Annotated in this window: 56 protein-coding genes (2 of these 56 running past the window's edge); 43 read left to right on the forward strand and 13 right to left on the reverse strand. The window is 71.7% G+C overall.

The window, feature by feature from the left end; genetic code table 11:
• Window positions 1-728 carry the 3' portion of an acetyl-CoA C-acetyltransferase gene (locus tag LQ940_RS09265; protein ID WP_231243721.1) on the forward strand. 556 nt of this gene lie to the left of the window's left edge, so only the last 728 of its 1,284 coding nucleotides appear in the window; the start codon falls outside the window, past its left edge; it ends in the stop codon at window positions 726-728.
• Between the two features lie 85 nt (window positions 729-813).
• Here the strand turns inward: LQ940_RS09265 and LQ940_RS09270 are convergent, their stop codons facing one another.
• The 3 genes from LQ940_RS09270 to LQ940_RS09280 form a co-directional block, all read right to left on the reverse strand.
• Window positions 814-1,503 carry a TetR/AcrR family transcriptional regulator gene (locus LQ940_RS09270; RefSeq protein WP_231243722.1) on the reverse strand — a complete coding sequence of 230 codons (690 nt, stop codon included), beginning with the start codon at window positions 1,501-1,503 and terminating at the stop codon, window positions 814-816.
• A gap of 76 nt (window positions 1,504-1,579) precedes the next feature.
• Window positions 1,580-2,884, reverse strand: a complete 1,305-nt coding sequence (locus LQ940_RS09275; protein ID WP_231243723.1) for an HNH endonuclease signature motif containing protein — start codon at window positions 2,882-2,884, stop codon at window positions 1,580-1,582.
• A gap of 100 nt (window positions 2,885-2,984) precedes the next feature.
• Entirely contained in the window at window positions 2,985-4,499 is a 1,515-nt protein-coding gene (locus LQ940_RS09280; RefSeq protein WP_231243724.1) for an ATP-dependent DNA ligase, read from the reverse strand.
• Between the two features lie 77 nt (window positions 4,500-4,576).
• Here LQ940_RS09280 and LQ940_RS09285 point away from each other — a divergent pair, with 77 nt between their 5' ends.
• From LQ940_RS09285 to LQ940_RS09335, 11 genes are all read left to right on the forward strand, one after another.
• Entirely contained in the window at window positions 4,577-5,155 is a 579-nt protein-coding gene (locus LQ940_RS09285; protein ID WP_231243725.1) for a TetR/AcrR family transcriptional regulator, read from the forward strand.
• Window positions 5,152-6,381 carry a cytochrome P450 gene (locus LQ940_RS09290; protein ID WP_231243726.1) on the forward strand — a complete coding sequence of 410 codons (1,230 nt, stop codon included), beginning with the start codon at window positions 5,152-5,154 and terminating at the stop codon, window positions 6,379-6,381. Before LQ940_RS09285 ends, LQ940_RS09290 begins: the two co-directional genes overlap by 4 nt.
• Window positions 6,378-7,154: an SDR family oxidoreductase gene (locus LQ940_RS09295; RefSeq protein ID WP_231243727.1), complete on the forward strand. Its 777-nt coding sequence runs from the start codon at window positions 6,378-6,380 to the stop codon at window positions 7,152-7,154. The genes LQ940_RS09290 and LQ940_RS09295 overlap by 4 nt, the downstream gene beginning before the upstream one ends.
• On the forward strand, window positions 7,151-8,533 hold the full coding sequence (locus LQ940_RS09300; protein WP_231243728.1) for a cytochrome P450: 1,383 nt from the start codon (window positions 7,151-7,153) through the stop codon (window positions 8,531-8,533). Before LQ940_RS09295 ends, LQ940_RS09300 begins: the two co-directional genes overlap by 4 nt.
• Window positions 8,534-8,543: 10 nt before the next feature.
• Entirely contained in the window at window positions 8,544-8,741 is a 198-nt protein-coding gene (locus tag LQ940_RS09305) for a ferredoxin (RefSeq protein WP_231243729.1), read from the forward strand.
• An 8-nt stretch (window positions 8,742-8,749) separates the two neighbouring features.
• Entirely contained in the window at window positions 8,750-9,358 is a 609-nt protein-coding gene (locus LQ940_RS09310; RefSeq protein WP_231243730.1) for a hypothetical protein, read from the forward strand.
• Window positions 9,355-10,815 (forward strand): aldehyde dehydrogenase, encoded by a 1,461-nt coding sequence (locus LQ940_RS09315; protein ID WP_231243731.1) that lies wholly within the window; start codon window positions 9,355-9,357, stop codon window positions 10,813-10,815. Before LQ940_RS09310 ends, LQ940_RS09315 begins: the two co-directional genes overlap by 4 nt.
• Window positions 10,816-10,918: 103 nt before the next feature.
• Entirely contained in the window at window positions 10,919-11,671 is a 753-nt protein-coding gene (locus tag LQ940_RS09320) for an SDR family oxidoreductase (RefSeq protein ID WP_231243732.1), read from the forward strand.
• Complete coding sequence (locus LQ940_RS09325; RefSeq protein ID WP_231243733.1) at window positions 11,668-12,516, forward strand: NAD(P)-dependent oxidoreductase; 849 nt, start codon at window positions 11,668-11,670, stop codon at window positions 12,514-12,516. Before LQ940_RS09320 ends, LQ940_RS09325 begins: the two co-directional genes overlap by 4 nt.
• On the forward strand, window positions 12,513-12,896 hold the full coding sequence (locus LQ940_RS09330; RefSeq protein WP_231243734.1) for a carboxymuconolactone decarboxylase family protein: 384 nt from the start codon (window positions 12,513-12,515) through the stop codon (window positions 12,894-12,896). The genes LQ940_RS09325 and LQ940_RS09330 overlap by 4 nt, the downstream gene beginning before the upstream one ends.
• The gene (locus LQ940_RS09335) at window positions 12,893-14,464 is read left to right on the forward strand and encodes an alpha/beta hydrolase domain-containing protein (protein WP_231243735.1); all 1,572 of its coding nucleotides are present in this window, start codon (window positions 12,893-12,895) and stop codon (window positions 14,462-14,464) included. The genes LQ940_RS09330 and LQ940_RS09335 overlap by 4 nt, the downstream gene beginning before the upstream one ends.
• A gap of 6 nt (window positions 14,465-14,470) precedes the next feature.
• Here LQ940_RS09335 and LQ940_RS09340 read toward each other — a convergent pair whose 3' ends face one another.
• Together LQ940_RS09340 and LQ940_RS09345 are read right to left on the reverse strand one after the other, a co-directional pair.
• Window positions 14,471-14,608 carry a hypothetical protein gene (locus LQ940_RS09340; RefSeq protein ID WP_231243736.1) on the reverse strand — a complete coding sequence of 46 codons (138 nt, stop codon included), beginning with the start codon at window positions 14,606-14,608 and terminating at the stop codon, window positions 14,471-14,473.
• A gap of 14 nt (window positions 14,609-14,622) precedes the next feature.
• Window positions 14,623-15,990 carry an FAD-binding oxidoreductase gene (locus tag LQ940_RS09345; protein WP_231243737.1) on the reverse strand — a complete coding sequence of 456 codons (1,368 nt, stop codon included), beginning with the start codon at window positions 15,988-15,990 and terminating at the stop codon, window positions 14,623-14,625.
• Window positions 15,991-16,061: 71 nt separating this feature from the next.
• On the opposite strand from LQ940_RS09345, the gene LQ940_RS09350 reads away from it, so the two are divergent.
• The 3 genes from LQ940_RS09350 (at window position 16,062) to uvrB (ending at window position 20,490) form a co-directional block, all read left to right on the forward strand.
• Entirely contained in the window at window positions 16,062-17,000 is a 939-nt protein-coding gene (locus tag LQ940_RS09350; RefSeq protein WP_231243738.1) for a DNA-3-methyladenine glycosylase family protein, read from the forward strand.
• 17 nt (window positions 17,001-17,017) lie between these two features.
• Window positions 17,018-18,277, forward strand: coding sequence for a phospholipase D-like domain-containing protein (locus LQ940_RS09355; RefSeq protein ID WP_231243739.1), 1,260 nt, complete (start codon window positions 17,018-17,020; stop codon window positions 18,275-18,277).
• A 68-nt stretch (window positions 18,278-18,345) separates the two neighbouring features.
• The gene (gene uvrB / locus LQ940_RS09360; RefSeq protein WP_231243740.1) at window positions 18,346-20,490 is read left to right on the forward strand and encodes an excinuclease ABC subunit UvrB; all 2,145 of its coding nucleotides are present in this window, start codon (window positions 18,346-18,348) and stop codon (window positions 20,488-20,490) included.
• Here the strand turns inward: uvrB and LQ940_RS09365 are convergent.
• Window positions 20,447-21,526: an AbrB family transcriptional regulator gene (locus LQ940_RS09365; RefSeq protein WP_231243741.1), complete on the reverse strand. Its 1,080-nt coding sequence runs from the start codon at window positions 21,524-21,526 to the stop codon at window positions 20,447-20,449. The two genes, uvrB and LQ940_RS09365, sit on opposite strands and share 44 nt — an antisense overlap.
• Window positions 21,527-21,587: 61 nt before the next feature.
• Between LQ940_RS09365 and LQ940_RS09370 the strand changes: the two genes are divergently transcribed.
• Window positions 21,588-22,022: a VOC family protein gene (locus tag LQ940_RS09370; protein ID WP_231243742.1), complete on the forward strand. Its 435-nt coding sequence runs from the start codon at window positions 21,588-21,590 to the stop codon at window positions 22,020-22,022.
• Between the two features lie 18 nt (window positions 22,023-22,040).
• Window positions 22,041-23,324, forward strand: coding sequence for an MFS transporter (locus tag LQ940_RS09375; RefSeq protein WP_231243743.1), 1,284 nt, complete (start codon window positions 22,041-22,043; stop codon window positions 23,322-23,324).
• A gap of 39 nt (window positions 23,325-23,363) precedes the next feature.
• Here LQ940_RS09375 and LQ940_RS09380 read toward each other — a convergent pair whose 3' ends face one another.
• Entirely contained in the window at window positions 23,364-24,125 is a 762-nt protein-coding gene (locus tag LQ940_RS09380; RefSeq protein ID WP_231243744.1) for a hypothetical protein, read from the reverse strand.
• 192 nt (window positions 24,126-24,317) lie between these two features.
• Between LQ940_RS09380 and LQ940_RS21745 the strand changes: the two genes are divergently transcribed.
• The gene (locus tag LQ940_RS21745) at window positions 24,318-27,317 is read left to right on the forward strand and encodes an ATP-binding protein (RefSeq protein ID WP_269217240.1); all 3,000 of its coding nucleotides are present in this window, start codon (window positions 24,318-24,320) and stop codon (window positions 27,315-27,317) included.
• 25 nt (window positions 27,318-27,342) lie between these two features.
• Here LQ940_RS21745 and LQ940_RS09400 read toward each other — a convergent pair whose 3' ends face one another.
• Window positions 27,343-27,804 carry a hypothetical protein gene (locus tag LQ940_RS09400; protein WP_231243745.1) on the reverse strand — a complete coding sequence of 154 codons (462 nt, stop codon included), beginning with the start codon at window positions 27,802-27,804 and terminating at the stop codon, window positions 27,343-27,345.
• A gap of 199 nt (window positions 27,805-28,003) precedes the next feature.
• On the opposite strand from LQ940_RS09400, the gene LQ940_RS09405 reads away from it, so the two are divergent.
• On the forward strand, window positions 28,004-28,372 hold the full coding sequence (locus LQ940_RS09405; protein WP_231243746.1) for an MmcQ/YjbR family DNA-binding protein: 369 nt from the start codon (window positions 28,004-28,006) through the stop codon (window positions 28,370-28,372).
• 48 nt (window positions 28,373-28,420) lie between these two features.
• Here LQ940_RS09405 and LQ940_RS09410 read toward each other — a convergent pair whose 3' ends face one another.
• The 3 genes from LQ940_RS09410 to LQ940_RS09420 form a co-directional block, all read right to left on the reverse strand.
• Entirely contained in the window at window positions 28,421-29,716 is a 1,296-nt protein-coding gene (locus tag LQ940_RS09410; protein ID WP_231243747.1) for a DUF222 domain-containing protein, read from the reverse strand.
• Between the two features lie 653 nt (window positions 29,717-30,369).
• A complete protein-coding gene (locus LQ940_RS09415) occupies window positions 30,370-31,032 on the reverse strand; it encodes a potassium channel family protein (protein ID WP_231243748.1) in 663 nt (220 codons plus the stop codon).
• Window positions 31,029-31,652, reverse strand: a complete 624-nt coding sequence (locus LQ940_RS09420; protein ID WP_231243749.1) for a DUF1707 SHOCT-like domain-containing protein — start codon at window positions 31,650-31,652, stop codon at window positions 31,029-31,031. The genes LQ940_RS09415 and LQ940_RS09420 overlap by 4 nt, the downstream gene beginning before the upstream one ends.
• 192 nt (window positions 31,653-31,844) lie before the next feature.
• Between LQ940_RS09420 and LQ940_RS09425 the strand changes: the two genes are divergently transcribed.
• From LQ940_RS09425 to LQ940_RS09500, 16 genes are all read left to right on the forward strand, one after another.
• On the forward strand, window positions 31,845-32,618 hold the full coding sequence (locus LQ940_RS09425; protein WP_231243750.1) for an MlaE family ABC transporter permease: 774 nt from the start codon (window positions 31,845-31,847) through the stop codon (window positions 32,616-32,618).
• Between the two features lie 10 nt (window positions 32,619-32,628).
• On the forward strand, window positions 32,629-33,459 hold the full coding sequence (locus tag LQ940_RS09430; RefSeq protein ID WP_374107418.1) for an MlaE family ABC transporter permease: 831 nt from the start codon (window positions 32,629-32,631) through the stop codon (window positions 33,457-33,459).
• Between the two features lie 12 nt (window positions 33,460-33,471).
• Window positions 33,472-34,821, forward strand: coding sequence for an MCE family protein (locus LQ940_RS09435; RefSeq protein ID WP_231243752.1), 1,350 nt, complete (start codon window positions 33,472-33,474; stop codon window positions 34,819-34,821).
• A complete protein-coding gene (locus LQ940_RS09440; protein ID WP_231243753.1) occupies window positions 34,821-35,903 on the forward strand; it encodes an MCE family protein in 1,083 nt (360 codons plus the stop codon). Before LQ940_RS09435 ends, LQ940_RS09440 begins: the two co-directional genes overlap by 1 nt.
• Window positions 35,900-36,883: an MCE family protein gene (locus LQ940_RS09445; protein ID WP_231243754.1), complete on the forward strand. Its 984-nt coding sequence runs from the start codon at window positions 35,900-35,902 to the stop codon at window positions 36,881-36,883. Before LQ940_RS09440 ends, LQ940_RS09445 begins: the two co-directional genes overlap by 4 nt.
• Before the next feature lies 1 nt (window position 36,884).
• Window positions 36,885-38,075, forward strand: coding sequence for an MCE family protein (locus LQ940_RS09450; RefSeq protein ID WP_231243755.1), 1,191 nt, complete (start codon window positions 36,885-36,887; stop codon window positions 38,073-38,075).
• Window positions 38,072-39,451: an MCE family protein gene (locus LQ940_RS09455; protein WP_231243756.1), complete on the forward strand. Its 1,380-nt coding sequence runs from the start codon at window positions 38,072-38,074 to the stop codon at window positions 39,449-39,451. The genes LQ940_RS09450 and LQ940_RS09455 overlap by 4 nt, the downstream gene beginning before the upstream one ends.
• Complete coding sequence (locus LQ940_RS09460) at window positions 39,448-40,716, forward strand: MCE family protein (RefSeq protein WP_231243757.1); 1,269 nt, start codon at window positions 39,448-39,450, stop codon at window positions 40,714-40,716. Before LQ940_RS09455 ends, LQ940_RS09460 begins: the two co-directional genes overlap by 4 nt.
• Window positions 40,713-41,240: a hypothetical protein gene (locus LQ940_RS09465; protein ID WP_231243758.1), complete on the forward strand. Its 528-nt coding sequence runs from the start codon at window positions 40,713-40,715 to the stop codon at window positions 41,238-41,240. The genes LQ940_RS09460 and LQ940_RS09465 overlap by 4 nt, the downstream gene beginning before the upstream one ends.
• Window positions 41,237-41,992, forward strand: coding sequence for a hypothetical protein (locus tag LQ940_RS09470; RefSeq protein ID WP_231243759.1), 756 nt, complete (start codon window positions 41,237-41,239; stop codon window positions 41,990-41,992). Before LQ940_RS09465 ends, LQ940_RS09470 begins: the two co-directional genes overlap by 4 nt.
• A 94-nt stretch (window positions 41,993-42,086) precedes the next feature.
• Window positions 42,087-43,079, forward strand: a complete 993-nt coding sequence (locus LQ940_RS09475; RefSeq protein ID WP_231243760.1) for an NAD(P)/FAD-dependent oxidoreductase — start codon at window positions 42,087-42,089, stop codon at window positions 43,077-43,079.
• A gap of 25 nt (window positions 43,080-43,104) precedes the next feature.
• Window positions 43,105-43,296 carry a ferredoxin gene (locus tag LQ940_RS09480; protein ID WP_231243761.1) on the forward strand — a complete coding sequence of 64 codons (192 nt, stop codon included), beginning with the start codon at window positions 43,105-43,107 and terminating at the stop codon, window positions 43,294-43,296.
• Window positions 43,297-43,311: 15 nt separating this feature from the next.
• Entirely contained in the window at window positions 43,312-44,217 is a 906-nt protein-coding gene (locus LQ940_RS09485; protein ID WP_231243762.1) for a 3-oxoacyl-ACP reductase, read from the forward strand.
• A 12-nt stretch (window positions 44,218-44,229) separates the two neighbouring features.
• Complete coding sequence (locus tag LQ940_RS09490) at window positions 44,230-44,997, forward strand: SDR family NAD(P)-dependent oxidoreductase (protein WP_231243763.1); 768 nt, start codon at window positions 44,230-44,232, stop codon at window positions 44,995-44,997.
• A gap of 41 nt (window positions 44,998-45,038) precedes the next feature.
• On the forward strand, window positions 45,039-45,536 hold the full coding sequence (locus LQ940_RS09495) for a pyridoxamine 5'-phosphate oxidase family protein (RefSeq protein ID WP_231243764.1): 498 nt from the start codon (window positions 45,039-45,041) through the stop codon (window positions 45,534-45,536).
• A 92-nt stretch (window positions 45,537-45,628) separates the two neighbouring features.
• Window positions 45,629-46,414, forward strand: a complete 786-nt coding sequence (locus tag LQ940_RS09500; protein WP_231243765.1) for an HAD-IIA family hydrolase — start codon at window positions 45,629-45,631, stop codon at window positions 46,412-46,414.
• Here LQ940_RS09500 and LQ940_RS09505 read toward each other — a convergent pair.
• The gene (locus LQ940_RS09505; protein ID WP_231243766.1) at window positions 46,411-47,013 is read right to left on the reverse strand and encodes a TetR family transcriptional regulator; all 603 of its coding nucleotides are present in this window, start codon (window positions 47,011-47,013) and stop codon (window positions 46,411-46,413) included. The two genes, LQ940_RS09500 and LQ940_RS09505, sit on opposite strands and share 4 nt — an antisense overlap.
• Before the next feature lie 213 nt (window positions 47,014-47,226).
• Between LQ940_RS09505 and LQ940_RS09510 the strand changes: the two genes are divergently transcribed.
• Genes LQ940_RS09510 through LQ940_RS09520 form a run of 3 tightly spaced genes read left to right on the forward strand, consistent with a single transcriptional unit; the run spans window position 47,227 to window position 50,309 of the window.
• Window positions 47,227-48,480 (forward strand): glycosyltransferase family 4 protein, encoded by a 1,254-nt coding sequence (locus LQ940_RS09510; protein WP_231243767.1) that lies wholly within the window; start codon window positions 47,227-47,229, stop codon window positions 48,478-48,480.
• A complete protein-coding gene (locus tag LQ940_RS09515) occupies window positions 48,467-49,234 on the forward strand; it encodes a class I SAM-dependent methyltransferase (protein ID WP_231243768.1) in 768 nt (255 codons plus the stop codon). The genes LQ940_RS09510 and LQ940_RS09515 overlap by 14 nt, the downstream gene beginning before the upstream one ends.
• On the forward strand, window positions 49,227-50,309 hold the full coding sequence (locus tag LQ940_RS09520; protein WP_231243769.1) for a prenyltransferase: 1,083 nt from the start codon (window positions 49,227-49,229) through the stop codon (window positions 50,307-50,309). Before LQ940_RS09515 ends, LQ940_RS09520 begins: the two co-directional genes overlap by 8 nt.
• Window positions 50,310-50,333: 24 nt before the next feature.
• Here the strand turns inward: LQ940_RS09520 and LQ940_RS09525 are convergent, their stop codons facing one another.
• Window positions 50,334-51,563, reverse strand: coding sequence for a DUF349 domain-containing protein (locus LQ940_RS09525; protein WP_231243770.1), 1,230 nt, complete (start codon window positions 51,561-51,563; stop codon window positions 50,334-50,336).
• A 97-nt stretch (window positions 51,564-51,660) separates the two neighbouring features.
• Between LQ940_RS09525 and LQ940_RS09530 the strand changes: the two genes are divergently transcribed.
• The 5 genes from LQ940_RS09530 to LQ940_RS09550 all read left to right on the forward strand — a co-directional run.
• Window positions 51,661-52,371, forward strand: coding sequence for an MBL fold metallo-hydrolase (locus LQ940_RS09530; RefSeq protein ID WP_231243771.1), 711 nt, complete (start codon window positions 51,661-51,663; stop codon window positions 52,369-52,371).
• Between the two features lie 3 nt (window positions 52,372-52,374).
• Window positions 52,375-53,739 carry a histidine--tRNA ligase gene (hisS, locus tag LQ940_RS09535; protein ID WP_231243772.1) on the forward strand — a complete coding sequence of 455 codons (1,365 nt, stop codon included), beginning with the start codon at window positions 52,375-52,377 and terminating at the stop codon, window positions 53,737-53,739.
• Window positions 53,736-55,508, forward strand: coding sequence for an aspartate--tRNA ligase (gene aspS, locus LQ940_RS09540; protein ID WP_231243773.1), 1,773 nt, complete (start codon window positions 53,736-53,738; stop codon window positions 55,506-55,508). The genes hisS and aspS overlap by 4 nt, the downstream gene beginning before the upstream one ends.
• A gap of 139 nt (window positions 55,509-55,647) precedes the next feature.
• Complete coding sequence (locus LQ940_RS09545) at window positions 55,648-56,652, forward strand: ABC transporter permease (RefSeq protein WP_231243774.1); 1,005 nt, start codon at window positions 55,648-55,650, stop codon at window positions 56,650-56,652.
• 62 nt (window positions 56,653-56,714) lie between these two features.
• Window positions 56,715-56,723, forward strand: partial view of an ABC transporter substrate-binding protein gene (locus LQ940_RS09550; RefSeq protein WP_231243775.1) — the 5' end (the start) only. Its footprint extends 1,779 nt past the window's final position; the window shows 9 of its 1,788 coding nt (coding positions 1-9); it begins with the start codon at window positions 56,715-56,717; its stop codon lies beyond the right edge, outside the window.

Raw genomic sequence — 56,723 nt, forward strand, 5'->3', positions numbered from 1 at the left:
TGGAGTGGCAGATCGGGCGCGAGGAGCAGGACGAGCTCGCGGCGGCCTCGCACCAGAACCTCGCCGCGGCGTACGAGGCCGGCTTCCTCGACGACCAGATCACGCCGTTCCGCGGCGTGGAGCGGGACAACAACCTGCGTCCCGACTCCACCGCCGAGAAGCTCGGCAAGCTCAAGCCCGTGTTCGGCAAGGGCGAGGCGGCCACGATGACGGCGGGCAACTCCACGCCGCTGACCGACGGCGCTTCCGTCGTGCTGCTGGCCTCCGAGGAGTGGGCCGAGGAGCGCGGCCTGCCGGTGCTGGCCTACCTCACGGCCTACGAGACGGCTGCGGTCGACTACGTGCACGGCGGCGAGGGTCTGCTGATGGCGCCGGCGTACGCGATGGCGCGGATGCTGCAGCGCGAGGGGTTGACCCTGCAGGACTTCGACTACTACGAAATCCACGAGGCCTTCGCCTCGCAGGTGCTCTCGACGCTCAAGGCGTGGGAGGACCCGGTGTTCTGCAAGGAGCGCCTCGGTCTGGACGCACCCCTCGGAGCCATCGACCGCGCCAAGCTCAACGTCCACGGGTCCTCGCTGGCCGCCGGACACCCGTTCGCCGCGACCGGCGGCCGGATCGTGAACGTCCTCGCGAAGCTGCTTGCCCAGCAGGGCTCGGGCCGCGGTGTGATCTCGGTGTGCGCGGCCGGCGGGCAGGGCGTGACCGCGATCCTCGAGCGTCCCTGACCTTCGCCTGACCCCAGCACCTGACCAGCAACACGACGCCCGGTCCGCTTCGGGTCCGGGCGGTCGGTGCGTCCGGAGGCCGTCCTCAGGGCCGGACGAGCGCGAGCGCGGTGGCCACCAGATGGTTGCGCACCTGCTCGGGTGAGATCGCGCCCACCGTGGGCACGCCGGGAGAGGCCTCGGCCACGAGGATCCCGACACGGGCGAGCTGCAGCGCGCCCAGGCCGCTGGCGTAGAGCATGTTGGCGAGCAGGGTGGGATCCTCGGTGTCGCTCGAGAACTCACCTGAGTCAATCCCGTTCTGGATCGCGGTCGAGAGCACGGCCAGGCACGACGAGATCCCACGCCCTAGCCGGAACAGCGCCCCCTCGGAGATCTCCTCGAGCAGCTCGCCGCCCGGTCGGCGCATCAGCGCCTGGGCGCAGTCGATGAACGCGGGGTGGGCGATCCCGTAGTCGACGAAGGCCGTCACCAGCCGCTGTAGGGAGTCCGCCGCGTCGTCGCCCTGCTCGGCCGAGTCGGCCAACGCCTCGCGGAGCTCGTCGAGGTAGCCGACCAAGGTGAGCGCGAAGAGCTCTTCCTTGCCGGTGAAGTGCCGGTAGACGATTGCGCGGTTGATGCCGACGGCGCGCGCGATGTCCTCGATCTGGGCCTCCCCGGTGCCTCGCTCGTCGAAGAGCGCGCGGGTGGCGGCGATGATCTCCGCCTCGCGGGCACGCCGTCGTGCCGCACCTGCGCGGCGGCGACCGTCGCTCTCGGGGGCCTTGGTGCTCATGGGGCCAGCGTAGACAGGTGCAACTGAGAGTTGCACACCTGTGACAGGTTCTCGGGGAGCGCCGTCCAACCGAATGTCACTCGCGCCGGGGTCGGTGGCGCACCCAGCCGCGCTCGATGCCGAGTCGCGTCGGTGGTCGGAGCTCCGGGCGTCCGTCATCGGCGATCCGCACCTCCCAAGGCGTCTGGTGGATCGTGCGGTGGTGGTGGCCGCACAGCAGCACCAGGTTGGACAGGCAGGTGGTGCCGCCGTCGGCCCACGACACGATGTGGTGGGCATGGCCCATGACCGGCGGCCGGGTGCACCCCGGGAACGCACAGTGCCGGTCACGCTCGACGAGTGCCCGCCACAGTGGGGCGGTCACCAGCCGGCGAGTGCGCCCGACGTCGAGCACCTCGCCGTCGGTGCCCAGCACCATCGGGACGACATCGGCGTCGCAGGCCATCCTCCGGGCGACCTCGGGGGAGACGTCGAGGCCGTCGTCGGTGCGACCGCGCTCGCACAGCTCCCCGCGCAGCGCCTCGAGGCTCATCGTCACCGTGACCCGCGGTCGGGCGCCGTGCGACTCCGGCGGAAGGTCGGTGTCGAGCGCGTGCTGCGCGATCCCGACGAGCGCGTCCCACATGCGGACGCCGAAGTCCCGGCGGTCGGGGAGCTCCTGGCAGGTCTCGGGATCGACCTGGGGCACGGGCGCCGTGAGCGGCAGCAGGGCCGCGCGCAGGATGGTGCCGTCCTCGACCGACCCGCGGCCCTTGACGGTGATGCCGCCGGCGCCGTCGTCGGTGACGGTGAGGAACCGACGCTGATGCGCGACCCGGTCCTCGCGTGCCAGCTGCGCCTCCGCAGTCCGCGCCGTCCGGTCGGGGTCGACGGCCTCGATGACGTCGCGTCCGTGCCGGGCGAGCTCGGTGGCCGTGCTCCGGGTCGCCTCGTCCAGCAGCTCGCGTTCGACGGTGTCGCGCAGCCTGTCGTCGCCGGGCAGCCGGTCGACCGCGTTGAGGAGGACGTCGGCCTGCTCCGGGCTCACCGTGCCGGACACCAGCGCCTCCAGGGTGGCGGGCCGGTTGTTGACCAGCTCGGTGGCGTGGTCGACGGTCTGCTTCCCTTGGCCCCGGCGTACGCCGGCCAGGTGGGAGTACCAATCGGCGGTCGACCCCCAGCCCAGCCTCTCCTTGGCGATGCCACGCGCGTCGATCTCGGCCAGGAGCTGTGCCTCGAGGGCGCGCTCCGTGGCGCGCATCCCCTGAAGGCTCTCCATCATCGACACGAGAACGACGTCGGGCTCACCGGCCCAGTCGTGGCGGGTCAGCGTGTGGAGGTTGGCAGCCGCCTCCGAGACCTGGTCGTCGGGGGTGGGCAGGGGGAGCGCCGAGATCGCCATGTCCACCAGCGAACCAGCCGGCACCGCCGCTCGCGGGCCACGCCCCTGGGCCTGTGGAGAGCCAGCACGCCCGATCCGCCTGTGGATGGTTTCTGGCCGCTCAGCGCCCGAACAGCTCGCGCACGGTCTCGACGGTGTCGGCTTCCTCGGCCGTCTTGTCCTCGCGGTACCGGACCACCCGGGCGAACCTCAGCGCCATGCCCGCCGGGTAGCGCGGCGACCGCTGGACCCCGTCGAGCGCGATCTCGACCACCTGCTCCGGCCGGACGAAGACCACGTGGCCCTCGCGGTGCGTCTCGAGCCCGAGGAACCGCTCGGTCTGCCAGGCGAGGATCTCGTCGGTCATGCCCTTGAACGTCTTGCCCAGCATCACGAACCCGCCCTCGGCGGTGTCGTCGCGCGCGCCGAGGTGGATGTTGGACAGCCATCCCCGGCGACGTCCCGAGCCCCACTCGACGGCCAGCACCACGAGGTCGAGCGTGTGCACCGGCTTGACCTTGACCCACGATGCCCCGCGCCGACCCGCGTCGTACGGCGCCGCGGGGTCCTTGACCACGACGCCCTCGTGGCCAGCCTCGAGGACTCGGGCCACGAAGGCGGACGCCTCCTCGGGATCGGCGGTCACGATCCGCTCGGCGAGGTGACTCGCGGGGACCAGGCGCTCCAGCGCGGCCACCCGCTCGGTCAGGGGCGCCTCCAGCAGGTCGGCGCCGTCGAGGTGCAGCAGGTCGAAGAAGTACGGCGTCACGTGCACCCCGCTCGCCTGAGCCGTGCGCGACGCCGTCTCCTGGAACGGGCGGGGCCGCCCCTCCTCGTCCATCGCCAGCGCCTCACCGTCCAGCACGAACGACTCCGCTGGAAGCGCGAGCGCCACCGACACCACCTCCGGCAGGCGCGCGGTGATGTCCTCGAGGCTGCGCGTCGCGATGCGCACCGCGTCGCCGGCGCGGTGCACCTGGATCCGGATCCCGTCGAGCTTGGTGTCGATCGACACGGGGCCGCCGCCGCCGGCCTTCGTCATCGCCGCAGCCACCGTCGGCGCCGACGACGCGAGCATCGGCAGCACCGGTCGCAGCACATCGAGGCCCACCCCGGCCAGCGCCTCCTCGCCGCCGGTGAAGGCGAGTCGCGCCACTGCCACTGTCGAGCCGGACAGCATCGCGGCCCGCCGCACGGCGCTCAGCGGCACGCCCGCGGCGGCCGCGACCGCCTCCTGCACCAGCGCGTCCAGCGCCCCCTGGCGGACCTCCCCGGTCACGACCCCCCGCAGCCAGGCCTGCTCCCCGGCCGTCGCCCGCCCGAACAGGTCGGCCACGGCCGCGGAGCGCGCCGCCTGTGAGCCGGCGCCAGACAGCGCGGCCAGGGCGGCGAACGCCGCGTCCACCTCGCGCGCGTCCAGCGAGGGGGAGTCGGCGGGGTGCGGCAGCGAGGTCAGGCCGCGCCAGCCCAGGCCGGTGCGGCGCTGCAGCAGCGTCCCGCCCAGGTAGGCGGTCACGATCTCCAGCTCGTCGACCTCCGTGCGTGCCAGCAGCTCGGCGATGGCGGCGACCTTGGTCTTGCGCGAGCGGGTCGCCGCGACGGCGCCCGAGGTCGTCACCACGTCATGGAGCAGCACCAGGCCAGTCTGGCCGACACCGCCGACACCGCAACCGACCCTTGCGCCGGAATGAGAACACGTTCTAGATTGGACAGGTGTCCAGTCAGGTGTCGAGCCCGCCGCGAGCCGGTCTGAACGCGCGACAGGCCCAGACGGTCGAGCGGTTATTGGCCGCCGCCGACCAGGAGCTGCGTGAGGTCGGGTCCGACGCGCTCACCGTCCGCTCGGTCGCGCTGCGCGCCGGCGTCTCGTCGGCCACGGCCTACACCTACCTCGCCTCGCGCAACCGGCTCTTCGCCGAGCTCTTCCTGCGGCACCTGCACAGCGACCATCCGCCCGCGCCGCGCGGAGCCGACCCGGTCGCCCGCGTCCAGGCGGTCACCCGCCACCTCGCGCGCTCGCTGGCCGCCTCGCCCGAGCTCGCCGCCGGCGTCACCGCGGCCCTGCTCGGCAGCGACCCCGACGTCGACCGGCTGCGCCTGCGCATCGGCGCCGAGTACGTCGAGCGGTTCCGCGAGGCGCTCGGCGAGGGCGCCGACCCCGCCGTCGTCGAGACCCTCGCGCTCGCCTTCTCCGGCGCGCTCCTGCAGGCGGGCATGGGACTGATGACCTACACCGAGATGGGCGAGCGGCTCGACGTCGTCGTCGCCACCATCCTGCGGGGCCACACGTGAGCAGGCTGGGCTTCGACCCGTTCGACTACGGCTTCCAGGAGGACCCGTACCCGGTCTACGCCCGCTGCCGCGCCGAGGACCCGCTCCACCACAACGAGGAGCACGACTTCTGGGTGCTCACCCGCCACGCCGACGTGCAGCAGGCCCTCCGCACCGAGGGCGTCTACTCCAACGCCATGGGCGTCTCCCTCGAGCCCAGCGCCTGGGGCCCGCACGCCCACAAGGTGATGTCCTTCCTGGGCATGGACCCGCCTCGCCAGCAGCGGCTGCGCTCGCTGGTGTCCAAGGGGTTCACCCCGCGCCGGGTCATGGGCCTCGAGCCGCGCATCCAGCAGCTCACCGACCACTACCTCGACCGCTGCCTGGAGCGCGCCCAGGACGGGCAGGGCTTCGACTGGATCACCGACTTCGCCGGCCGGCTCCCCATGGACGTCATCTCCGAGATGATGGGGGTGCCGCAGGCCGACCGCGACGAGGTACGCCGCCTGGCCGACCTCGTGGTCCACCGCGAGGACGGCGTCCACGACGTCCCGCAGGCCGGCATGGAGGCCAGCCTCGAGCTCGTCGGCTACTACGCCGACATGCTCGCGCAGCGCAAGCGGCAGCCGACCGAGGACCTGACCAGTGCGCTGCTCGCGGTGCGCCAGGAGGATGGGCAGAGCGACGGCGACCGGCTCAGCGACGACGAGATCATCGCGTTCCTCTTCCTCATGGTCGTGGCGGGCAACGAGACGACCACCAAGCTGCTGGGCCACGCGCTCTTCCACCTCGCGCGCCACCCCGACCAGCTGGACCGGGTCTTCGCCGACCCCGACTCCGAGCTCGTCGGAGCGTGGATCGAGGAGACACTGCGCTTCGACACCTCCAGCCAGCTGCTCGCGCGCCACCTCCTGCAGGACGTCGCGTTGCACGACAAGGTCGCCCCCGAGGGAGCCAAGCTGGTCCTGGCGATCGGGTCGGCCAACCGCGACGAGCGGGTCTTCCGCCGCCCCGACGACTACGACCTCGACCGGCCCCAGGAGGAGCTCGCCCGGCTCGTCAGCTTCGGCGGTGGCCGCCACTTCTGCCTGGGCGCCAACCTCGCCCGTCTCGAGGCTCAGGTCGCCCTGCGGTCCCTGGTCCGGCGAGTCAGGCGGGTCGAGGTCGCCCACGACGACTGCGTGCGGGTCCACTCCGTGAGCGTGCGCGGGTTCGCCTCCGTCCCGGTGCGCATGGAGGTCCGATGAGCAGGTACGACCAGCCCGCACGCCGCCCCGCCGTCGTCACCGGCGCCTCGTCGGGCATCGGCGCGGCCACTGCGCTGACGCTCGCGCGCGCCGGCCACCCGGTCGCCCTCGGGGCCCGGCGCACGGCACTCTGCGAGGACCTGGCCGACCGGATCCGCGCCGACGGGGGAGAGGCCAGCGTGCATGCGCTCGACCTCACCGACGCGGACTCGGTCACCGGCTTCGCCAAGGCCGTCGCCGCCGACCTCGGCGACATCGAGGTCGTCGTCAGCAACGCCGGCGCCGTGGCGCCCGGCACCACCCACGAGGTCGACACCGAGCGCTTCGCCCGCGAGCTCGACCTCACCCTCGTGGGCGCGCACCGGCTGGTCCGCGCGCTCGTGCCCGGCATGGTCGAGCGCCGCCGCGGGGATCTCGTCTTCGTCTCCTCCGACGTCGCCGTGCGGCCGCGCCCCTTCATGTCGTCCTACGCCGCCGGCAAGTGGGGCCTGGAGGGCATGGCGCAGGCGATGCAGATGGAGCTCGAGGGCACCGGCGTGCGCGCCAGCATCGTGCGGCCCGGCCCTACCTGGAGCGGCATGGGCACCGACTGGGCCGACGACGAGGCGGCGTTCGTGATCGACCAGTGGGTCCGCTTCGGCCTCGCCCGCCACGGCCACCTCCTGAAGCCCGCCGCCGTCGCCGAGGCCATCGCCACGGTGGTCGCTGCACCCCGCGGCGTCCACCTCAACCTCATCGAGGTCTCGCCCGAGGCACCCCTGGAGGAGCCATGACCGACACCGCGAAGAGCCGGCAGACCATCCCCCAGGTCTCCTACGCCGTGCCGGACACCGACGGCTCTGCCGGCGACTGGGGCCACCTCGCCGAGATGCGGGTCGACCCGATCGGGCTCTTCCAGCGGGTACGCGACGAGTGCGGCGACATCGGCCGGTTCCGGCTGGCCGACCGCGACGTGGTGCTCGTCAGTGGCGCGCAGGCCAACGAGCAGTTCTTCCGCGCTCCGGACTCGACGCTCGACCAGGCGGCGGCGTACCCGTTCATGACCCCGATCTTCGGCAAGGGCGTGGTCTTCGACGCCCCGCCCGAGGAGCGCCAGCAGATGCTGAAGAACCAGGCGCTGCGCGGCGACATGATGCGCGGTCACGCCGCCACCATCGAGGCCGAGATCACCAGGATGGTCGGGCGGTGGGGCGAGGAGGGCGAGATCGACCTGCTGGACTTCTTCGCCGAGCTGACGATCTACACGACCAGCAGCTGCCTGATCGGCAAGCCGTTCCGCGAGGAGCTCGACGGCACCTTCGCCCGGCTCTACCACGACCTCGAGAAGGGCACCGACGCGCTGGCGTACGTCGACCCGTACCTCGACATCGAGTCCTTCCGGACCCGCGATGCCGCCCGGCTCGAGCTGGTCGCGCTGGTGCAGGCGATCATCGACAAGCGGGTGGCGCGCGGCACGGTGCCGCGGGAGGAGCGTGACCTGCTGGACGTGCTGATCTCGGTGGAGATGACGGCCGACTACATCACCGGCATCTTCATCTCGATGATGTTCGCCGGGCACCACACCAGCTCCGGCACCGCCGCCTGGGCGCTGATCGAGCTGATGCGCCACCCCGAGGCGATGAGGGACGTCGTCGCCGAGCTCGACGAGCTGTACGGCGACCCCGACGGCACGGGCGCCGTCGAGATCTCCTTCCAGGCGCTGCGGTCGATCCCCCGGCTGGAGGCGGCGCTGAAGGAGACGCTGCGGCTGCACCCGCCGCTGATCATCCTGCTGCGCGTGGTGCAGGAGGAGATCGAGCTGGCCGGCCACACCATCGCCCCCGGCACGATGGTGGCGGCCTCGCCCAAGGTCTCCAACCGGATCCCCGAGGACTTCCCGAGGCCGGACTCCTTCGACCCGGGCCGCTACCTCGACCCGCGCCAGGAGGACCTGGTCAACCGCTGGACCTGGATCCCGTTCGGCGCCGGCAAGCACCGCTGTGTGGGCTCGGCGTTCGCGATGATGCAGCTCAAGGCGATCTTCTCGGTGCTCCTGCGCGACTACGAGTTCGAGATGACCCAGCCGCCGGAGTCGTACGCCGACGACGTGTCCAAGATGGTGATCCAACTCCAGCAGCCGTGCCGGGTCCGCTACCGCAGGCGCTCGTCGTGAGGGGCGTGCGATGAGGGTGATCGCCGACCTCGACCTGTGCCAGGGCCATCAGATGTGCCAGGGCGAGGCGCCCGACGTCTTCGGCTTCGACGCGGGCGATGACGTGGTGGTCGTGCTCCAGGAGCACCCCGACGAGTCCCTGCGCCCGCAGGTGCGGGCGGCCGTGCAGTTCTGCCCTGCCATGGCGCTCGCCATGGCCGACACGTGAGGAACCAGATGAGCGAGTTCACCCGCGCCGAGATCGACGAGTTCTGGCAGGGCTGGCTGGAGGCCAACCGCGAGGCCGAGCGCCGCCGCGACTGGCGGGTCCTGGCCGACCACTACGCCCAGGACGCGACATACGGGTGGATGTACACGCCCGACGAGCACTTCATGGCGGTCGGGCGCGAGGAGATCCGCGAGCTCGCGATCGGCCAGGAGATGGCGGGCCTGGACGGCTGGCACTACGACTACCAGGCCACCGTCGTCGACGAGCGGACCGGCATGGTCGTCGGCTTCTGGAAGCAGCGCTCGGGGATCACGAACGACGAGACCGGCGAGGAGTACGAGATCCTCGGCATCGGCGGCTCCTGGTTCGGCGTGGGCCGCAACGCCGACGGCAGGCTGGAGTTCGCCTGGCAGCGCGACTGGTTCGACCTGGGCTCGACCGCCCAGACGTTCCTGGCCATCGCCGCCTCCGGCAAGGCGCCCCAGGGGCTGCTCGACCGCATGGGCGTGCACGGTCCCTCGCAGCCGGGTCACTACCGGCTCCAGGACCTGCCCTCGCCGGTCTGGCCGCCGCCGGTCGAGCGCGGCGACTTCGTGGTCCAGGACCGGCCCTCATGACCCTGCGTACGCCGCCGCCCCAGCTGCTCGTCGACGGCAGGCTCAGGCCCGCCGGCGACGCCACGACGTACCCGGTCCTCGACCCGGCCACCGGCCGGGAGATCGGCCAGGCACCAGATGCGACCGCCGCCGACGTGGACGCCGCGATCGCCGCGGCGAGGCGGGCCTTCGACGAGTCCGACTGGTCGAGCGACGTGGCGCTGCGGGTGCGCTGCCTGCGCCAGCTCCACCAGGCGCTGCTCGACCACGCCGACGACGTCCGCGCGCTGACCACGGCCGAGGTCGGCATGCCCGGCTTCATGATGGGCGCGGCCGGCTTCGACGTACCGGTCGAGGGGCTGCGGTGGGTCACCGACCTCCTCGAGTCCTACGAGTTCGAGACCGACCTGGGGGTCGCGGAGCCGATGGGCATCGCGTCGCGGCGCACAGTGCGCCGGGAGCCGATCGGCGTCGTCGCGGCCATCACTCCATGGAACGTGCCGACCCAGATCAACCTGGCCAAGGTCGGGCCGGCCCTGGCGGCGGGGTGCACGGTGGTCCTCAAGCCGGCGCCCGACACCCCGTGGCTGGCGTGCGAGCTGGGACGGTTGGTCGCCGAGCACACCGACCTCCCGCCCGGTGTCCTCAACGTCGTCACACCACGCTCCGACCAGGTCGCCGCGGTGCTCGCGACCGACCCGCGCGTGGACATGGTGTCGTTCACCGGCTCCACGGCCACGGGCCGCGCGATCATGGCGGCCGCCGCGCCCACGCTGAAGAAGGTCTTCCTCGAGCTGGGCGGCAAGTCGGCCGCGATCGCGCTCGACGACGCCGACGTCGCGGCGGTCGCCGCCGCCACGGCGTTCACCGCGTGCATCCACGCCGGCCAGGGCTGCGCGATCACCACCCGGCTGATCGTCCCGCGCGAGAGGTACGACGAGGCGGTCCGGGTCGCGGCGGCGACCATGGAGTCCATCGGCGCCAAGGACCCCGCCGATCCCGGCGCGATCTGCGGTCCGGTGATTTCGCAGGCCCAGCGCGACCGGGTCGAGGCCTACCTGCAGCTGGCGGTCGAGGAGGGCGGCACCGTCGCCACCGGTGGCCACGTGATCGACCGGGACGGCTTCTGGGTGCAGCCCACGGTCGTGGCCGGCCTCGACAACGACTCCACCCCGGCCCAGGAGGAGATCTTCGGCCCGGTGCTCGTCGTGATTCCACACGACGGCGACGACGACGCCGTACGCCTGGCCAACGACTCGCCGTACGGGCTCTCCGGCTCGGTCGACTCCGGCTCGCTGGAGCGGGCCAAGGCCGTGGCGGCCCGGATCCGCACCGGCACGCTCTCGGTCAACGGCGGCGTCTGGTTCAGCCCGGACGCCCCGTTCGGCGGCTACAAGCAGTCCGGCCTCGGCCGCGAGATGGGCGTCGCCGGCTTCGAGGAGTACCTGCAGACCAAGACGCTGGCCTTTCCGGCGTGAGCCTGCGAACGCCGAAAGGCCAGACAGCGAGTTGAGCCAGGCCGCGACCGAGGAACGAGGTCGCGACGCCGAGTCGAAACCGAGCGACCCAGAGGAGACATGGATGAGCAAGCGTTTCAAGGGCAAGGTCGTCATCGTGACGGGCGCGGCGCAGGGCATCGGCGAGGCGTACGCGAGGGCGCTCGCCGCGGAGGGCGCCTCGGTGGTGGTCGCCGACGTCAACGCCGAGGCAGGGGAGAAGGTCGCGGCCGGCATCAACGAGACCGGGGGCCGGGCGCTCTTCGTGCCGACCGACGTGTCCTCCGCGGAGTCGGCGAGCGCGATGGCCGAGCGGACGGTCGCGGAGTACGGCGGGATCGACGGGCTGGTCAACAACGCCGCCATCTACGGCGACATGCAGTTCGACCTCCTCCTCACCGTCGACTGGGACTACTACCGCAGGTTCATGTCGGTGAACATGGACGGGGTCCTGGTCGTCACCCGCGCGGTGTGGCGGCACCTGAAGGCTCGCGGCGGCGGCTCGATCGTCAACCAGAGCTCGACGGCGGCGTATCTCTACTCCGGCTTCTACGGCCTGGCCAAGACCGGCGTCAACGGCCTGACCCAGCAGCTCGCGCACGAGCTGGGCGGCATGGGCATCCGGGTCAACGCGATCGCCCCCGGCCCCACCGACACCGAGGCCACGCGCACCCAGGCGGGCGACGCGGCCCAGGACCTGGTCAAGGGGCTGGCCCTCAAGCGCATGGGGCAGCCCGAGGACCTGGTGGGCGCCTGCCTGTTCCTGCTCTCGGAGGAGTCGGCCTGGGTGACCGGCCAGATCCTGGCGGTCGACGGCGGTCAGACGTTCCGGCCATGACGCGCGTCGGCTTCGTGGGTCTCGGCAACATCGGCAGGCCGATGGCGCTGCGGCTCGCGTCGGGTGCCGACGACCTGCACGTGTACGACGTCGCCCCCGAGCCCGTCGCCGAGCTGGTCGCCGCGGGGGCCACCGCCGCGGACAGCGTCGCCGGGCTCGCCGGCCGCGTCGAGGTGCTCTGCGTGATGGTCCGCGACGACGACCAGGTGGGCGAGGTGCTCGGCGAGGCGATCGCCGCGGCCCGCCCGGGGCTGGTGGTGGCCGTCCACTCCACGGTCGCCCCGCAGACCCCGCGCCGGCTCGAGGCCGCTGCCTCCCGACACGAGGTCCTGGTGGTCGACGCCCCGGTCAGCGGCGGTGCGATGGGCGCGGCCGACGGGACGCTGGCGATCCTGGTCGGCGGCTCCGAGGACGCCTACGCCGCCGCGCGCCCGGTCCTGGAGCGCATGGGCTCGCTCGTCGTGCACGCCGGGCCGATCGGCGCGGGCACCCAGATGAAGCTGGCCCGCAACCTGATGCACTTCGTGGCCTTCACCGCCGCCACCGAGGCGCAGCGGCTGGCTGAGGCGTCCGGGCTCGACCTGCGCACGCTCGGCGAGGTGGTGCGCCACACCGACGCCGTGACCGGCGGTCCGGGGGCGATCATGCACCGCGACACGGCCGCGCCGATCGCGGAGGGCGACTTCTGGTTCGGCGTCCTCGACCACGTCCGCGCGCTCGGCGAGAAGGACCTGCGCCTCGCCACGGACCTCGCCGACCTGCTCGGGGTGGACGTCCCGCTCGCCCGCCTCGCCCTCGACCGCCTCGGCCCCGGACTCGGCCTCCCACCCCAGGAGCTCTCATGAGCGGCAAGTTCGACGACCTCCCCGAGCGGCGCCGACGCGGGCTGGAGCGGATGGAGGAGGTCTACGGCTTCGAGATGACCGACGGCGAGGGTGACTTCTTCGGCTACACCGCCGACCACCTCTTCGCCGACATCTGGGAGCGCCCGGGGCTCACCGACCGGGACCGGCGGCTGCTGCTCATCGGGCTGCTGGCCGGCACCGGCGGCGCCGACGTGCTCGGCATCCAGGTCCCGGCCGCCCACGCCAACGGCGAGCTCTCGGACGCGGAGCTGCGCGAGATCGTGATCTTTCTGTGCCACTACGCCGGCTGGCCCCAGGGCGCCCGGCTCAACTCGATCGTCGAGGAGACGATCGCCAAGGCCCGCCGGGAGCGGTCGTGAGCGACCGGGCCACCCTGGCCGCGCTGCCGCCCGGCGACACGGGCCTCGCCGGCGCCCGGCCGGGCCCCGACCTGGCGGCGGTGGGCTACACCGAGACCGAGTACGCCGCGTCCGGCACCGCGGTCTCCTACGCCGCCGACGAGCTCGCGCCCGACGGTCGCTGGACGCTGCGCGAGTCGGGGTCCGCGCCCTACGTCACCCGCGTCGTCGTACGCCGCCCGGATCCCGCCGCCGCGAGCGGGACCCTGGTCGTCGAGTGGCTCAACGTGAGCAGCGGCAGCGACGTCGCCCCGGGCTGGACGTTCTACGCCGAGGAGGTCGTGCGCCGCGGCCACGCCTATGCCGCGGTGTCCGCGCAGCACGCGGGCGTCGAGGGCGGCCTGTCCTCGGTCTCGGTCGGCGGCATCGGCAGCCCGGGACTCGGCGGTCGCGACCCGGCCCGATACGGCGCGCTGAGCCACCCCGGCGACGCGTTCGCCTACGACCTCTTCACCCAGGTGGCCCGCGCCGTGGCCCACGACCTGGGCGCGACGTGCGTGCTCGCGACCGGTGAGTCGCAGTCGGCCTACGCGCTGACGACGTACGCCAACGGCGTCCAGCCGCGCGAGGGGCTCTTCGACGGGCTCCTGGTGCACAGCCGCGGGGGAGCGGCGCTGCCCCTGGGGCGGCCCGGTGCCGGCCTGCCCATGGCCGAGGTCGTCGGCGGCACCCCCACGCGCCTGCGCACCGACCTCGACGTCCCGGTCCTCGTCGTCCAGACCGAGACCGACCTGTTCGGCCGGCTCGCGTTCCTGCCGGCCCGCCAGCCCGACCACGAGCGGCTGCGCACGTGGGAGCTCGCGGGCACCGCGCACGCCGACAAGCACATGATCGGCGAGTTCGAGGAGCTCCTGGGCTGCCCGGCGCCGGTCAACCGCGGCCAGCAGGCCTTCGTGCTGCGTGCCGCGCTGCACCACCTGGAGCGCTGGGCACGCCGCGGCCAGGCGCCACGTCACGCCGACCCGCTCGCCGTCGACGGCGACGGGTTCGTGCTGGACCAGGTCGGCAACGTCCACGGGGGCGTCCGGACGCCCGCGGTCGACGCCCCGGTCGAGGTCCTCTCCGGGCTGACCCTGCCCGGTGCCTCGGTCATCTGCGAGCTCTTCGGCAGCACCACCGACCTGCCCGCCGACCGGCTGGCGGAGCTCTGGCGCGACCGCGAGCACTACCTGGCGGCGTACGCCGACGCTGCCGACCGCGCCATCGACGCCGGCTTCGTTCTCGCCGACGACCGCGCCGAGCTGCTCGCCGACGCACGACCAGAGCGCCTCGGCGGCTCCGCGACCACGCGCATGTCGCCGGGCCGGAGGGGTACCAACGGTGACATCGATGCCCCCGGGCACCCCGATCACGACCGAGGAGGAGCACGCATGTCCGAGCAGAGCGGCGAGCGCGGCGCGGCCGAGGAGAACACCGGCGTCCCCGACACCCCGGAGGAGCACGAGGGTCCCTCGTCGCCCTCCTCGACCCCCGGCGGCGAGGAGTCGCGCGCCGACGGCTTCGCCGAGGAGGCCACGGGCAACGACTGAGGCAGGTCAGCTCGCCAGGTCGACCACGACGACGCTGTAGTTGTCGGGCGCCCCGGCGTCCTCGACCGCCGCGGCCACCGCGGCGGCCACCGTCTCGGCGTCCCCGTCGCGCGACAGCAGCGCGTCCAGGTCGGGGCCGAGCACCGCGTGGACCCCGCTCAGAGCACCTTGCCCGGGTTGAGGATCCCGTGCGGGTCCAGCGCCGCCTTCACCGCTCGCTGCATCGCCATCACCTGCGGCGACAGCTCGCGCGCGAGCCCCTGACGCTTGAGCAGGCCGACGCCGTGCTCGCCGGTGACCGTGCCGCCTAGCGCGAGCGCGTCGTCGATGATCTGCTCGAACGCCGCCTCGGCGCGGACCCTCGCGGCGGCGTCGCCCGCGGGCGTGACGATCAGGGGGTGCAGGTTGCCGTCGCCGGCGTGGGCGACGTTGGCGATCAGCACGTCGTGGTGGGCGGCGACCCGCTCGATGCGCCCCAGCATCTCGGGCACGGCGGCCGTGGGCACGCACACGTCCTCGGTGAGCACCGGCCCCAGCCTCTCCAGCGCCGGGTAGGCGAGCCGCCGGGCGGCGAAGAGCGCGTCCGCCTCCTCCTGGTCGGTCGAGGCGGCCGCCCAGGTCGCGCCGGCGCCGGTGAACGCCGCCAGCATCGCCTCCGCCTCGGCCTCGCCGGCGGCGCCGGGGGCGTCGCAGCGGCCCAGCAGCACGACGTTCGCATCCACCGCGAGGCCCATGCCCTTCCACGCGTCGACCGCCTCGAGGCAGTGCCGGTCGACGAGCTCCAGGGCCGACGGCACGATCCCGGCGGCGCCGACCGCCTCGACGGCGCGGCCCGCGTCGACGACCGAGTCGAAGTAGCCGGCGACGGTGCGCTCCTGCGCTCGCGCGGGCCGCAGGCGCACCGTCACCTCGGTGACGACGCCCAGCGTCCCCTCCGAGCCCACCATCAGGGACGTGAGGTCGTAGCCGGCCACCCCCTTGGCGGTGCGCCTGCCCAGGCGCACCACCTCGCCCAGACCGTTCACGACCTCCAGCCCGAGCACGTAGTCGCCGGTGACGCCGTACTTCACGCAGCACAGCCCGCCGGCGTTGGTGGCCACGTTGCCGCCGATCGTCGACCAGGGCGAGCTCGCGGGGTCGGGTGGGTACCACAGGCCGCGCTCGGCGGCGGCCGCCCGCAGGTGGTCGTTGACGACCCCGGGCTGCACGACGGCGAGCCGCTCGACGGGGTCGATCTCGCGGACCTCGGTCATCCGCTCGGTGGACAGCACCACGCACCCGTCGACGGCGTTGGCGCCGCCGGACAGGCCGGTCCCGGCGCCGCGGGTCACCAACGGGGTCGCGTGCTCGAGGCAGGCCAGCACCACCGCTCGGACCTCGGCGGTCTCGCGTGGCCGCACGACCGCGACCGGCGTGCCGTACGCCGCCCACTCGGCCTCGTCGTGTGCGTAGGACGCGGTGACGTCGGGGTCGGAGGTGACCCGCTCCGGCGGGAGGACGGCCTCGAGGTCGGTCAGCAGGGTCATGGCGCTCATGTAACCGCACCGCTCACCGGCCACACCACGACACGTCCGTGCTCGCCCGTAGGCTCGTGACCATGGTGGACGACGGGCGCACCCGGGCATGGCGGCCCGCGTGGCCGTGCTCGGTGGCCGCGGTGCTGCGCCCGCACCGTCGCGGCGCCGGCGACCCGACGTACCGCGTCGACGACGCGGGGCGCCACTGGCGCGGGATCCGTACGCCGGACGGCCCGGCGTCCCTGTCGCTCGAGGCCCGTCCCCGCGACGGCGACGTGCTCGCGCGCGCCTGGGGCCCGGGGGCGGAGTGGGTGCTGGAGTCGGTGCCGGCCATGCTCGGTGCCGAGGACGACTGGTCCGGCTTCGAGCCGCGGCTGCCGGTCCTGGCCGAAGCGCTGCGCCGCCACCCGCACTCCCGGGTCGGCCGCACCGGCCTGGTCATGGAGGCGCTGGTGCCGGCGATCATCGAGCAGAAGGTGACCGGGCAGGAGGCCTTCGCCGGGTTCCGGATGCTGGTCCACCGCTTCGGTGAGCGCGCCCCCGGCCCCGGCCACGACCTGGGACTGTGGGTGCAGCCGACGCCCGAGCGGCTGCGCCAGATCCCCTCGTGGGAGTGGCTGCGGCTGCATGTCGACCCCGCCCGCTCCCGCGCGATCGTCACCGCCGCGCGGGTCGCCGACGCGATCGAGCGCACCGCCACCATCGACCCCGAGGAGGCGGAGGCCCGCCTGCGCTCGCTGCCCGGCATCGGGGTGTGGACCTGCGCCGAGGTGCGGCAACGGGCGTTCGGCGACCCCGACGCGGTCTCGTTCGGCGACTACCACGTCGCCAAGGACGTCGGCTGGGCCCTGACCGGCACGCCGTTCGACGACGCCGAGCTCGAGGAGTTCCTGGAGCCGTGGCGGCCCCACCGCGGACGGGTCGTCACCCTCGTCTACCTGGCCGGGCTGCGTCGGCCCCGCCACGGGCCGCGGATGTCGCCGCGCACGCATCTCCCGGCCAAGGTGACTCGCACGTGACCCACTAGATTGGGGCCGTGGTCACGCGCAGCAACGCTCTCGCCCAGGCGCTGACGATCGCCCGCAAGACCCTGATGTGGCTCCTGGCCGGCCAGCTCGCCGTCGCCGTCAGCATGTCACTCGTCGACTCCTACCGGCGCCGCGGCAAGAAGCCCCGGCCGTTCCCCGTCACCCCGCCGAGCACGGTCGAGGTCGGCGACGGCACCGTCACGACCTACACCTACGGCAGGGACCTGTACGCCGACATGCTCGCCGCCATCGACGGCGCCCAGCGGCAGATCCTGTTCGAGACCTACATCTGGAAGGGCGACGAGACGGGCGAGCGGTTCAAAGCCGCGCTGGCCGCCGCGGCCGATCGCGGCGTGGAGGTCTACTGCATCTACGACGGCTTCGCCAACCTCGTGGTGTCGCCGGTGTTCAAGCACTTCCCCGACAACCTCAAGGTGCTGCGCTACCCGGTGTACGCCGCCGGGTGGCGCTTCTTCGACCTCGCCCGCTACGGGCGCGACCACCGCAAGATCCTGGTCGTCGACGACCACGTCGGCTTCGTCGGCGGCTACAACATCGGGTCGGCGTACGAGACCGAGTGGCGCGACACGCACCTGCGCATCACCGGGCCCGCCGTCTGGGACCTCAAGCGCGCCTTCGCCGACTTCTGGAACCTCAACCGGCGCCGCCGCCTGCGAGCCTCCGAGCGTCCGCTGCTGCTCGAGACCGCCTCGACGTGGGAGTCGCGGATCCGGGTGCACCGCAACATCCCCCGGCTGTGGATGTTCCCGATCCGCTCGGTCTACATCGAGGCCATCAACCGCGCCAGCCGCAACGTGTGGCTGACCACCGCCTACTTCACCCCGGACCAGGACTTCGTCGACGCGATCCGGGCCGCGGCCAGGCGCGGTGTCGACGTGCGGCTGCTGCTGCCCCTGAAGTCCAACCACATCGTGGCCGATTGGATCTCGCGCGGCTACTTCAGCCAGATGCTCTCCGACGGGGTCCGCATCTTCCGCTACCGCGACGCGATGGTGCACGCCAAGACGGCCACCGTCGACGGCACCTGGACCACGGTCGGCACGGCGAACATCGACCGGCTCAGCCTCACCGGCAACTACGAAATCAACGTCGAGGTCATCGACGAGGCGCTCGCCCAGCAGCTCGAGAAGGTCTTCGCCACCGACGAGTCCCACGCGCTGGAGCTCACGAGCCCCGAGTGGGAGGCCCGCGACCTGCACCGCAAGTTCACCGAGTACTTCCTCGCGCCCCTGCGCCCCCTGCTCTGACCCTTCTCTGCCCCCTGCTCCGCACGCACGGTCGGGGCGCTGTCGGTGGCCGCCCGTACGCTGGACTCATGCGTCCCGTCACCGATCTCGAGCGTCGTCTGGCCCCCTTCAAGGTGGAGGCCGACTACGAGCCGAGCGGCGACCAGCCGGCCGCGATCGCGGAGATCACCAAGCGGATCAACGGCGGCGTCCAGGACGTCGTCCTGCTGGGCGCCACCGGCACCGGCAAGACCGCGACCGTCGCCTGGGTGGCCGAGCAGATCCAGCGGCCGATGCTGGTGCTGCAGCCCAACAAGACCCTCGCCGCCCAGTTCGCCAACGAGCTGCGCCAGCTCTTCCCGAAGAACGCCGTGGAGTACTTCGTCTCCTACTACGACTACTACCAGCCCGAGGCCTACGTCCCGCAGACCGACACCTACATCGAGAAGGACTCCTCGATCAACGAGGAGGTCGAGCGGCTGCGGCACTCGGCGACCAACTCGCTGCTGACCCGCCGCGACGTGATCGTGGTGTCCACGGTGTCGTGCATCTACGGCCTCGGCACCCCGCAGGAGTACGTCGACCGGATGCTGCGGCTCAAGGTGGGCGAGGAGCGCGACCGCGACTCGATTCTGCGCCAGCTCGTCGAGATCCAGTACACCCGCAACGACATGTCGTTCACCCGCGGCACGTTCCGGGTGCGCGGGGACACCCTGGAGATCTTCCCGGTCTACGAGGAGCACGCCGTCCGGATCGAGTTCTTCGGCGACGAGATCGAGCGGCTGATGACCCTGCACGCGGTCACCGGCGAGGTCCTCACCGAGGACAACGAGCTCTACGTCTTCCCGGCCACTCACTACGTCGCCGGCCCGGAGCGCATGGAGCGGGCCATCCGCGGCATCGAGCTCGAGCTGGAGGACCAGCTCGCGGCGTTCGAGAAGCAGGGCAAGCTGCTCGAGGCGCAGCGCCTGCGCATGCGCACGACCTACGACATCGAGATGATGCGCCAGGTCGGGTCCTGCTCGGGCATCGAGAACTACTCGATGCACATGGACGGGCGCAGCCCCGGCTCGGCGCCCAACTGCCTGCTCGACTACTTCCCCGAGGACTACGTCGTCGTGATCGACGAGTCCCACGTCGCCGTGCCGCAGATCGGCGGCATGTACGAGGGCGACATGTCCCGCAAGCGCAACCTGGTCGACCACGGCTTCCGGCTGCCGAGCGCCATGGACAACCGGCCGCTGCGCTGGGAGGAGTTCCTCGAGCGGATCGGCCAGACCATCTACCTCTCGGCGACTCCGGGCAACTACGAGCTGGACAAGGTCACCGGCCCCGACGGCCAGCCCGACACCGTCCAGCAGATCATCCGCCCGACCGGCCTGATCGACCCGGAGGTCGTGATCAAGCCGACCAAGGGACAGATCGACGATCTGATCCACGAGATCCGCACCCGCGCCGACAAGCACGAGCGGGTCCTGGTCACCACGTTGACCAAGAAGATGTCCGAGGACCTCACCGACTACCTGCTCGACGCCGGCATCCGCACCCGCTACCTGCACTCCGAGGTCGACACCCTCAAGCGCATCGAGCTGCTGCGCGACCTGCGGCTGGGCGAGTACGACGTGCTCGTGGGCATCAACCTGCTCCGCGAGGGCCTCGACCTGCCCGAGGTGTCGCTGGTGTCGATCCTCGACGCCGACAAGGAGGGCTTCCTGCGCTCGGACAAGTCGCTGATCCAGACCATCGGCCGCGCTGCCCGCAACGTGTCGGGCCAGGTCCACATGTACGCCGACAAGATCACCCCGTCGATGGAGAAGGCGATCGACGAGACCAACCGTCGGCGCGCAATCCAGGTCGCCTACAACACCGAGCACGGCATCGACCCCACGCCGCTGCGCAAGAAGATCGCCGACATCACCGAGATGCTCGCCCGCGAGGACGAGAACACCCAGGAGCTGCTCCAGACCTGGGCCGGCACCGCAGCCTCCGGGCGGGCCGGGGGAGTCAAGGCCAAGCAGCCGGTGCCCGGCCTGTCCAAGGCGGCGTCGGGTCAGCACGCCAAGGACATCGCGGGCCTGCCGAGCTCGGAGCTGGCGTCGCTGATCCAGGAGCTGACCGACCAGATGAAGAACGCCGCCGCCGAGCTGCAGTTCGAGCTGGCCGCACGCCTGCGCGACGAGATCGGCGACCTCAAGAAGGAGCTGCGCCAGATGATGGAGGCCGGCGCCCGCTGAGCCACGGCGCCAGCAGCGGCATCAGCAGCAGGATCATCACCAGCCGGAAGAGCTGCGCGGCCATCACGTAGGTGACGTCGGAGCCGCTGTCGGCGGCGATCGCCAGCACCGCGAACAGCCCGCCCGGCGTGGTGGCGAGGTACGCCGTCAGCGCGTCCACCGAGGTGAACCGGGTCAGCGCTGCGCCCAGCAGCGCGGTGAGCACCAGCATGGCCACGATCAGCAGGGTCACGACCGGGAGCATCCGGGCGATGGAGGCCAGGCTCGCCCGGGTGAAGCGCAACCCCACCTCCACGCCGATCAGTGCGTAGCCTGCCCACTGGACCGGGTCGGGCACCGCGACGTCGCCCAGCCAGCCCGAGGAGGCGATCACCGCCGCGATCGCGAGCGGCGCGAGCAGGGTGGCGGTGGAGACCCGCACGAGGCGGGCGAGGAGCAGCCCGCCGCCCACCGCCGCCACGACGTACACGAGGTCGATCGCGAGCGGCCCGTCCGCCGTCGACAGCACGCCCTGACCGGTCTCGGGGTGGAAGACGACCGCGATCACCAGCGGCAGGGTCACCAGGACCACCAGGACCCGGAGGTACTGCACGACCGTCACGACCCGCTCGTCGGCGCCGAGCTCCCGCGAGATGGCCACCACCCCCGACGCGCCGCCGGCCACCAGCGCGAACGTGCCCGTGACCAGGGAGACGTCGCGACGCAGGGCCAGCAGCCACCCGGCGAACAGGCTGATGCCGATCGTCCCCAGGGTCACCAACAGGACCGGCCCCAGCTCTCCCGCGATCCGCCGCAGCGCCTCGACGCTGACGAGGGTGCCGATGGTCGCCCCGATCACGCCCTGCCCCAGCCGGAACGCGATCGGCGGGACCCGGATCTCGGTCGGCGACGTCAGTGCATGGGTCATGCCGCCGAGCAGGGACCCGAACAGCACGGCCGAGGGGACCCGCATCAGCGAGAACGTCAGCGTCAGCACGATGGTGGCGACCAGGACCAGGGCCGCACCCGCCAGCGGGGTGCGCGCCGCTGCGTTCATCTCCTCACTCTAGGATCCGCCTGGGCGGGTGCTGTCGGTGTCGATGCCTATCGTTGCCGACATGGACGTACGACAGATTCAGGTGACCTTCGACTGTGCCGATCCCCGCGCGCTCTCCCTCTTCTGGAACGCCGCCCTCGGCTACGAGCTGCCGCCGCCCCCGCCGGGCTTCGGCTCATGGGACGAGTTCTCCGAGTCCCTGCCGCCCGAGGAGCGCAACGGCGCCTCGGCGTCGGTGGACCCCACCGGCGCGGGGCCGCGGCTGTTCTTCCAGCGCGTGCCCGAGCCCAAGTCCACCAAGAACCGCGTCCACCTCGACGTCCGGGTCGCCCCCGGCCTCGAGGGCGACGAGCGGATGGCGGCCCTGGAGGCCGAGTGCGAGCGGCTGGTGGCGCTGGGCGCCACCCGGCTCACGCGCTACGAGCCGGCGCTGCCGATGAGCCACGGGTTCCTGGTGCTGCAGGATCCAGAGGGCAACGAGCTCTGCCTGGACTGAGGCCCCTAGGCTGGACCGGTGAGCGAGGCACCCACGGCGAGGGCCGTCTGGCTGGTGTGGGGCGTCGGGCTGCTCACCTACATGGTGGCGGTCTTCCATCGCTCGTCCCTGGCCGTGGCCGGGCTCGCCGCGTCCGAGCGCTTCGACATCTCCGCCTCGCAGCTGGCGACGTTCACGATGCTGCAGCTGCTCGTGTACGCCGGCATGCAGATCCCGGTCGGCCTGCTGGTCGACCGGTTCGGCTCCCGCAGCGTCCTGCTGGCCGGGACGGTGCTGCTGGTCGTCGCGCAGACCGGCTTCGCGCTCGCGGAGAGCTACCCCGTGGCCCTGCTGGCGCGCACCCTGGTCGGCATCGGCGACGCACTGACCTTCATCTGCGTCCTGCGGCTGGTGAGCCGGTGGTTCCCCTCGCGGCGGGTCCCGCTGGTCACCCAGCTCACCGGCACGCTCGGCCAGCTCGGCGCCCTCGGGGCGGCGGTCCCGATGACCTGGGCGCTGAGCCGATGGGGCTGGACCCCGGCCTACCTCGGTGCGGCCGGGCTCGGCCTGGCGCTCGCGATCGCGGCCCTGATCGTGGTCCACGACTCGCCCGACGGCCGCAACCTGCGCGGGCCCCGCATGTCGCTGTCGGCGGCGGGCGCCAGCCTGGTCGCGTCATGGTCGCACCCCGGCACCCGGCTGGGCTTCTGGATGCACTTCACGACGCAGTTCAGCGCCACCGCCCTGACGCTGCTGTGGGGCTACCCGTTCCTGGTGCGGGGCGAGGGCCGGACGCCGCACGAGGCGGGGCTCCTGCTCTCGCTCATGGTGGTCGTCGTGATGGTGAGCGGCCCGGTGCTGGGTCTCCTCATCGGCCGCCACCCGTGGCACCGCTCGAGCATGGTCCTCGGCATCGTGGCGGCCATCGTGGCCGCCTGGACGGTGGTGCTGCTCTGGCCGGGCGAGGCGCCCCTCCCGGTGCTGGTCGTGCTCGTCCTCGTCGCCGGAGTCGGCGGCCCCGCCTCGATGATCGGCTTCGACCTGGCTCGCACCTCCAACCCGGTCGAGCGTCTGGCGAGCGCCAGCGGGATCGTCAACCAGGCCGGGTTCACGGCCTCGCTGGTGCTCGTGGTCGCCATCGGGGTGATCCTCGACTGGCAGACGCCGGGTGACAGCACGTCCTACACGCCGGAGGCGTTCCGCTGGGCGATGAGCGCCCAGTACGTCCTCTGGGGCCTCGGAGCGGTGCAGATCTGGCGCTACCGCCGGCAGGCGCGTGCGGTCATCGACCGTCAGCAGCTGGAGGCCGGAGTCCTCACGTAAGTCGTATGAGCCCCGGCCTGGGACGAGCACGCCCGGTCCTCAGGGTCGCGCGACCATCGTCCCCAACGTCCCCTGGAACGAGGCGAGCCGAACCGTGCGGAACGCCGGGTGCCTCGCGGTGAGATCGGCGACCCTCGCGCGGCCCTCCCTCGGGCTGGGGCAGAGCACCCGCTCGACGTCCTTCTGACGCACGGTGACGGCCATGACGCCGTCGACCAGGAAGCGGACCAGGAACTGCTCGCCGAGCCTCTGCGAGGGCGGCACCTTGACCAGCGCGCAGGTCAGCCCCGGCTGGCCGCCGAGGTCGACCCGCGGCACCAGCCGACCACCCGCCCTGACGTGCCGGATGCTGCCGTTGGGCCGGGTGAGGAACGGCGAGAAGACCATCGTGTCGCGGCCGCGGTCGCCGATGAAGGCGTCGCTGCCGTCGCCCGGTGACCAGATGTTGATGTCGTCGCCCGCGTCGCCCAGCAGTACGTCGCTGTTCGGGGAGGTGAACCGCTCGGGACCGCCGATCAGGATGTCGTCACCACCTCCACCCACGAGGGTGTCGGAACCACGGTTGCCCTGGAGGAGGTCGTCGTTGCCGCGCCCGATGAGGACGTCGGTCGCCTCCATGTGCTGTTTCGCCACCACACCCGGCGGCTGGATGAACGGGTTGCTGGCGACATCGCTGTCCTGACCCCGTGTCACGTCCTTGCCCGCCGTGCCCGGGGCCACGGTGGCGGTCGCACCGACGGTGGACAGGGCGAGCCCGGCGAGGGCCGTCGCGACGATGAACCGTGCACGTGCTGTCTTCATGTGTTTCCCCTGTGTCGTGCCGCCTCCCGATTGGAGGCGGTCTGTCCACCACAGTGGGGTCCGCGGAGGCGTGGTGCCCATAGGGAAGTCACCTCAGATCCGGCCCGAACGTGCGGCAACCTCGTTGCCCCCGCGCCGCGGGCGGAGGATCATCGAGAGCTGACCCCCTCGGGAGGGAGCATGCTGCGCACCTTGACCGCGCCACCGATGTTCGGCCGCGACGCCGAGCTGGACCGGCTGCTGCACGAGGCGGTCGCGGCCCGGGACGGCTCACCTCGTGTCGTCCTGCTGGCGGGGGAGGCCGGCGTGGGCAAGACCGCCTTGTGCCAGACCGTCCTCGCCCGCCGGGACGAGCTCAGCGTCGTCGGTCACTGCCTGCCGCTCCAGGGTGAGTCGATCCCCTTCGCGCCGGTCGTGGGGACGCTCCGGGGCATCTGCCGGTCGCTGGACGACGAACGCCTGGGGCGGCTGCTCCGCTGGTGGCCGGTCGAGCTCGACTCGCTGCTGCCGGTCAGCGTGCTGGATCCCAGAACGCCCCGTGCCCCGTCCACAGCGAGCGGCCGGTCGGCGCAGTCGCGCATGTTCGAGTGTTTCCTCAGCCTCATCGGCGACCTCACGGCGGACTCGGACGTGGCGTGGCTGGTCGAGGACGTGCACTGGGCCGACCGTTCGACCCTCGACCTGCTCGCCTTCCTCGCGCGGAACCTGACCACGGAGCGACTCCTGCTCCTCATGACGGTGCGGACCGACGAGCTGCACGGCGAGCATCCCCTGCGTGGCTGGCTGCACGAGATGGGGCGGCTCGCCGGGGTGACCCGGCTCGACCTTCCCCGCCTGGACCGGGCGGCCACGGGGGAGCAGCTGCGCAGCATCGCCGCCGCGTCCTCGGACCAGCCCACGCTCGACGAGGCGCAGGTCGACGCGCTCTTCGAACGCTCGGCCGGGAACCCGCACTTCAGCGAGGAGCTCCTGGAGTGGACGCGCGAGCCGGGCCGGCCGCTCCCGGGCAGCCTGCGCGACCTCGTGGCCGCTCGCCTCGCCACGCTTCCGTCGACGACCAGGCGGTTCCTGGACGTCGGAGCCGTGCTGGGCACCTTCGACCTCGCGCTGCTGGCCGAGGTGTCGGCGGCTCCCGAGCCGGACGCCGAAGCCGCGATCCGGGCCGCGGTGGACCGGCACCTGCTGGAGCCGGTGGGCGCCACGTCGTACGCCTTCGTCCATCCGGTGTTCCGTGATTGCCTCGAGGCCGAGCTGCTGGCCGCGACGCGCCGACGCCTGCACGAGGCGGCGGCGCGCGCATTGGCGGCGCGCGAGGAGGACCCGGCCGACGCGTTCGAGACCAGCGGGATGGTCGCTCACCACTGGGAGCAGGCGCAGGCCCCCGGCCCCGCCTTCCAGGCTGTGGTCCGGGCCGGGCTGGCCGCCGAGCGGCTGTGCGCCTTCGCGGAGGCGGACGACTACCTGCGGCGTGCTCTCACTCTCGGTGAGCGGGACGACGTCGACGTGGCCGGCTCCGGTCTGACGGAGTACGACCTGCTCCTGCACGCCGCGGAGGTCGCCCACCTGGTGGGCGACGACGCGCGCGCGGTCGAGCTCGGCGACCGGGCGATCGGGTTATCGGCCGACGCCGAGAGGCAGGCGGTGGCTCTCGAGCGCAAGGGTCGCTACTGCTTCAGCGCGGGTCGGGCCGAGGAGGGCGACGCGGCCTTCCGCTCCGCGCTGGCGCTGCTCTCCTGCGAGCCCTCGCGAGCACGGGCGCGGGTGCTGTCCGGGCGTGGGCTGCTGGCAACCGGCTGGACCCGGTTGGACCTCGCGCTCGAGGTCTGCACCGAGGCGATCGAGGTGGCTCGCGCGGTGGGGGCCGAGCGGGAGGAGGGACGCGCGCTCAACGCCTTGGGGGTGGCGACCGCCCTGCTCGGCGACCTGTCCCAGGGCATCGACCACTGCCGTCGGGCCGTCTCCCTCGCCGAGCGGCTCGACGATGCCGACGACCTGAGCCTGGCCTACATCAACCTCACCCACCTGCTCTCGTTGGCCGGCTCCTGCGACGAGGCGCTCGAGGTGGGAGAGCGCGGGTACGCCGCCCTGACCCGGGTCGGGCTGGCGCGTCAGGACGGCAGCTTTCTGCAGGCCAACGTGGCCGAGGGGCTGGAGCGGGCAGGTCGTTGGCGGGAGGCGGACGATCTGCTCGAGCAGGCCCTCGCCCAGCACCCGCGGGGTCTGCGGAGCTTCCCGGTCCTCGAGCACGCGGCCCGCCTCGCCCTGCACCGAGGAGAGGCGGCCGCCGACGGGCTCGTCAGCCGGGCGAGAGCCCTCCTGGACGAGCACGCGGCGCCGGACTCGTGGCGTCGGGAGCTCTGCGAGGTAGAGGCCGAGCTGCACCTGTGGGCGGGCCGCCCCGCGGAGGGACTCGTCGCCGCGCGGACCGGGCTGGACCTGATCGAGCGGGGTGACGAGGCGCGGTTCGCCGGTGCCCTGGTCACCCTGGCTGCCCGCGGGCTGGCCGACCTGTCCGAGGGAGCGAGGTCCGGGCACGCGGAGCCCGGGGAGCCCGGCGAGCTGGCGCGGGCCCGGGAGGCGCTGGTCTCGCGCGCCGAGGCGATGCGGCCCAGTCCGCTGGCGGGTGCCGCTCATCCGATGCCGGACGGGCGGGCGCACGAGGCGACCCTGCGGGCCGAGCTCGGCCGGGGCAGCGGAATGCCGGACCTCGGGGAGGCCTGGGTGGCGGCCGCCGCGGCCTGGGAGCGACTCGACCGTCCCTTCCAGGCGGCGTACGCCCGGTGGCGCGAGGCCGAGGCGCGGGTGCTGGGAAAGCAGACGGGGGAGAGGCCGGTGAGCGCCGTACGCCGAGCGCATGCCGCGGCCACGACGTTGGGCGCCCACCGCCTGGTCCAGGAGGTCGAGCTCCTGGCCCGCTGGGGACGGGTGGACCTCGTGGAAGCGGCCACCGACGCGGGCGCCGCACCGGGCTATCCGGGGCTGACGGCCCGTGAGGACGAGATCCTGCAGTGCCTGATGGCCGGCCGGACGAACCGCGAGATCGGCGCCGACTTGTTCATCAGCGTCAAGACCGTGAGCGTCCACGTCTCCAACATCCTGCGCAAGCAGGGGGTGGCCTCGCGCGAGGAGGCCGCCCGCCTCGGCCACCGACATCGCCGGGCCGCTCCGCACCCGGATGGGTCGGGAGCGTGACCCGGCGTCAGCGTGCACCCCAGGGTCAGGGCACCAGGACGTCGACGACCCACGTGACCTGGTAGACGGCGTCGCCGTCGGCGCTTGCCAGCCTGGACGTCGCAGTGCGGGCTACGCAGGGGATCGTGGTCGAGTCCAGAACCTGCCGAGTGGCGCCGTCGACCTCCAGCAGCTTGACGCGCTCGGGCGCCGCGAAGAGGTCGCTCCCGTCGAACAGCGTGTTGCGCTTCTGCCCCTCGAAGTAGGTGCGCTGCGCGGTGAACGTGTTGCCGAGCTTGAGCCGGATCTCGTCGGTGCCCTGGTTGTCCTCCTGGATGTCGCGGGCCTTGACCGAGATGACCCGGATCTGGCAGAGGCTGCCGGGCGCGGCCGCCGGACTGGCGGAGGAAGCGGGGGCGGCGGCGCCGGCCGGGACGGTGACCGCACCCAGCCCGGTGAGGGCGAGCGCGGTGGTGCCGAGTGCTGCGAAGACGGTCTTGCTGTTCATGATGGGTTCCCCTTCCGGGATCCTGTCCCGCGTCGGGGTGACCCGGGGACAGGCTCCACGTTGCGGCCGACGCAGGCCCCGGCACATCGGGAGGCCCGCCCTAGGCGTGGCCAGGAGGACCTCAGATTCGGCGCGTGCGGGCGGGCCCTCGCCGTGAGCGGCGCCGGTGTGCAGCGCCTCGCGGTCGTAGGTTGTCGGCATGGACGTCGAGACCATGCAGGCCCACTGCCTGTCCAAGCCGGGTGCGTGGGCGGACAACCCCTGGGAGCACGAGCACCCGGTGGTCAAGGTCGGCGAGGGCGAGCGCGGCAAAATCTTCGCCTTCCTCGGCGCCGGGGGAGTCGGGATCAAGGGCGGCCCCAGCCGCGAGGCCGCCGACGAGTGGCTCGACCGCTACCCCGGCGACGCCACGGTCATGGCCTACATCGGCCGCTCCGGCTGGAACGACCTGTCGTTCTCCGGCGCCATCCCGGACGAGGAACTCCTCGAGGCGGTCGACGAGTCCTACCGCCTGGTCGTCGCGAAGCTTCCGAAGAAGCAGCGCCCCGCCGGCTGGGATGCGGTCTGAGCGATCTCAGGCACGCCGGTGGCCCCGCGGTGGCGGGGTGTGGGGCGGTCAGGGTCTCTGGCGTGGGACCGGTTCGGTGCCGGTGTGGTCGCGGCGGTAGGTGTGGCCGTGGGGTGAGTGCCAGACATAGGTGCCGCGGTCGAGGACGTCGTAGGTCCAGCCGCCGTGGGTCTTGAGGCGATGGTGCCCGCGACACAGTGGTGCTGAGTTGTAGGAGCAGGTCGGTCCGCCCTGGTTGTAGGGGGTGACGTGGTCGTGGTCGCAGCGTTCTGCTGGTCGGGTGCACCAGGGGAACACGCAGTGGTGGTCGACGAGGTCGTCCTGCTCGACGAGGCGGTCGGGGTGCTCGTAGGCCGCGACGTGAATGTGCTCGGCGAGGTCCCGCACGGGCTTGACGTTGATGACTGTGGTGCCGGGTGCCCCACACCACTCGCGGATGGTCTCGAGCAGCACCGGCTTGCGCCCTGCCCGCCCGATGGTGGCGTGCGGGTCGCCGAACACCCCGGCCTCGTGGACGTGCAGGTCGATCACCCGGGTGATCTTGATGCTCTTCTCGGTGGTTGAGGAAGGACGAAGTCCTGTCTCGAAACCACCCTTGGCTCCGTCGAACGGGAGCGTGTCCTGCCCGCGGGCGAGGTCACCGGCGGCCTGGGCGCGTCGTACGTCCAGCGACTCGGTCGACCCGGCGGCCTTCCGGTCGGCGGCGAGCCGGCTGATCGCGGTGTCGAGGTCGAGGGCGTCTTGGGCGTCCAGGGTCCCGTTGATCTCGATGGTGCCTTCGAGGGACATGGCCTCGGTGTGGATGTCGAGCGTGCGCCCGTCGGCGGCTTGGCGGCGTAGCTTCTCGGCCTGCTCGGGGTCGAACCGGGCGATCGCGGTGGTGATCTGTCGTTCGACCTCGGCGTAGGAGACCTTGTGCGCGCAGTAGGCGACCCGGGCGTCGACGAACGCCGCGCCGGCCAGGGGTAGGCACATGGTGTGCTCGGCGATCCACCGGGCTTTCCAGAACCCGAGCTGACCGGCTTCGACCCTTGCCCAGATCCTGGGCAGGCGGTACTTGATCTCGAGGGCGGCGCCGATGTAGCGCTTGGCGGAGTCGGTGGACATGCCCAGGGCGGCGCCGAACTCCATGACCGCGAACTCGCTGACCCCGGGTGCGCCGGGGCCGGCGAGCGGGATGCCGTGGTCGCCGAACGCGGCGTCGTCTTCGTCGTGGGTCTCGTGGAGGGCGCACCAGTCGTGGACGAGGTGGAGGCGTCGCAGCTCGGCGTCGGTGGCTGCTCGGGTCTCGGCGCGGACACCGTCGAGCAGTTGTCTGCTCTGGTCGGGTCCGGGGGTGCTCATGGGTCTACTCAAGCACCCGCCACCGACAGTCAAGAGGTCGAGAATGCCCTTTGTCCACAGGGTTCTGAGCACTTTCTGAACCCGTCGGTGGTCGAGGTGTGAAGGCGTGCAAAGCCCCTTCGGTGGTCGAGGTGCGAAGGCGTGCAACGCCTGAGCCTCGAGACCCCCGCCGTACCCCCGGCTGCTTCCCGAATCACTGGGTCTCGAGGCTCGTCCCTTCGAGGCTCGCTGCGCTCGCACCTCAGGACAAGCACTGGTGCTCCTCGCACCTCGACCACCGAGAGGGCGCGGCCCCGTTCGGTGGTCGAGGTGTGAAGGCGCCCTGGCGCCTGAGCCTCGAGCCCCCGCGGCCTGACCGCCGTACCCCCGGCTGCTTGCCGGGTCACTGGGTCTCGAGGCTCGTCCCTTCGAGGCTCGCTGCGCTCGCACCTCAGGACAAGCGCTGGCGCTCCTCGCACCTCGACCACCGAAAGGCCTCGGTGGTCGAGGTGTGAAGGCGCCCTGGCGCCTGAGCCTCGAGACCCCCGCGGCCCGACCGCCGTACCCCCGGCTGCTTCCCGGGTCACCGGGTCTCGAGGCTCGTCGCTGGCGCTCCTCGCACCTCGACCACCGGAGGGGCGCTGGCGCTCCTTGCGCCGAGACGCCGAGGCGGGTCAGCGGCGGGAGTGGCGGATGGCGTTGAGGCCGACGAGGCGGGCGACGACGAGGGCGACGTAGAAGACGCCGGCGACCTGCTCCACCATCACCAGCGAGCGGGCGTGGTCGCCGATCGGCACGATGTCGGAGAGGCCGACGCTGGTGAGGGTGGTGAAGGACAGGTAGAGCAGCTCGAACCAGCTTTGGTCGCCCCTTCCGCCGAGCCCGGCGAACGAGTCCGGCCAGACGACCTGCGCGGCGGCGTAGACGTAGGCGAAGGCCCAGGCGACCACCGTGAAGGCGGCGCCGGTCGCGTAGAGCTCGTCGCGGGTGACCTTGTCGTCGTGGAAGAGGTAGCGGATCATCGCGTAGGAGACGTAGAGGTAGAACGGCACGTGGAAGACGGCGGAGACGAGCACGACCCAGGCGGTCGAGGGCTGCAGGGCCTCGAAGATCGTGAAGACCATCGCCGGTCCGCCGAGCAGGACCGCGACCCAGCTCAGCGCCGGGGTACGGCGCACGGCCCAGGCCGCGAGCAGCACCACCGACATCTGCACGACCCCGACCACGGCGCGGCCGGCGACCGAGCCGTCGAGGAACGGGTAGGACAGCACCGCCACCAGCTGCATCACCAGCAGCACCGCGGAGGGGTGCTGGCGCACGGTGTGGGCCGTGATCACGCCCGGCCGTCCTCGTCGCCCGCTTCGTCCGCATCGTGGGGGCCGCCGGAGCCGCCGCTGCTGCCCGTGCTGCCGGGGGGCCGCTCGAGTTCGAGGCGGCGCTGCCGATCGAGCTCCTTGGCCTGCTTCTCCTCCAGGCGCTGGAGGTGCCGGTCGATGATGTCCTGGCGTCGCATCAGCGTCTGCGCAAGGTTGATCCCGGTGCCGGCGATGACGAAGGCCGGCCAGAAGAACTCCCCGAACATCACCACCGACCAGATCACCAGGCAGATCGCGCTCGGCAGGAGGAACGTGGCGAGCGCCTCGCGGCGGTCCGACTCGTACTGGCGCCGGGCCCGGGCCGCCAGGTCGCCCGAGTCGGCGTGCGTCAGGCCGTGGGTCCGTGCCGGGGCGCTCGCGACCAGGTCGGAGACCAGCGGCGGCAGGTCGGCGAGCGTGCGCGCGGCGGTGACGGCCGCGCTGCGCTCGTCGAACTCCGTGCGGTCCAGGCGGCCGTCGGCATAGGCGGTGGCCAGCAGCGAGCGCACGACCTCACGGTCGCGGTCGGAGGCGCGCAGACCGGCGAAGGCGGGGTCACGAGGGTCCTGGGCGAGCGCCGCCCACAGCTCGTCGGCGGTCACGCTGGCCCTCGGGCAGGGGCACCGGCGTCAGATCTCACACTGCGCATCCTAGGGAGCCGATCGGCCCCGGCCGCTCTGGACGCGGGCGCGGCGCGCCCAGGATCGGTGCGTGACGCCTGGGGACGTGTCTCGTTAGCCAAGAACAAGAACACGTTCTATTGTGGCGGTCGTCGCACTGACGGGGAGGTACGAATGGCGTTCAGCGCTGTGTCCGTCCTCCGTGGACCCGGCGAGCTGGCGGCCATGACGGTCGACGTCGCGAAGCTCAGCTTCACCACGCGGTTCCAGCTGCGGGAGTTCATCGAGCAGGCCTGGTTCATCACCAGCGTGACGCTGATGCCGACGATCCTGGTCTCGATCCCGTTCGGCGCGGTCATCTCGCTCCAGGTCGGCAACCTCACCGGCCAGCTGGGCGCCCAGTCGTTCGCGGGCGCGACCGCCGTGCTCGCCGTCGTCCGCGAGGCCGCGCCCATCGCGGCGGCGCTGATCATCGCGGGTGCGGCCGGATCCGCGATCTGCTCGGACCTGGGGGCCCGCAAGATCCGCGAGGAGATCGACGCTATGGAGGTCCTCGGCGTCAACCCGCTCGCCCGCCTCGTCGTGCCCCGGGTCGCCGCGACCATGTTCGTGGCGCTGATGATCATCGGCATCGTGATCGGCGCCGGGATCGGCGGCGGCTACTTCTTCACCGTGATCGTCCAGGGCGGCTCCGCCGGCGCGTTCCTCTCCTCGTTCACGGCGCTGGCCTCGCTCTCGGACCTCTACATCGCCATCGTCAAGGCGGTGGTCTTCGGCGGCATGGCCGCGGTCGTGGGCGCCTACAAGGGACTCAACGCCGGCGGCGGTCCCAGCGGTGTCGGGCGGGCGGTCAACGAGTCGGTGATCGTCGCCTTCATGCTGCTGTTCTTCATCAACGCGGTCATCACGGCCATCTACTTCCAAGTCGTCCCACCGCCGGGGCTCTGAGATGGCGACCATGGGGACGATCGCCGGAGCGGTCATCGACGGACGACGCAGGTCGCTGGAGGCCTACGGCGACCAGCTGATGTTCTACGTCAAGGCGCTGGCCTGGACGCCGCGCGCGATCCGCCGCTACCCGCGCGAGATCACCAACACGCTCGCCGAGGTCTCCTTCGGCGCGGGCGGCCTCACGCTCATCGCCGGCACCGTCGGTGTGATCGCGTTCCTCTCCTTCTTCGCCGGCACCGAGGTCGGCATCCAGGGCTACGCCTCGCTGAGCCAGCTGGGCGTCGCGAAGTTCAGCGCGTTCATCTCGGCCTACTTCAACACCCGCGAGGTGGCGCCGCTGATCTCCTCGATCGCGCTGGCCGCCACCGTCGGCTGCGGCTACACCGCCCGCCTGGGCGCGATGCGGATCTCCGAGGAGATCGACGCGCTCGAGGTCATGGGCATCCCGTCCCTGCCGTTCCTCGTCACGACGCGGATGATCGCGGCGTTCATCGCCGTCATCCCGCTGTACGTCGTGGCGCTCAGCGCCTCCTACCTCTCGCCCCGCCTGATCACGACCATGATCTACGGCCAGTCCTCGGGCACCTACGACCACTACTTCCTGCAGTTCCTGCCGCCCATCGACATCCTGTGGTCGTTCTTCAAGCTGCTCTTCCTGGCCTCGGCGATCATCCTGATCCACTGCTACTACGGCTACACCGCTTCCGGCGGCCCCGCGGGCGTCGGTACGGCGGTCGGCCGCGCGATCCGCACCAGCATCGTGTTCACCGTCGTCGCCGACTTCTTCCTCAGCTTCGCCATCTGGGGCTCCACGACCACCGTCCGGATCACGGGGTAGCCGGGGATGGGCATGCTGGTCAACATCCACCACGACAGCCCGGCGGAGCACCGCCGGCTGCTGGTCGCGGGCGTCGTGTTCCTCGCCGTCATGTCGGGGCTGGTGTGGTTCTCGATCGCGGTCTACCAGAAGAAGTTCGACACGGTCACCACCGTCACGATCAAGGCGGACAAGGCGGGGCTGCAGCTGGCGAAGTTCGGGGACGTGCGACTCAACGGCGCCCTGGTGGGGCAGGTCCGCAGCGTCGAGCAGGACGGCGAGCAGGCCTCCATCGTGGTGGCGCTGGAGCCGGCGGCGGCGAGGGAGATCCCCGACAACATCGAGGTCGAGATCCTGCCGACCACGCTCTTCGGGCAGAAGTTCATCTCCTTCGTGCGCCCGCAGTCCCCCTCGAGCACGCCGTTGGGCGACGGCGACGAGATCCCGGCCGACCGCGTGGACACCAACGTCGAGCTGAGCCGGATCCTGGCCGAGCTGTTCCCGCTGCTGCGCGCGGTCCAGCCGGCCGACCTCAACGCCACCCTCCACGCCCTCGCCACGGCGCTGGAGGGCCGCGGCGAGCAGATCGGGGCGACCCTCGAGCGCCTCGACGGCTACCTCGGCGCGATCGACCAGAGCCTGCCCACCCTCCGCGAGGACCTGGTCACGCTCGCCGACGTCGCCGACGTCTACGACGGTGCCGCTCCGGACCTGATCGGGGTGCTGCGCAACCTCACCGTGACCAGCCGGACCGTGCTCGACCAGCGCACGCAGCTCGACGTCTTCTTCGGCGACGTCGGTGGGCTCTCCGACACCACGACCCGCATCCTGGCCGACAACGAGGACGACCTGATCCGCCTGGGCCAGGTGACCGAGCCGGTCCTGAAGCTGCTCGACGTGTACTCGCCGGAGTTCCCCTGCCTGCTCCGGGGCGCGGCCCGCTACAAGCCGGTGCTCGCCTCGACGTTCGAGGGCAAGCAGGTCAAGCAGTTCATCGAGTTCGGGACCGCCCAGTACCGCGCCTACGACCAGCGCGACCTGCCCGAGTACGGCGAGGTCGGCCATGGGCCGTGGTGCTCAGGGCTGCCCTTCCCGCCGGTCCCGATCGGCCCCAACTCGTTCAAGGACGGCTCGGACCTCGACGACGACCCGCCGACCAGCGACCTGCCGCCGATCCCACTGCCCGGCCTCACCCGCCAGGAGCTGATCAGCACCTCGCAGCGCGGGTTCGGCGCCGGCATGTCCAGCGGGTACGCCGGCAGCGCGGCCGAGCAGGCCGTCGTCAACGCCGTGCTGGCCGGTGAGTCCGGTCGGCCGGCCGACAGCTACGGGTCCCTGGGCTCGCTGCTGTTCGGCCCGGTGCTGCGCGGGGACGACGGCTGATGTCGCGCAACTCGGTGACCATCGCCTCGGGCGTCAAGCTCGCGATCTTCACGGTCGTCTCGATCCTGGTGACCGGTCTGCTCGCCGCGATCATGGGCAACATCGGATTCGGCGCCGGACGGGAGTACCAGGCCGTCTTCACCACGGCCTCGATGCTGGAGAAGGGCGACGACGTGCGCGTCGCGGGGGTCAGTGTCGGCGAGGTTAAGAAGGTCGAGCACTTCGAGCGCAACCATGCCCTGGTCACCTTCCGGGTCAAGGCCGACGTCCCCCTGACGACCGCCTCGCGCGCCGAGATCCGCTTCCTCAACCTCGTCGGCGACCGCTACCTCGCGCTGGAGGAGGGAGCCGACTCCGAGGCCGACGCGCTCGGGGACGGGGAGCGGCTGCCGATCGATCAGACCAGCCCGGCGCTCGACCTCACGACGCTGTTCAACGGCTTCAAGCCGCTCTTCCAGGCCCTGCGGCCCGAGCAGGTCAACGAGCTCACGATGAACCTGATCCAGGTCCTGCAGGGCGAGGGCGGGACGATCAGCGGGCTGCTCGAGCACACGGCCTCCCTCACCAACACGCTCGCGGACCGCGACCAGCTCATCGGGCAGGTCATCGACAACCTCGGCACCACCCTCGAGACCGTCTCCAGCCGGCGCGAGCAGCTCTCGGAGCTCGTGCTCGAGCTCAAGGGCTGGATGGGCGACCTGGCCGCAGACCGGTCCGTGATCGGCTCCTCGCTGGGCAACATCAGCGACCTGACCGTCGTGCTGGCCGACCTCCTGCGCGAAGGTCGCCCGGTCCTCAAGGCCGACATCGCCGAGCTGCGCCAGCTCGCCGCGCTGCTCAACAAGAAGACCAACCGCGACCAGCTCGTCGAGCTGCTGGACCGGCTGCCGGAGTCGATGACCGACCAGACCCGGACCGGCACCTACGGATCCTGGTACTCCTACTACATCTGCGGGTTCTCGGGGAACATCACCCTGCCCGAGCTCGACATCCCCGGCATCCCGCCGCGGCTGCTCAACCAGCTGCTCGCCGGGCTCACCGACATCGAGTTCCACTCCTCGGCCAAGAGGTGCAACCGATGAGCCGGCACAGCGACGCCCGGATCCTCCGGCTGGGGGCGATCACGCTGGTGGTGATGCTCGTGATCATGGCCGCGGCCTTCAACCTCTCGAGGTTCCCCGGCTTCGGCGGCACGTCGTACACCGCGGAGTTCAGCGACGCGAGCGGCATCCACCGCGGCAACATGGTGCAGGTCGGCGGCATGCGCGTCGGCCGCGTCCAGGACGTGACCCTCGAGGGCGCGAAGGTGGTCGTGAAGTTCGAGGTCGACAACGGCGTCGAGTTCGGCACCGAGAGCGAGGCCTCCATCGAGGTGCTCAACCTGCTGGGGGAGAAGTACCTCGAGCTGACCCCCGCCGGCGACGGCCAGCTGGACCAGGACACCGCGATCCCGGTCGAGCGCACCGAGTCGGCCTACGACATCGTCGGCGTCTTCGGCGACCTGACCCAGACCACCGAGGACATCGACAAGGAGCAGCTGGTCGAGGCGCTCGGCGTCGTGGCCGACACCGTCGACTCGGCCGCCCCCGAGATCGAGGCCTCCTTCGAGGGCATCACCCGGCTCTCCCAGACCGTGGCCTCCCGCGACGAGCAGATCAAGGGCCTGCTCGCGAGCTCCAAGGACGTGAGCGCGCTGCTCGCCCGACGCGGCGGCGACCTCGTCGACCTGATGAAGAGCAGCGACCTGGTCTTCGCCGAGGTGCAGAGCCGCAAGGAGGCGATCCACCTGCTGCTCGTCAACGCGCGGTCGCTGGCCGTGCAGCTGCGGGGCGTGGCCGAGGACAACCAGGCGCAGATCGGCCCCGCCCTGGCCGAGGTCGACCAGCTGCTCGGGCTGCTCAACTCCAAGGAGAAGGAGCTCAAGGCCACGCTCGCCGCGCTGGGGCCCTACGTGTCCATCCTGGGCAACATCATCGGCACCGGCCCGTGGTTCGACGCGTACGCCGTCAACCTGGCCGGGATCCCCACGGGCGAGTTCCTGCCCGGACCGCTGGGGGGCTGAGGTGCTAGGCAAGGTCAGCGTCAAGGTCGTCGCCCTGGTGGGCGTGCTCGTCGTCCTCGCGGCGACCCTCCTGGTCCGGGGCGAGACCACCGAGACCCGCACCGTCACCGCGCACTTCCCGCGGGCGGTGAGCGTCTACGTCGGCACCGACGTGCGGATCCTCGGAGTCAACGTCGGCGAGGTCACCGAGGTCGCCCCGGAGGGCGAGTCGGTGCGCGTCGAGATGGAGTACGACGCCACCTACGACGTGCCGGCCGACGCGCAGGCCGTCGTGGTGACCCCGACGCTCGTGGCGGACCGCTTCGTCCAGCTGACCCCGGTCTACACCGAGGGCGCGACGATGGCCGACGGCGCCGAGATCGCGCTCCCCGACACCGGCGTCCCCGTCGAGCTGGACCGCATCTACTCGGCCCTGCGCGACCTGACCCACACCCTGGGGCGCAACGAGGCCAACGCCGACGGCACGCTCGACAACCTGCTCGAGGCGGGCGCCGAGGGCCTGGACGGGCAGGGCAGGCGCGCCAACGAGATGATCCGCAGCCTCGCCGCCGCCGCCACGACGTTCGGGGAGGGCAGCGGCGACCTGTTCGACACCGTCACCCAGCTCGCCGAGTTCACCGACACCCTCGCCACCAACGACAAGCTGGTGCAGGCGTTCATGAAGGACCTCGCCGGGGTCTCGAACCAGCTGGCCGCCGAGCGCGAGGAGCTCGAGGCCGCGCTGGCCTCGGTCGCCGACGCCGTGGGCACGGTGGAGGGGTTCGTGCGGGGCAACCGCAAGGCACTGGTCAAGGACGTCGAGCGCCTCACCAGCGTCGTGCGCACGATCAGCTCGGAGAAGGGCAACCTCGACGACGCCCTGCGGATCGCGCCCGTCGCGATCGGAAACCTGGTCCTGGCCTACAACTCCGAGTCGGGCACCATCGGCTCCCGGATCGGGGTCCAGGGCAACGTCTGGGACGCCGACGGGTTCCTCTGCTCGGTGGTCCAGCAGTCCGAGCTGCCGCGTCCGACCAAGAACCTCGCCTGCCAGATCTTCGAGGTCCTACTGGAGCAGATCACGACCCAGATCGACACCACGGTCCCCGGCACGGGCGGCGCCCGGCAGCGGGTGGCCCAGTCCCAGTCGCAGTCCCAGTCACAGCGCGCGGTCGAGCCGACGCTCGACACCCTCCTGGGAGGCGCCCCGTGAGACCTGCCGCCCGCCGCCGCTGGCCCGCCGTGCTCGCCGCTCTCGCCCTCCTGACGACCGGGTGCGAGTTCGACGGCGCCTACGACCTGCCGTTGCCGGGCTCACCGGTCGACGCGGACCACGCCTACGAGATCACCGCGGAGTTCCGCGACATCCTCAACGTCGTCCCGCGCTCGCCGGTCATGGTCGACGACGTGACCGTCGGCGAGGTCACCGAGGTGGACCGCGTCGGCTGGCACGCCCAGGTGACCCTGCGCATCCGCGACGACGTCGAGCTCCCCGACAACGCGATCGCCGACATCCGCCAGGTCAGCCTGCTGGGGGAGAAGTACGTCGCGCTCGAGCCGCCCGCCGACGGCGCCAGCGACGACCCGCTGGGCGACGGCGACCACCTGCGCCTGGAGTCCACCGGCCGCAACCCGGAGGTCGAGGAGGTGCTGGGCGCACTCTCCTTCCTGCTCAGCGGTGGCGGTGTGGCCCAGCTCGGCACGATCACCGAGGAGCTCAACCACGTGCTGGGCGGGCGCACCGAGAGGATGCGGCACCTGTTGGGCTCGCTGGAGAGCGTCGTGGGCACCCTCGACGAGCAGAAGGGCGACATCATCAGCGCCCTGGAGTCCCTGAACAACCTCACCGCGACCCTCAACCGCGAGCGCCGGACGATCACGGGGGCGCTCGACGTCGCCGGCCCCGCGATCAAGGTGCTCGGCGACCAGCACGACGAGCTCGTCGCCATGCTCAGGTCGCTGGACCGCCTCGGCGTCGTGGGCACCCGCGTCATCACCGCCAGCAAGGGCGACCTGATCGCGTCGCTGCGCCACCTCCAGCCCGTCGTCAAGCGGCTGCGCCAGGCCGGCGACAAGCTGGCGCCCGGGCTGAACCTGCTGGTGAGCTTCCCGTTCCCGCAGGAGGCCTCGGAGATCGTCCTGGGCGACTACGCCAACACCTCCATCCGGGCCGACATCAACCTCGCCAACTTCTTCTCCGCCGGCGGCGGCGGTCCGCTGCCCGACCTGCCCGACCTCCCGCTGCCCGGGCTGCCACCCGACCTGGCCGACCAGGTGCTCGACTGCCTGACCAGCGGCAGCCTGTCCAGCAAGGCCTGCGTGAAGGTCCTGGCCAACCTGACCCTGCTCGCCGAGCTGGTCGAGCGCTGCGCGCGGGCGGCCAACGCCGCCAACCCCGTCTGCGTGGCGCTGGCCGCCCTGCAGGACGGCGAGATCGAGCTGCCGGACCTCGGTCTGCCCGGCGGGCTGCCCGGCGGGCTGTCCGGGCTGGGCCGCGGCGGCCTGTCGCGGCTGAGCCGCTCGCTCACCGACGCGCTGCCGAGCACGGCGCCCTCGACCGAGGCGCTCTACGGAGGGGTGACCGGATGACCCGCGCCGGCATCAAGGTCCGACTCGTCGCGTTCGCCGTGCTGAGCGCGGTCGGCATCGTCTACATCGCGGCCTCCTACCTCGGCCTGGTCGACCGGGCGCTGGGGCGGGGCCTCACGGTCCAGGCGACGCTGCCGACGTCCGGCGGCCTCTTCGAGGGCAGCGAGGTGACCTATCGCGGCGTCAAGATCGGCAAGGTCTCGAAGATGACACCGACCGAGGAGGGGGTGACCCTCGAGCTCGAGCTGGCCGACGAGACCAGGCTGCCTCAGGACTCCCCGATGTTCGTGCACAACCTGTCGGCGGTGGGGGAGCAGTACCTCGACTTCGAGCCGCCCGGCGACGAGGGGCCGTACGTCGAGGACGGCGACACCCTGGCCGGGTCGGTGGAGTCCCTGCCCGTCGACGAGGCGGACCTGCTCGTGGAGCTGGACGCGTTCGTCAGCTCGGTCGACAAGCAGAACCTCCAGACCGTCGTCGCCGAGCTCGGCGACATGTTCGAGGACACCGGCGTCCCGCTGCAGCGGCTCCTCGACGGGGGCGGCCAGTTCATCGACGAGGCGGCCGCCCACACCGACGAGACCATCCGGCTGCTCGAGACCGGTCTCACCGTGCTGCGGACCCAGCGCGCCCAGGGCGAGAACATCCGCTCCTTCTCGCGCGACCTGCGGCTGCTCACCGACTCGCTGCGTCGCGCCGACCCGGACCTGCGCGCCACGCTGCAGGGCACGCCCGGCGCCGCCCGGGAGGTCGAGGCGCTCCTGAGCGACCTCGAGCCCACCCTCCCGGCGCTGCTCGGCAACGCGGTCAGCGTCAACCAGGTGGTCGTCTCGCACCTGGCCGGGCTGGAGCAGCTGCTGGTGACCTTCCCGCGCACGATCGCCGGCGGCTTCACCGGCACCGACGACCAGGGGTACGGCCACGTGAGCCTGCAGTTCGACCAGACGCCGCCGTGCACGGCCGGCTACAAGCCGCCCAGCGAGTGGCGCCCGCCCACCGACCTGACCGACGCCCCGATCTACCCCGCGCAGTGCACCAGCGGGCCGCCGTACGTCATGCGCGGGCCCAAGTACGTCCCCGGCGCGCGCACGACGGCGTCGCCGCCGCGCGCGTACGGTGGCTCCTACGACCCCGTGTCGGGCTTGCTCGACGGGGCGGTGGACCGCAACGGTGGGGCTGTGCGCTACGTCGACCCGGGCGACCTGGCGATCCTGGGAGAGGACTCGTGGAAGTGGCTGCTCATGGGGCCGGTGGCCGGCCGGTGACCACCTCGAGCGAGCCGGCGCGTCGCGCCCCGTGGCTGGACGCCGTCCTCTACGGCCTGGCGTTGGTCCTGGCGGCCGCCTGCGTCGCCGGCGGCGTCGCGACGTATAGGGCCCACGAGGACCGCCAGGACGCGAAGGTCGAGCAGGAGCGCTACGGCGACGTCGTCGCGGCGGCCACCGGGGTGGCCGAGGCGCTGGTCAACCTCGACTACCGCGACCTCCAGACGACCTACGACACGGTGACCGCCGGCGCCACCGGCGCCTTCCTGAAGGAGTACCAGAGCTCCTGGAAGGACCAGGAGAAGATCTTCGGTCAGGCCAAGTCGATCTCGACCGGGAAGGTGCGCGCCGCGGCCGTGTCCAACATCGACGCCGACAGCGCGACCGTCATGGTCGCGACGCAGGGCACGACCCGCAACACCGCCACGGGAGAGGACCCGCAGCAGCGGCGCTTCCGCTTCCGGCTGGACGTGGTCCGGGTCGACGGCGAGTGGCGCACCGAGAAGCTGGAGCTCGTCGGATGAGCGCCCCGCGTCCTCCGCGCCGCCCGCCCCTCGGCTCGCGGACCCCCGTCTCGCGCCCGCGCCGGGTCGCCGGCCGGGAGGCCGCCTCCGGCCCAGCGGGGGAGGACAGCCGCACCGAGGAGCCCGAGGTCCTCGCCGAGCCCGAGGTCCTCGAGCCCGAGCCGCTCCCCGACGCCGACCCGCCCGACAAGGTCGACGAGGCCCGCGAGGCCGACGAGGCCGACTGGCCCACCGAGGAGCCGCGTCCCGGGCCGCGGCGGGCGACCGCGGTCTTGGTCGCGGCGATCGTGCTGCTCGCCGCGGTGGCCGGCGGTGAGGCCTTCTACCTGTGGGGCACCGACGACCCGGTCGTCTCCTCCTCCCGCCCGGTGGTCGTCGGACAGGTCAACGCGGCCTCGGCCGTCGACGTCGCCGCGACCGCGGCGAAGGAGATCTCCCAGTGGTCCTGGGAGACCTACGACGAGGACACCGAGGCCGACGCGGCGCTGATGACCGAGGAGTTCGCCCGTGACTTCCGCAAGACCAAGGCGGACGCCCGGGGGCGGGTCCTGGAGCAGAAGACCGCGGTCACGGCCGAGGTCGCGATGCAGGGTGTCGTCCGGGCCTCGCCCGAGCAGGTCGTCGCTCTGGTCTACCTCGACCAGTCCAACACCAGCGACGGCAAGGACTCCCGGTTCAGCCAGTACATGATCCTGGTGACCGTCGTCCGCACCGAGTCCGGATGGCTCGTCTCCAAGATGCAGACGTTCTGATAGCGTCCGAACTAGAACACGTTCCAGTAATTGTCTCGGCGCGCCTCCCCGCGTGGTGGTTGAGCCAGGTACCCGAGCACGGAAGGATCGCGACGTGACCACACCTGCGCCGACGACCGGCCCGAGCGTCGAGACCGACCTGCTGATCATCGGAGCCGGCCCCACCGGCCTGTTCGCCGCCTACTACGCCGGGTTCCGCGGGCACCGCGTCGCCGTCGTCGACTCGCTGCCCGAGCTCGGTGGCCAGATCACCGCGATGTACCCGGAGAAGCAGATCCTCGACGTGGCCGGCTTCCCGAGCGTCAAGGGCCGCGACCTGGTCGAGGGGCTGGTCAGCCAGGCCGCGACCGCCGACCCGCACTACCTGCTCGACCGTACGGCCGTCACTCTCGTCCACGACGACGACGGCGTGACCGTCGGGCTCAACGACGGCACCCAGGTCCGGGCCGGCGCGGTCCTGATCACCGCCGGCATCGGCAAGTTCAGCCCGAGGCCGCTGCCGGCGCAGGGAGACTGGCTGGGTCGGGGCCTGGAGTTCTTCGTGCCGAGCTTCGCGCCGTACGCCGGCAAGGACGTGGTCATCGTCGGCGGCGGCGACAGCGCCTTCGACTGGGCCGTCCACCTCGAGCCCGTGGCGCAGTCGGTCACGCTGGTCCACCGCCGCGACGCGTTCCGCGCCCACGAGCGCACCGTGGAGCAGGTGCGAGGCTCGTCGGTGCGCATCATCACCAAGGCGGAGGTGAGCGCGATCGACGGTGAGCACACCGTCTCGTCGGTGGACGTCACGACGGACGGCGAGACGACGCGCCTGCCGGCCCAGGCGGTCGTCGCGGCCCTCGGGTTCGTCGCCGACCTGGGCCCGCTGCAGACCTGGGGGATCGACGTCCTCAAGCGGCACATCGTGGTGGACCCGTCGATGCGCACCAACCTGCCCCGCGTGTTCGCAGCCGGCGACATCACCGAGTACCCCGGCAAGGTCCGCCTGATCGCGGTCGGCTTCGGCGAGGCCGCGACCGCGGTCAACAACGCCACCGTCGCGATGGACCCCACGGCCAAGGTGTTTCCTGGCCACTCGTCCGAGGCCTGACCCAGGCTCAGAAGTAGGAGGCAGCATGAGGATCAAGGTGGACTTCGACCTCTGCGAGTCCAACGGCCTCTGCGAGGCCATGGCGCCGGAGGTGTTCGAGCTGGACGACGACGACTTCCTCCAGCTCAAGACCGAGCAGACCACCGACGAGAACGTCGAGAGCGTGAAGCGTGCCGTCGCGGCCTGCCCGCGTGCGGCGATCTCCCTGACCGACTAGCCCACGAGGAGCCGCATGACCCCGACCGACCTCTCCCTGGACGGCCGGGTCGCCGTCGTGACCGGGGCCGGCGCCGGCCTGGGCCGCGCCGAGGCGCTCGCACTGTCCGCCGCCGGCGCCCGGGTGGTCCTCAACGACCTGCCGGGGGCCGCCGACGAGGCGGCCGAGGCGATCAAGGCGGGGGGCGGCGAGGTGAGCATCGTCGAGGGCGACGTCGCCGAGCGCGCCACCGCCGACGCGATGGTGGCGGCCGCGGTCGACGGCTTCGGCTCGCTCGAGATCGTGGTCAACAACGCCGGCATGACCCGCGACAGGATGCTCTTCAACATGAGCGACGACGAGTGGGACGCGGTCATCCGGGTCCACCTGCGCGGGCACTTCCTGCTCTCACGCAACGCCGCGGCGTACTGGCGGGCGAGGTCGAAGGAGACCGGCGGGCCGGTCTACGCCCGCGTCGTCAACACCGCCTCGGAGGCGTTCCTGGGCGGCTCGCCGGGGCAGGCCAACTACGCCGCCGCCAAGGCCGGCATCGCCGCGCTGACCCTCTCGACCGCGCGCGGCCTCGGCAAGGTCGGTGTGCGCGCCAACGCGATCTGCCCCCGGGCCCGCACCGCGATGACCGCGCAGGTCTTCGGCGAGGACGACTCCGGCCTCGAGCTCGACCCGTACTCGCCCGAGCACGTCGCCCCGCTGGTCGCCTACCTCGCCTCACCGGCCGCCGAGTCGATCACCGGCCAGGTCTTCGTCGTGTACGGCGGGATGGTCGCCCTGGTCGCCGCGCCGGTGCTCGAGCAGCGCTTCGACAAGGCCGGGACGGCCTGGACGCTCGAGGACCTCGACCGGCAGCTCGGCGGCTACTTCGGCGACCGGGACCCGGGCCGCGGGTTCGCCGCCGACTCGATCATGCAGCTCACCATCTAGAGGAGGACCACCATGGGTCGTCTCGACGGCAAGGTCGCGATCGTGACCGGCGGCGCGCAGGGCCAGGGAGCCGGCATCGCCCGCGCCTACGTCGCCGAGGGGGCGCGCGTGGTGATCGCCGACGTCGCGAAGGAGCAGGGGCAGGCGCTGGCCGACGAGCTGGGCGGCGAGCTGGGCGGCGACGCCCACTTCATCTCGCACGACGTCAGCGAGGAGGCGTCCTGGGCCGCCGTCGTCGAGGAGACCCAGGCCCGCTTCGGACCGGTGAGCGTGCTCGCCAACAACGCCGGCATCCTGCGCTTCGGCGACATCGAGCGCATGGGCTCCGACGAGGTCGAGCTGCTCTGGCGGGTCAACCAGCTCGGCTGCTTCCTCGGCATGCAGGCGGTCAGCCGCACGATGCGCAGGAACGGCGGCGGGTCGATCATCAACGCCTCCTCGGTCGAGGGCCTGGCCGGCATGGCCGGCTGCACGGCGTACGCCGCGACCAAGTGGGCGATCCGAGGCATGACCAAGTGCGCCGCGATGGAGCTGGGGCCGAAGGGGATCCGGGTCAACTCCGTGCACCCCGGCATGATCGACACCCCCATGACGCGGGCGCACGGCGGTGACGCCGCGATGGAGTTCGGCGCGTCGCGGGTGCCGCTGCGCCGGGTCGGCCACCCCGAGGACGTCGCGCCGCTCTACGTCTTCCTCGCCAGCGACGAGTCGAGCTACCTCAACGGCGCCGAGATCGCCGTCGACGGAGGCGTGACGGCCACGCACGCGTTCGGGGGGTGAGCCGGGTCACGCTGACAGCGTCACTGTGACAGCCTGAGCGCATGGCCAACCAGCGAGCACAGATCGTCATGAGCCACGACGAGGTCGTGGAGTTCCTGCACCAGCAGCGCAGCGCCACCGTCGCCACCCTGGGGCCGCAGGGCCGACCGCACCTGGTGGGCATGTGGTACGCCGTGCACGACGGCCACGTCTGGATCGAGACCAAGGCCAAGTCGCAGAAGGTGGTCAACCTGCGTCGCGACCCGACCATGTCGTTCCTGGTGGAGGCCGGCCACACCTACGACCAGCTGCGCGGCGTCGCCCTCGAGGGCACCGGCGTGGTGGTCGAGGACCCCGACGTGGTGTGGGACGTGTGTGTCAACGTGTTCGAGCGCTACAACGCGCCGTACACCGAGGAGCTCAAGCCGTTGGTCGAGCTCATGGCCAAGAACCGCGTGGTGGTCCGCCTCGACCCCGTCCGCACCCGCAGCTGGGACCACCGCAAGCTCGGCCTGGCCCCCATGGACCTCGGCGGATCCACCGCCGCCTTCCTGTCGTAGCGCGCCCCCGCTGACCCGTCACAACTGCACCGAATCCCCGCTGACCCGTCAGAAAGTTTCTGACGGGTCAGCGGGTGGCCCAGACTGGGGTCATGGATCGACCCGTGAAGACCTGGCTGACCGACATGGATGGAGTGCTGGCGCGCGAGGGGGTACCGATCCCCGGCGCCCAGGACTTCGTGGAGGCGCTCAAGCGCTCGGACCTGCAGTTCCTGGTGCTCACCAACAACTCGATCTTCACGCCGCGCGACCTGCGGGCCCGGCTGCTGCGCAGCGGCATGGACGTGCCGGAGGAGTCGATCTGGACCTCGGCGATGGCGACGGCGCAGTTCCTGCACGACCAGCTCCCGCGCGGCACGGCGTACGTCGTGGGGGAGGCGGGCCTGACGACCGCGCTGCACGACATCGGCTACGTGATGACCGACCGGGACCCCGACTACGTCGTCCTGGGGGAGACCCGCACCTACTCCTTCGAGGCGATCACCCGGGCGATCCGACTGGTCGACGCCGGTGCCCGGTTCATCGCCACCAACCCCGACGCGAGCGGGCCGAGCTCCGACGGGAAGGTGCCGGCGACCGGAGCCGTGGCCGCGCTGATCAGCACGGCCACGGGCCGCACGCCGTACTACGTCGGCAAGCCCAACCCGCTCATGATGCGCTCGGCCCTCAACCGGCTCAACGCCCACTCCGAGTCGACCGTGATGATCGGCGACCGGATGGACACCGACATCATCAGCGGCCTGGAGGCGGGGCTCCGCACGGTCCTGGTCGCGACCGGTTCGACTCACCCCGGCGAGGTGGAGAGCTTCCCCTACCGGCCGACGATGGTCTGCGACTCGATCGCCGACCTGGTGGGCCTGGTCGGCAAGGGCCTCTAGTCGCGCAGCAGCAGGTGGACGGCGGTCTCCATGTGGGCGCTGGTCTCGGCCGCCGTGGACCGGCCGGTCACCCACGCGACGAGCGCGGAGAGCCAGACGTCCCCGACGACGCGGGCGATCGCGACGTCGTGCTCGGTGAGCTCCGTGGCGCCCGGGTGCATGGCGTGGGTGAGCATCGAGGTCATCAGCATCCCGACCGCGTGGATCTCGTTGGCCACGGTGGCGTCGGCGAACATGAACGCGCGCGTCAGTGCCTCGGTGAGGTGGGGGTCGCCCTGCAGGCCGCGGGTGGTCTTCTTCAGGACGTAGATGACCCGCTCGGAGGCGGTGTCGCCGGGGATGGGCTTCTCCCGCAGCAGTGCCTCGGCGCGCTCGAACTCGCGCCCCAGGGCGGAGACGAGCAGATGGATCTTGGACGGGAAGTAGCGGTACAGGGTCCCGAGCGCGACATCGGCCTTGTCGGCGACGGCGCGCATCTGGACGGCGTCGAATCCGCCCTCCGATGCCAGCTCGTACGTCGCATCGAGGATGCGCTTGCGGCGGTCGCGTTGGGCGGCAGATCCGAGATCCTCCACCGTCAAGGAGTTGGCGGTGCTCACGTGGGCTCCCCAAGATCGTGTGTCCCTCGGCACGTTGCGACGGTGGAATGTGCCAGGGAGCATGGGCGGTTCAGTGCGTGCATGATCAGGTTACCAACCTGGTGCGACATACTAGGAACGCGTTCCACCTCGTCCGGCCCGGGGGGGTCGGCCATCCGGACATTGTCCGGAATCCGAAGCAGCCAGGCCGAACCACAGAGAGGGTCGCGAGACGTGCGCATCGCCATGCTGTCCTATCGCAGCAAGCCACACTGCGGAGGTCAGGGCATCTACCTGCGCCACCTCAGCCGTGAGCTGACCAACCTGGGTCACACCGTCGAGGTGTTCTCCGGGCAGCCGTACCCCGAGCTCGACCCGGGCGTCACCCTGACCAAGGTCCCGAGCCTCGACCTGTATCGCGAGCCCGATCCCTTCCGGGTCCCCAAGCTGCACGAGTTCCGCGACCTCGTCGACGTGGAGGAGTTCGCGACGATGTGCGTGGCCGGGTTCCCCGAGCCGAAGACGTTCAGCACCCGGGTGGCGCGGCTCCTCGCCGAGCGGGTCGACGACTTCGACATCGCCCACGACAACCAGGTCCTCGGCTACGGCATGCTTGACATCGAGAAGCTGGGCCTGCCGCTGGTCGCGACCGTGCACCACCCGATCACCTTCGATCGCCGCATCGACCTGCAGCAGACGCGCAACCCATGGCGCAAGCTGACACTGCGGCGCTGGTACGGCTTCCTGCGGATGCAGCGCAAGGTCGTGCGTCAGCTGCGCTGGATCCTGACCCCGTCGGAGACCTCCAAGCGCGACATCGCCCAGGACTTCGGCGTCGACCCCGCGAAGATGCAGGTCATCCTGCTCGGCGTCGACGACGGGTTCCGACCCCCCACCAAGCCGCGCGTACCGGGCCGGATCATGGCGATGGCCAGTGCCGACGCCCCGATGAAGGGCATCAACACGCTCCTGGAGGCGTTCGCCAAGATCCGCACCGAGCGCGACGTCGAGCTGGTCCTGGTGACCAAGCCCGCTCCGGGCGGCCGCACCGAGAAGCTCATCGAGAGGCTCGCGATCGGCGACTCCGTGCGCTTCGTCAGCGGCGTGAGCGAGGCCGAGCTGGTCGAGCTGATGGGCTCCGCGGAGGTGGCCTGCGTCCCCTCGCTGTACGAGGGGTTCTCGTTGCCCACCGCCGAGCTGATGGCCTGCGCCACCCCGCTCGTGGTGTCCCGCGCCGGCGCGATCCCCGAGGTCGTGGGCCCCGAGGGCGAGTGCGCCGAGGTCGTCACCCCCGGTGACGTGGGCGAGCTGAAGACCGCCATCGAGGGCCTGCTCGACGACCCCGAGCGCCGAGCCCGCATGGGCGCCGCCGGGCGCAAGCGGGTGGAGGAGCTGTTCAGCTGGCGCGCGGTGGCGGCTACGGTCGCCGCGGCGTACGAGCACGTCATCGCCGACTTCGAGAAGGAGCGTTCCGTTGCTGACCGTTGATTTCGACCGTCTCGGCCTGCGCGCCGGGGACCGGGTGCTCGACATGGGGTGCGGCGCCGGCCGGCACGCCTTCGAGATGTACCGCCGCGGTGCCGACGTGGTCGCCTTCGACATGGACGCCGACGAGCTGGCCGGCGTGCTGGAGCTGTTCGGCGCGATGAAGGAGGCCGGCGAGGTGCCCGCGGGCGCCGAGGCCGATATCAAGCAGGGCGACGCCCTGCAGCTGCCGTTCTCGGACGGGGAGTTCGACCACATCGTGGCGGCCGAGGTGCTCGAGCACATCCACGCCGACGTCGACGCGATCAAGGAGCTGGTGCGCGTCCTGCGCCCGGGCGGCACGATGGCCATCTCGGTGCCGCGGTGGCTGCCGGAGGTCATCAACTGGAAGCTGTCGGAGGAGTACCACAACGCCGAGGGCGGCCACATCCGGATCTACACCGACCACGAGCTCATCGACAAGGTCACCAAGGCCGGCCGCTTCAACGACGGCACGCCGGGCGACGCGATGGTCTTCGAGGGCAAGGACTACGCCCACGGCCTGCACGCGCCGTACTGGTGGATCAAGTGCGCCGTCGGCGTCAACGACGACGACCACCCGCTCGCCAGGGCCTACCACCGGCTCCTCGTGTGGGAGATCATGAAGCAGCCCAAGGTGCTGAGGTGGGCCGGCAAGGTGCTCGACCCGATGATCGGCAAGAGCATGGTGCTGTACTTCCGCAAGCCCGAGGCCCCCGCCGCGGACGGCGATGTCTGACCCGCTGGCGCGGCTGCCCTACGTCGACGGGGTGCTGAGTGCGGCCGACGTCGCGTCGACCGCGGCCTCCATCGCGTCCATGCAGGAGCCCTGCGGGGCGATCCCGTGGACGGTCGGGGAGCACGTCGACATCTGGAACCACGTCGAGGCGGCCATGGCCCTGCTCGTCGGCGGCGAGGTCGAGGCCGCCAAGCGCGCCTACGAGTGGGTCCCGACCATGCAGCGCGAGGACGGCTCGTGGCCGATGAAGATCGTCGCCGGCGAGGTCGACGACCCCCGGGGCGAGGTCAACATGTCGGCGTACCTCGCCGTCGGGATCTGGCACCACTGGCTGGTACGGCGCGACTTCGCGTTCGTGCAGCGGTTCTGGCCGTCGGTGCGCGCCGGGCTGGACTGGGTGGTCTCGCAGCAGCTGCCGTTCGGCGGCATCAACTGGACCCCGACCGAGCCGTTCGCGCTGCTCGCCGGCTCCTCGAGCATCTACCACTCCCTGCGCGCGGGGGTGGCGCTGGCCGACCTGCTCGACGACCCCCAACCCGAGTGGGAGCTCGCCGGCGGCCGTCTCGGCCATGCGCTGCGCGAGCACCGCGACCTCTTCGAGGACAAGTCGACGTACTCGATGGACTGGTACTACCCGATCCTCGGCGGGGCCGTCCGGGGCGAGGACGCCCTCGCGCTGATCGAGAGCCGCTGGGAGGAGTTCGTCGTCCCTGGCCTGGGCATCCGGTGCGTCGACACCAACCCGTGGGTGACCGGTGCCGAGACCTGCGAGCTGGTCCTGGCGCTCGACGGCCTGGGCGACCACCGCCGCGCGCTGACGCTGCTGACGGACATGCAGCACCTGCGCAGCGAGGACGGCGGGTATTGGACGGGCTGGGTCTTCGGCGACGACGTCTACTGGCCGCAGGAGCACACGACGTACACCGCGGCGGCGGTGATCCTCGCCGTCGACGCGCTCGGCGAGACCCACGGCCACAGCACGGCCGGCTCCGGCATCTACCGCGGGACCTCCCTGCCCCCCCACTTCACCGAGCTCATGCTCGAGTGCGACTGCGTCCTCGGCGACCCCGTGTAGCTGCTCGTCCCTCAGCCCGACGGGTCAGCCGGAGAACTCCTGGGCGGCGCGCTTGGCCATCTCGAGGAAGGCCTGGCGGGAGGCGAGGTTCTCCTCGAGCTCCTTGACCTGCTTCTCGTTGCCCGCGGCACGAGCCCTCTCGAGGTCGGCCTCGACGCCGGCGATGGCGGCCTCCAGCTTGGAGACCATGTCACCGGCCCGGGCGGACTTCTCGGGGTCGGACTTGCGCCACTGCTCGTCCTCGAGGCCCCGGATCGCCTGCTCGACCTTGCGGATCCGGGCCTCGAGGTCCTTCATGCGGTCGCGGGGGACCTTGCCGGCGGCGTCCCAGCGGTCGGCGATGTCGCGGAAGGCCCGCTTGGCGGCCTCGACGTCGGTGACGGGCAGGAGCGCCTCGGCCTCGACGATCAGCTGGTCCTTGACCTCGGCGTTGGCGGCGAACTCGGCGTCCAGGGCCGCGTTGGCGGCGTCGCGAGCCCCGAAGAACGCGTCCTGGGCGCCGCGGAATCGGGCCCAGAGGGCGTCGTCGACGTCCTTGGGTGCCGGGCCGGCGGCCTTCCAGTCGCGCATGAGGTCGCGGTAGCGCCCCGCGGTCGGTCCCCACTCCGTCGAGCCGGCGAGCTCCTCCGCCTCCTTGGCCAGCCGCTCCTTGATGACCCGCGCGGACTCGCGCTTCACGTCCTGCTCGGCGAAGTGCGCCTTGCGGTGACGCGTGTACGCCGTGCGCGCTCCGGAGAATCGCTTCCACAGCGCGTCGTCGGAGGCGCGGTCGATGCGCGGCAGCGCCTTCCACTCCTCCAGCAGGTCGCGCAGGCGGTTGGCGCCGTGGCGCCAGTCGGTGCCCTCCGCGATCTTCTCGGCGGCGGCGACCAGCTTCTCCTTCTGCTGCTTGGCCTCGGCGGACTTCTGCGCCTTCTCGGCGCGGCGGGCCGCGCGCTGCTGCGCGAGCACCGGGCCGAGCGAGTCGAGCCGGGCGGCAAGAGCCGCGAGGTCCCCGACCGCGTTGGCGTCGACCACCTGGGCGCGCACGAGCTTGACCGACTCGGCCGCCTCGTCCGGTCCGAGGACCCCCGAGCGCACGCGCTGGTCGAGCAGCGAGACCTCGGTCTCCAGCGCGAGGTAGCGGTCGGTGTAGAACTTCAGCGCCTCCTCCGGCGTGCCCACGGGGTACTGCCCCACGGCACGCTCGCCGTCGGCGATCTTCACGTAGACGGTGCCGTCGTCCCCGACGCGGCCCCATTCGGTGCTCGTCACTGCAGTCCCTCGTTCGTTGCCCGGCAGAAGCAGTGGCCCACACTAGTGCGCAGATACCGGCGGGACGACCAATCGCTCGTCTCGATACTGTTGCGGAGTGTTGATCGCCGGATTCCCCGCAGGACCGTGGGGCACCAACTGCTACGTCGCCGCGACGGGACCCGGCAGCGAGTGCGTGGTCATCGACCCCGGCAAGGACTCCGCGGCGGGCGTCGACGAGGTCGTGCGCCAGCACCGGCTCAAGCCGGTCGCGGTCCTGGTCACGCACGGTCACATCGACCACATGTGGTGCGTGGCCCCGGTCGCCGGCGCGTACGACGCCACCGCCTGGATCCACCCGCGCGATCGCCACCTCCTCACCGACCCCATGGCCGGCATGTCGCGCGAGAGCACCGCGATGCTGCTCGGGGGCAGCTACGAGTGGGCCGAGCCCGACGACGTCCAGGAGCTCTCCGACCTCCAGGAGCTGGAGCTGGCCGGCCTGCGGTTCGTGGTGGACCACACACCGGGCCACACCGAGGGCTCGGTGACCTTCCGCTCGCCGTACGACGCCGAGGACGTCTCGGAGGTGATGTTCTCCGGAGACCTGCTGTTCGCCGGCTCGATCGGCCGCACCGACCTGCCCGGGGGCGACCACGCCGCCATGCTGCGCAGCCTCGCGGAGAAGGTGCTGCCGCTGCGTGACGACATCGTGGTGCTGCCGGGCCACGGAGAGCAGACGTCCATCGGCCGCGAGCGCGCGACCAACCCCTTCCTGCAGGACCTGGCGACCGGCGGGTCCGCAGGCCGAGTGACCCGAGGTCTCTGAGCCATGAACGCCAAGCCAACCCCGCTCAGCGGGTTCCCCGAGCTGCTGCCCGCCCCCCGCGCCGTCGAGCGCGAGGTCGTCGCCTCGCTCTCGCGCAGCTTCGAGCTGCACGGCTTCGCCAACATCGAGACCCGCGTCGTCGAGCCGCTCGACCGGCTCGCGAAGGGCGGCGAGGTCGACAAGGAGATCTACGTCCTGCGGCGGCTGCACGCCGAGGACGCGGCCGACGACACCGGTCTCGGCCTGCACTTCGACCTCACGGTGCCGTTCGCGCGCTACGTGCTGGAGCACGCCGGCCACCTCGAGTTCCCCTTCCGCCGCTACCAGATCCAGCCGGCCTGGCGAGGGGAGCGGCCCCAGGAGGGCCGCTACCGGCAGTTCACCCAGGCCGACGTCGACATCGTGGGCAAGGACGAGCTGCCCTTCCACCACGACGTCGAGGTGATGCGGGTGATGGTGGAGGCGCTCGACGCGCTGCCGCTGCCGCCGCTCAGCTTCCAGTTCAACAACCGCAAGCTCATCCAGGGCTTCTACCGCGGCCTCGGGGTGCCCGACGTCACCGCCGCCATCCGCACCATCGACAAGCTCGACAAGCTGCCGGCCGAGCAGGTCGCGGCGCTGCTGGTCAGCGACGCCGGCGCGACGCCCGCGCAGGCCCAGCGCTGCCTGGAGCTCGCCACGATCCGGGTGGCCGACACCTCCTTCGTCGAGCGGGTGCGCGCGCTCGGCGTCGAGGACCCGCTGCTGGAGGAGGGGTTGGCCGAGCTGGCGGCGGTCGTGGCCGGCTGCGGCGCAGGGGAGCGGCGCCACGTCACCGTGGAGGCCAACCTGCGCATCGCGCGCGGCCTGGACTACTACACCGGCACCGTGGTGGAGATCTTCATGGCCGGCTACGAGCGGCTGAAGTCGGTCGGCGGCGGCGGCCGCTACGACGCCCTCGCCAGCGACGGCCGTACGACGTACCCCGGCGTCGGCGTCTCCTTCGGCGTGTCCCGCACGCTCATCCCGCTGCTCGCCGACGGTGTGCTCGCCGGCAGCCGGCCCGTGCCGAGCGCGGTCCTCGTGGCGGTCACCGACGAGGACTCCCGAGCCGAAAGCGAGGCGATCGCCGCCGCGCTGCGCGCCCGGGGCATCAACACCGAGGTGTCCGCCTCGGCCCAGAAGTTCGGCAAGCAGATCCGCTACGCCGACCGTCGGGGGATCCCGTTCGTCTGGTTCCGCCAGGACGACGGGGGCCACCAGGTCAAGGACATCCGCAGCGGGGAGCAGGTGGACGCCGATCCGGCCGCCTGGACCCCACCCACCGAGGACCTGCGACCGCAGGTCGTCTCGAACCGTACGACCACCGAACACCAGGAGCAGCAGTGATCCGCACCCATGACGCCGGCGCCCTCCGCGCCGAGCATGTCGGCCAGACCGTCACCCTCGCCGGGTGGGTGGCCAACCGGCGCGACCACGGCGGGGTGGCCTTCATCGACCTGCGCGAGGCGAGCGGCGTCGTCCAGGTCGTGATCCGCGACGAGGCCGTCGCCCACCAGCTGCGGGCCGAGTACTGCCTGAAGGTGACGGGCGAGGTGACCGCACGCAAGGCGGGCAACGAGAACCCCAACCTCGCGACCGGCGAGATCGAGGTCGTCGCCTCCGACGTCGAGGTGCTCAGCGCGGCCGCCCCGCTGCCGTTCCCGATCAGCGACCACGTCGACGTGGGGGAGGAGGCGCGGCTCAAGCACCGCTACCTCGACCTGCGCCGCTCGGGTCCCAACGCCGCACTGCGGCTGCGCAGCAAGGTCAACAAGGCCGCCCGCGACGTGCTCGACCAGCACGGCTTCGTCGAGATCGAGACCCCCACGCTGACGCGCAGCACCCCCGAGGGCGCGCGTGACTTCCTGGTGCCTGCCCGCCTGCAGCCGGGCAGCTGGTACGCGCTGCCGCAGAGCCCGCAGCTCTTCAAGCAGCTGCTCATGGTCGCCGGCATGGAGCGCTACTTCCAGATCGCGCGCTGCTACCGCGACGAGGACTTCCGCGCCGACCGGCAGCCGGAGTTCACGCAGCTCGACCTCGAGATGAGCTTCGTCGACCAGGACGACGTCATCGCGGTCGCCGAGGAGATCCTCACGGCGCTGTGGAAGCTCATCGGGCACGACGTGCCGACCCCGCTGCCGCGCATGACCTACGCCGAGGCGATGGCCCGCTTCGGCTCCGACAAGCCCGACCTGCGCATGGGCCAGGAGCTGGTCGAGTGCACCGAGTACTTCAAGGACACGCCGTTCCGCGTCTTCCAGGCGCCCTACGTCGGCGCCGTCGTGATGCCCGGCGGCGCCAGCCAGCCGCGCAAGCAGCTGGACGCCTGGCAGGAGTGGGCCAAGCAGCGGGGCGCCCGCGGGCTGGCCTACGTGCTGGTCCAGGAGGACGGGGAGCTCACCGGCCCCGTGGCCAAGAACATCAGCGACGAGGAGAAGGCCGGCCTGGCCGCCCACGTCGGGGCCGAGCCGGGGGACTGCGTGTTCTTCGGCGCCGGTCTGCCCAAGCCCAGCCGCGCGCTGCTGGGTGCCGCCCGTCTCGAGATCGGCCGCCGCTGCGGCCTGATCGACGAGGACGCCTGGAGCTTCCTGTGGGTCGTCGACGCCCCGCTCTTCGAGCCGGCCGACGAGGCGACCGCCGCGGGCGACGTCGCCGTGGGCAGTGGCGCCTGGACGGCGGTGCACCACGCGTTCACCTCGCCGCAGGACCTGGAGTCCTTCGACCAGGACCCGGGCAACGCGATCGCCTGGGCCTACGACATCGTCTGCAACGGCAACGAGATCGGCGGCGGGTCGATCCGTATCCACCGCGAGGACGTGCAGCGCAGGGTCTTCGCGATCATGGGCATCGGCGAGGAGGAGGCGCAGGAGAAGTTCGGCTTCCTGCTCGACGCGTTCAAGTTCGGCGCACCGCCCCACGGCGGCATCGCGTTCGGCTGGGACCGCATCGTCGCGCTGCTCGCGGGCACCGACTCGATCCGCGACGTGATCGCCTTCCCCAAGTCCGGCGGGGGCTTCGACCCGCTCACGGCGGCGCCCGCTCCCATCACCGCGGCCCAACGCAAGGAGGCCGGTGTCGACGCCGTTCCTGCGAAGGATTCCCTCTCCACGTCCTGAGGGGCGAGATAAACACTCGACAAACCTGCCGAGACCAGATCGTTACGTCGCGGAGACCCGGACGGCGCACTGTGTCACATAGAGTCACGGGCGGCACCGCCCCGGCCGTGCCTGCCCACCACACCCAGAGGGGAACTGCATGACCCTGCCGGTCCAAGAGCTCGGGACGCCGGAGGATGCTGCGCCGCTTCCGGAGACGGAGCGCAAGAAGATCGCAGGCCGCTCGCCGACGCGCATCGCTGTCGACCGTCTGCGCAAGGACAAGATCGCGGTGGTCTGCTTCGCGATCGTGGTGATCTTCGCGCTGATCGCGATCTTCGCCGACCAGCTGTGCAGCCTCTTCGGCGTGTCCACCGAGACGGTCCGTGCCAGCGAGCGGGTGAACCTCGCGTCGGGCCTGCCGCTCAAGGGCCCCCCCAACGGCAGCTTCGACCCCGACCACCCGCTGGGTGTGGCGCCGTCCACCGGCACCGACAACCTCGCGGTCTGGTTCGAGGGATGCCGGACCTCGCTGTTCCTGGCCACCATGGCGGCGGTGCTCTCCACCCTCGTCGGGGTCACGCTCGGCCTGCTCGCCGGGTTCCTCGGCGGCGTGGTCGACGCGGTCATCTCCTTCGTGACCGACCTGTTCCTCACCTTCCCGTTCCTGGTGGCGGCCCTGGCGATCGCGCCGATCATCAACGAGCGCTTCGGCACGGAGCCGGAGATGATGCGCACGGTCAGCTTCTGGTCGCTGGTCGCGATCCTGGTGATCTTCGGCTGGATGGGAGTCGCCCGCCTGGTGCGCGGCGAGGTGCTCTCGCTGCGCGAGCGCGAGTTCGTGAAGGCCGCCCGGGTGATCGGCGTGCCGACCTCGCGCATCCTGCGCCGCGAGATGCTGCCCAACCTGATCGCGCCCATCGTCGTGTCGTTCTCCCTCGGTCTCCCGGCGTACGTCGCAGCGGAGGCGGGCCTGTCCTACCTCGGCATCGGTGTGTTCGGCCGCGAGTCGTGGGGCCGCACGATCAACACGGCCACGAACTGGTGGGAGCTCTACCCCCAGTTCATGCTGGCCCCGGTCATCGGCATCGCGGTGCTGGTGGTCGCGCTCAACCTGCTCGGCGACGCCATCCGGGACGCGTTCGACCCCAAGACGCGTCGCTAGCAGCTCCCCCCACGTCGGCTGCGCCGATCGCGCAGCCAACGCACACAACGAAAGGCACGACTATGAAACGC

It is taken from the genome of Nocardioides sp. cx-173 (assembly GCF_021117365.1).
In the GTDB taxonomy this organism is placed as follows: Bacteria; Actinomycetota; Actinomycetes; order Propionibacteriales; family Nocardioidaceae; genus Nocardioides.

Coding starts and splice junctions, on each gene's coding strand:
- LQ940_RS09270 (WP_231243722.1), bottom strand. CDS start 1,503: ATGAGCACCAAGGCCCCCGAGAGCGACGGTCGCCGCCGCGCAGGTGCG.
- LQ940_RS09275 (WP_231243723.1), bottom strand. CDS start 2,884: ATGGCGATCTCGGCGCTCCCCCTGCCCACCCCCGACGACCAGGTCTCG.
- LQ940_RS09295 (WP_231243727.1), top strand. CDS start 6,378: ATGAGCAGGTACGACCAGCCCGCACGCCGCCCCGCCGTCGTCACCGGC.
- LQ940_RS09300 (WP_231243728.1), top strand. CDS start 7,151: ATGACCGACACCGCGAAGAGCCGGCAGACCATCCCCCAGGTCTCCTAC.
- LQ940_RS09305 (WP_231243729.1), top strand. CDS start 8,544: ATGAGGGTGATCGCCGACCTCGACCTGTGCCAGGGCCATCAGATGTGC.
- LQ940_RS09310 (WP_231243730.1), top strand. CDS start 8,750: ATGAGCGAGTTCACCCGCGCCGAGATCGACGAGTTCTGGCAGGGCTGG.
- LQ940_RS09315 (WP_231243731.1), top strand. CDS start 9,355: ATGACCCTGCGTACGCCGCCGCCCCAGCTGCTCGTCGACGGCAGGCTC.
- LQ940_RS09320 (WP_231243732.1), top strand. CDS start 10,919: ATGAGCAAGCGTTTCAAGGGCAAGGTCGTCATCGTGACGGGCGCGGCG.
- LQ940_RS09325 (WP_231243733.1), top strand. CDS start 11,668: ATGACGCGCGTCGGCTTCGTGGGTCTCGGCAACATCGGCAGGCCGATG.
- LQ940_RS09330 (WP_231243734.1), top strand. CDS start 12,513: ATGAGCGGCAAGTTCGACGACCTCCCCGAGCGGCGCCGACGCGGGCTG.
- LQ940_RS09345 (WP_231243737.1), bottom strand. CDS start 15,990: ATGACCCTGCTGACCGACCTCGAGGCCGTCCTCCCGCCGGAGCGGGTC.
- LQ940_RS09350 (WP_231243738.1), top strand. CDS start 16,062: ATGGTGGACGACGGGCGCACCCGGGCATGGCGGCCCGCGTGGCCGTGC.
- uvrB (WP_231243740.1), top strand. CDS start 18,346: ATGCGTCCCGTCACCGATCTCGAGCGTCGTCTGGCCCCCTTCAAGGTG.
- LQ940_RS09365 (WP_231243741.1), bottom strand. CDS start 21,526: ATGAACGCAGCGGCGCGCACCCCGCTGGCGGGTGCGGCCCTGGTCCTG.
- LQ940_RS09370 (WP_231243742.1), top strand. CDS start 21,588: ATGGACGTACGACAGATTCAGGTGACCTTCGACTGTGCCGATCCCCGC.
- LQ940_RS09380 (WP_231243744.1), bottom strand. CDS start 24,125: ATGAAGACAGCACGTGCACGGTTCATCGTCGCGACGGCCCTCGCCGGG.
- LQ940_RS09400 (WP_231243745.1), bottom strand. CDS start 27,804: ATGAACAGCAAGACCGTCTTCGCAGCACTCGGCACCACCGCGCTCGCC.
- LQ940_RS09405 (WP_231243746.1), top strand. CDS start 28,004: ATGGACGTCGAGACCATGCAGGCCCACTGCCTGTCCAAGCCGGGTGCG.
- LQ940_RS09410 (WP_231243747.1), bottom strand. CDS start 29,716: ATGAGCACCCCCGGACCCGACCAGAGCAGACAACTGCTCGACGGTGTC.
- LQ940_RS09425 (WP_231243750.1), top strand. CDS start 31,845: ATGGCGTTCAGCGCTGTGTCCGTCCTCCGTGGACCCGGCGAGCTGGCG.
- LQ940_RS09430 (WP_374107418.1), top strand. CDS start 32,629: ATGGGGACGATCGCCGGAGCGGTCATCGACGGACGACGCAGGTCGCTG.
- LQ940_RS09435 (WP_231243752.1), top strand. CDS start 33,472: ATGCTGGTCAACATCCACCACGACAGCCCGGCGGAGCACCGCCGGCTG.
- LQ940_RS09440 (WP_231243753.1), top strand. CDS start 34,821: ATGTCGCGCAACTCGGTGACCATCGCCTCGGGCGTCAAGCTCGCGATC.
- LQ940_RS09445 (WP_231243754.1), top strand. CDS start 35,900: ATGAGCCGGCACAGCGACGCCCGGATCCTCCGGCTGGGGGCGATCACG.
- LQ940_RS09460 (WP_231243757.1), top strand. CDS start 39,448: ATGACCCGCGCCGGCATCAAGGTCCGACTCGTCGCGTTCGCCGTGCTG.
- LQ940_RS09470 (WP_231243759.1), top strand. CDS start 41,237: ATGAGCGCCCCGCGTCCTCCGCGCCGCCCGCCCCTCGGCTCGCGGACC.
- LQ940_RS09480 (WP_231243761.1), top strand. CDS start 43,105: ATGAGGATCAAGGTGGACTTCGACCTCTGCGAGTCCAACGGCCTCTGC.
- LQ940_RS09485 (WP_231243762.1), top strand. CDS start 43,312: ATGACCCCGACCGACCTCTCCCTGGACGGCCGGGTCGCCGTCGTGACC.
- LQ940_RS09490 (WP_231243763.1), top strand. CDS start 44,230: ATGGGTCGTCTCGACGGCAAGGTCGCGATCGTGACCGGCGGCGCGCAG.
- LQ940_RS09495 (WP_231243764.1), top strand. CDS start 45,039: ATGGCCAACCAGCGAGCACAGATCGTCATGAGCCACGACGAGGTCGTG.
- LQ940_RS09500 (WP_231243765.1), top strand. CDS start 45,629: ATGGATCGACCCGTGAAGACCTGGCTGACCGACATGGATGGAGTGCTG.
- LQ940_RS09520 (WP_231243769.1), top strand. CDS start 49,227: ATGTCTGACCCGCTGGCGCGGCTGCCCTACGTCGACGGGGTGCTGAGT.
- hisS (WP_231243772.1), top strand. CDS start 52,375: ATGAACGCCAAGCCAACCCCGCTCAGCGGGTTCCCCGAGCTGCTGCCC.
- LQ940_RS09545 (WP_231243774.1), top strand. CDS start 55,648: ATGACCCTGCCGGTCCAAGAGCTCGGGACGCCGGAGGATGCTGCGCCG.